Source organism: Aeromicrobium sp. Leaf291, from assembly GCF_001423365.1.
Classification (GTDB): domain Bacteria; phylum Actinomycetota; class Actinomycetes; order Propionibacteriales; family Nocardioidaceae; genus Aeromicrobium.
In genome coordinates, this window is the sequence record NZ_LMNM01000004.1 from 1 (window position 1) to 57,007 (window position 57,007).

Consider the following 57,007-nt stretch of genomic DNA (forward strand, 5'->3'; position numbering starts at 1 on the left):
GTTCGCCGCTCGTGTACCACCGAAGTGGCCTTACCGCTCGACTTGCATGTGTTAAGCACGCCGCCAGCGTTCGTCCTGAGCCAGGATCAAACTCTCCGTTGAAAATGCACCCCCAAAGGGAGCTACATCACTACTTGGTTTGATTCCTGAGAACTGACTGCTGACAGTCAATTGTCGGAATTTCAAAACTCGCCACAGCATCAAGACCACAAGGGCCCCGACACCACAGACGAGGGTTACTACTGATTATCTCGTCGACTTTTGGCACACTGTTGAGTTCTCAAGGATCAGACGCACACCAGTGGTTCGGCCCGTGCGGGCCTGCCCCACCGGGGCAACTCGTCTAACTTACATGGCCCCGAACCGCGGGTCAAACCCGGGTCGTGCCACTCGCTCTCCGTTGTCGGCGGCCAGTCTCCGGGCAGTGATGCCCTGGCGTTGACCGTTTCGGTTCGAGCGGCTGCTCCGCCCCGGGCGCCCGGCCAGTCGGCCTTGCTCCCCGTCGTGCGGTGCAACATGAGAACCGTACAAAAGCGCGTCTCGACGGGTCAAATCGACGCCGTGTGACGAGGCCCACGTCGCTCAGGCGCGCAGCTTCACGCCTGCGATCTGGCGCTTTCCGCGTCGCAGGACGAGCCACGAGCCGTGCACGGTGGTCAGCTCGCCGAGGGCCTGCTCGGGGTCGGTGACGCGCTCGTTGTTGACGTAGGCGCCGCCGTCGGCGACGGCGCGGCGAGCGGCAGAGCGGGACTCGACGAGTCCCGCGGCCAGGAGCGCGTCCGTCACCGAGTCCGACGGGTCGTGCTCCACGACGCCGGCCTCCCCCAGGGCTGCGGCCAGCGTGTGCTCGGGAAGGTCGGCGAGCTCGCCCCGGCCGAACAGGGCCGTCGAGGCCAGCTCGGCGGCCGCCACCTCGTCGGGGCCGTGCACCAGCGCGGTCACCTCGGCTGCGAGCCGACGCTGCGCCAGCCGCAGCCCCGGTCGCTCGGCGTGCTCGGCCTCGAGCGACGCGATCTCCTCGACGTCCAGGAACGTGAACTGGCGCAGGTACTCCCCCACCTTGGCGTCCTCGGCCTGGATCCAGGACTGGTAGAAGGCGTAGGGGCTCATGAGCTCGCGGTCCAGCCAGACCGTGCCGCTCTCGGTCTTGCCGAACTTCGTCCCGTCGGCCTTCGTGATGAGCGGCGTGGCCACGGCGTGCACACGTCGCCCCTCGGACCGCCGCACCAGCTCCACCCCGGCCGTGATGTTGCCCCACTGGTCGCTGCCTCCGGTCTGGAGCACGCAGCCGTGCCGGCGGAACAGCTCGAGGTAGTCCAGCGACTGCAGGAGGACGTAGCTGAACTCGGTGTAGCTGATGCCGCTCTCGAGCCGGCTGCTCACGACGTCGCGGGCGAGCATCCGGTTGACCGGGAAGTGCTTGCCGACGTCGCGCAGGAAGTCGATCGTCCCGAGCGACTCGGTCCAGTCGAGGTTGTTGACGAGGATCGCGCCGCGATCACCGTCGAGGTCGACGAACCGGCTCACCTGCTCACGGATGCGCTCGACCCACCCGGCAACCGTCTCGCGGGGGTTCATGACCCGTTCCCCTGCCTCCTTGGGGTCCCCGATCAGGCCGGTCGAGCCGCCGACCAGCAGGATCGGCCGGTGGCCGGCTCGCTGGAGTCGCCGAGCGGTGAGGACCTGAAGGAGGTTGCCCACGTGCAGGCTCGGCGCCGTGGGGTCGAACCCGACGTAGTAGACGATCGGACCGGCGTCCATCTCGGCTCGCAGCGCCTCGAGGTCGGTCGAGTGCGCGACGAGGCCGCGGGCGATCAGGTCGTCGAGGACGGATCCTCCGGCAGTGGTCACGGAACAGCTCCTGGGAGGTCGAACGGGTGGGTCCGGGCCCATTGTCCCCGGCTCGCCGTCGTCGACTGCACCCGCGTCCGCCCTCGGCCGCCTGTGGGAGACTCGCGGCCATGGCTCAGGGACGCGTTCACTCCTTCGACCGACTCCGGGTCCTCGCCACCGTCGGCGTCGTCCTGCTGCACGGCGGAGCGGGCGTCATCGGCCCACGTCTGGGCGAGCAGACCGCGTTCCTCTCCGACGTCAACGCCGCGAACGTGTACGACTCGGCCGGGCGGTTCGCCGTCAACTGCTTCTTCATGATCTCCGCGGCCCTGCTCCTGGTGCCGGAGCGCTCCTTCGACCTGGTGCGCCAGACCCGCAAGGTCGCCGTGCCCCTGCTGACCTGGAGCCTGGTCTACGTCGGCTTCGCGGTGTGGGCCTCGCGAACCGGCGACGCCGAGCTGATCAACGGGTCGGCCGGCGAGCCCGACCCGTCCGCGCCCGTGCAGATCGTGCGCGACGCCCTGGGCGGACCGGTCGCCTACCACCTGTGGTTCGTGTACGTCCTCGTCGGCCTGTACCTGTTGACACCGCTCCTGCGACCGATCGCCGCCCGGCCGGCGGCCGAGCGCCGCCCCCTCCTGGTCTACGCGGTGGCGCTGATCCTCGGCATCGAGCTGCTCCAGCGGTTCCTCCCGCTGCTCTGGTCGGGCACGCCGACCGTGTACGGAGGCTTCATCGACGTCGTCCCCACGGGCTACGTCGGCGTGTTCCTGCTGGGTTTCCTGCTCTACCACCACGCACCCCGCGTCCCTGCCGTCGTGCCCGCGGGGGTGGCGCTCGTGGGATTCGTCTGGGTGGTGCTGGCGGTGTGGCGCCAGCAGGCCGAGCCCGAGCCGTCGCTGTGGGGCTACGACAACCTGAACCTGCCCGTCCTCCTCTTCTCGGCGGGCGTCTTCACCTTCATGACGCGTCCGTCCACGCGGACGAGGCCTGCGCCACGGTGGATCGGGATCTTCTCCGCGGTGAGCTACCGCATCTACCTGGTGCACGCCCTCGTCCTGCACCTGGTGCGCACCGAGGGACCGACGGGCCGCCTGTACCAGGACTCGCCGGTCATCGGCATCCCGGTGGCCGTCGTCATCACGCTCGTGGTGTCGTTCGCGATCGCCTGGCTGATGGACCGGGTCAAGCCGCTGCGATCGATCTGGTGAGGGAACATCCGACGCTCCGACGTCGTTGACGCGGCCATGACCGTGGACGTGCAGATCTGGTCCGACGTGGCGTGCCCCTGGTGCTACGTCGGGAAGCGCCGCTTCGAGCAGGCCGTCGAGCGCTTCCGCGCCGAGGGCGGCGACGTGTCGGTGACCTACCGCAGCTTCGAGCTCTCCCCCGAGACCCCCGTGGACTTCGAGGGCGACGAGGTCGACTTCCTCGCGCGGCACAAGGGGATGCAGCGGGACCAGGTCGTGGCCATGCTCGACCAGATGACGGTCGTGGCGGCCGACGAGGGTCTCGCCTACGACTTCGCCGCCCTGCAGCACACCAACACGGTCCTGGCGCACCAGCTCCTGCACCTCGCCCGGTCCCACGGGCAGCAGGCGGCCATGAAGGAGCGGCTGCTCGCCGCCTACTTCGTCGAGGGACGCCACGTGGGTCGGGTCGGCGACCTGGCCGACCTCGCGGCGGAGGTCGGCCTGGACCGCGAGGAGGTCGTGGCGGCACTGGAGAGCGGCGCCCACCTCGACGACGTCCGCGCGGACCAGCAGCGTGCCCTCGAGCTCGGCATCCGTGGCGTCCCCTTCTTCGTGCTCGACGACCGGCTCGGCGTCTCCGGCGCCCAGGACCCCGAGGTCCTCCTCGGCGCCCTGCGCCAGGCGGCGGAGGGCTCGGCGTGAGCGGGCCGCTGCAGATGGTGGGTGCCGACGACGCGGCGACCTGCGAGGACGGCGTGTGCGCCCTGCCGGACGCCCCCGTGGCCGACCCGTCGCACGAGTGACCCCAACGGGCCGCGCGCGTCGCGCCGTGCCGCGCGGTCCGCGACCAGGACCTTCTCCCGCAAGGTGAGCACGGGGCGCCGGACCTCCGGCGCCCCCGCCCGCACACGCGGACCGACGGCTCAGTCGCGCGGCTTGACCGCCAGGACCGGGCACCGCGCGTCGAGCAGGATCCGCTGCGACACGCTGCCCATGAGGGCCTTGCCGACGGGCGAGCGGTGCCGGATCCCGACCACCACGAGCTCGGCGTCGCGCTCCTCGGCGACGCGGACCACCTCGCCCCCGACGTCGGAGACGACCTCCTGGAGCACCTCGACCTCGCCCAGCCGCTCCCGCAGGCGGGCGACGGTGTCGGCGTCGGCGAAGTGCGGGTCGACGTAGGCGTCGCCCCGCGTCGCGTTGACGACGACCAAGGGGACACCTCGCCGTCCCGCCTCCTCGGCGCCGGCCTCGAGGGCCGCCTCGCCGTACTCGTCCGGGCTGTAGGCCACCACCACGGTCGACGTCATGCCGACACCTCCTGCTTCTCGGGACGGCGAGCGGACCGGCCGCGGACGGTCGAGACCGCCAGGGCGACCAGCGCGAGCGCCAGGACCACGTACACGATCTTCGCGACGGGCTCGCTCCACAGCGTCGAGACCTCGCCGCCGGACAGGGCCAGCGCCTGCGTGAGCTGGTTCTCGAGCGACGGGCCGAGGATGACACCCACGATGAGCGGCAGGACCGGGAGCCCGAAGCGTCGCATGGCAACGCCGAGGAAGCCCAGCACGAGCAGGAGGGCGAGGTCGAACGGCTCGAAGCTCACGCTGTAGGCGCCCAACGAGGCGAAGAAGAGGATGCCCGCGTAGAGGTAGGGCCGGGGCACCCGCAGCAGCTTCGCCCAGACCGGCGCCAGCGGCAGGTTGAGCACGAGCAGCAGGGTGTTCGCCACGAACAGGCTGGCCAGGAGCGTCCAGACGAGCCCTGGTTCGTTGGCGAACAGCTGCGGTCCGGGCTGGATGCCGTAGGACTGGATGGCGTTCAGCATGATCGCGGCCGTGGCCGTGGTCGGCAGGCCGATGGCGAGCAGCGGCACCATGGTGCCGGCCGCCGACGCGTTGTTGGCGGCCTCCGGGCCGGCCACACCCTCGATGGCGCCCTGGCCGAACTCCTCCGGGTGCTTGGAGAGCTTGCGCTCCGTGATGTAGGACAGGAAGGTCGGGACCTCGGCGCCACCGGCCGGCAGGGCGCCGAACGGGAAGCCGAACGCCGTGCCGCGCAACCACGGCTTCCACGAGCGGCCCCAGTCCTTGCGGTCCATCCAGGGACGGCCGACGGGAATGACCTGCAGAGGACGTCGGCGCAGGTGCGCCGCGACCCACAGGGCCTCGCCGATCGCGAAGATCGCCACCGCGACGACGACCACGTCGAGCCCGTCGGCGAGCAGAGGACTGCCGAAGGTCAGGCGCGCCTGTCCGGTCGACGTGCCCACCAGGGCGATCGTGAGGCCGAGGAAGAGGGCGATGAACCCACGCATCTTCGACGAGCCGAGCACCGCGGAGACGGCGAGCAGGGCCAGCAGCAGGATCGCGAAGTAGGACGGCGCCCCGAGGTCGACGACCCAGGAGGAGACCTTCGGCGCGAACAGCACGAGCAGGGCGGTGGCGATGGTGCCGGCGACGAACGACCCGATGGCCGCGGTCGCGAGAGCCTGCGCGGCCCGGCCGCGCTTGGCCATCTGGTTCCCCTCGATGGCCGTCACCACCGACGAGGACTCCCCCGGTGTGTTGAGCAGGATCGAGGTCGTCGAGCCGCCGTACATGCCGCCGTAGTAGATGCCGGCGAACATGATCAGCGCGCTGTCGACCGGCACCGTGTAGGTGATCGGGAAGAGCAGGGCCAGGGTCATCGCCGGGCCGATGCCGGGCAGGACGCCGACCATCGTGCCGAGCAGCACGCCGATGACGGCGTAGAGCAGGTTCTCGGGCGTCAGCGCGTTGGCGAGCCCGTCCATGAACATGTCCATCAGAGCACCCCGTCCAGGACACCGGCCGGGATCGGCAGACCGAGGCCCACGTAGAAGCCGTACCAGGTGAGCAGCGACAGGGCGGCTCCGATCGCGACGTCCTTGAGGAGCGTGCGACTGCCGAGCGCCCAGGCGCAGCCGGCGAACAGCATGGCGCCGGTGATGGCCCAGCCGAGCACGCCGATCAGCAGGATGTTGGCGAGGAAGACGCCGGCGAGCTTGGCAACGGTCACCCAGTCGCTGGGCTCGGTGAGGTCGATGTCCTCACCGCCCTCCGGCTCGGCGACGGAGCCACGACTGGTGGCCACGGCCAGGGCGACGGCCAGCACGACCAGGGCCGTGCCGACCACGTAGGGGAACAGCGACGGCTGCACCGGCTGGTCGGCGAAGCCGGGTCGCAGGCCCGTGGCGTCGACCACGACGACGACACCGACGACGGCGAGGAAGGCCGCCAGCCCGTACTGGGCGCGGTCGACGAGCCGGGGACCGTCGGGGCCCGTCGCCGTCTCATGGGTGGTGGTCATGACAGCCCCAGCTCCTTCAGCGTCGACTCGACGCGCTCGTCCTGCTCCGTCAGGAAGGTCTCGAAGTCCTCGCCCGTGGCGAAGGCGTCGATCCATCCGTTGCGCTTCAGCGCCTCGCGCCACTCCTTCGTGCCGTGCATCTCGGTGAGCAGCTCGGTCAGGAGAGCGCGGGTCTCGTCGTCGATCCCGGGAGGCGCGAGCATCCCGCGCCAGTTGGTGAAGACCAGGTCGATGCCGGACTCGGTGAGCGTCGGGGCGTCGATGCCCTCGAGCCGGTCGTCGCCGGAGACCGCGAGCACGCGTAGCGAGCCGTCGTCGATCTGACCCTGGAACTCGCCGAGGCCCGACGTGCCGACCTGGATCTTCTCGCCCAGGAGGGCGGTCGTGAGCGGGCCACCGCCGTCGTAGGCGATGTAGTTGACGTCGTTCGGGTCGATGCCCAGCTCCTGAGCCAGCTGCATCGGGAACAGGTGGTCGGGACCGCCGGGCGACGAGCCGCCGCCGACGGTCACGGACCGCGGGTCGGCCTTCCACGCCTCGACCAGGTCGTCGACGGTCTCGAACGGCGAGTCGGCCGGGACGAGCAGTCCCTCCTGCTCCTCGACGAGCTTCGCGATGGGCGTCGCGTCGGAGACGCGAGCACGCGAGTCGTTGGTGTAGGTCGCGCCCACCACGCCCAGCCCCATGAGCATCATGAGGTCGTCGGCACCGCGCTCGTTGAGCAGCCGCTGCATGGCGACGGTGCCGCTGGCGCCGATGACGTTGGTGATCTCGAACCGACCGGTGAGGCCGTCCTCCTCGAGGACCTGGGCCGCGGCACGGCCCGTGAGGTCGTACCCACCTCCGGGGCTGTTCGGGATCATCATGCGCAGCCGCCGGTTGTCGGGGTCGTCGCCGCCGCGCGTCACGCCGCAACCGCTGAGCGCGGTGACGATCGCGAGCACGAGGGCCACGAAGACCGCCGAGCGGCGGCGTCGGTCCGGTGTCCTGCGGGGGCGACGTGCGGGTCGTCGCTGACCTGTGTCGGCCATCACACCTCCTGGTGGGTCGACCCGAGCATGGACGCAGACGTGGCCTGCGTCACGATTGGGTGCGCAAAGGAGGTTGTGTTCGTTGTGGTCGCCGCGACCGGGTCGACGCACGTTGGCCGGTCAGTTCCTCGTCCTCCAGCTCGCCGTCGTCGCGCTCGTGCTGGTGATCGTCGGCGTGCTCTCCTTCCAGCAGGCCACCCGGTCCTTCGAGGACGACCGCGGGGCGCGGCTGCGGTCCGCCGCCGAGTACCTCGCCAACGTGGCGGTCGTGCGGGACCGGGTCGGGTCGACCGACGCGGCGCGCGAGCTCGCTCCGGCGGTCGACCGGGCGGTCTCGCTCTCCGGTGCCGACGTGGCCTCCGTGGTCGACCGGCGGGGGAAGGTGGTGGCGTCCACGCGACCGGCTCTCGTCGGGACGACCGCCGCGCTCGGCGACAGCAGGGTCCTCGAGGGACGCGGCTGGACCGGGTCGGTGACGACCGACCGTGCCCGCGTGCTGACCGGGCACGCACCCGTCCTCGACGACGAGGGGACCTTCGCCGGAGCCGTGCTGGTCGAGCAGACGTACCCCTCCTCCTGGCAACGGGCCAGCAACGCGGCACCGGACCTCGCGCTGTTCCTCGGCGTGGGCGCCGGCCTCGGCATCCTGGGGTCCTGGGCCGTCTCCCGCATCGTCCGTCGCCGCACGCGCGGACTCGGGACCCGCGACTTCGCGAGGCTCGCCGACCACCGCCAGGCCCTGCTGCACAGCATCCGCGAGGGTGTCCTCGGTCTCGACCCGGCCGGCCGGGTGACCATGGTCAACGACGCGGCCCTGGAGCTGCTCGGGCTGCACGATGCCTCCCTCGGCCGCTCGGTGGGCGACCTCGGGCTCGAGCCGCACCTCGCGCAGCTGCTCGTCGATCCCGCCGACGCCAGCGACCTCGTGGTGGTCACCGGCCAGCGCGTCCTGGTGCTGAACCGACGTCGCGCGGCGACCCGTGACGAGGGGGTCGGCAGCGTCGTGACGATGCGCGACCGCACCGAGCTCGTGGCGGTGCAGCAGCAGCTGGGTTCCAACCTGTCGATCACGGACGCTCTGCGCGCCCAGACGCACGAGTTCGCGAACCAGCTGCACACGATCTCCGGACTGCTGGAGCTGGACGAGCCGGACGAGGCGCGGGCCCTGGTGACCCGCATCGTCGGCGTCCGCGCCGACCGCGAGAGCGACGTCGCCGACCACGTCGAGGACCCGGCGACGGCCGCGTTGCTCATCGCCAAGAGCAGCCAGGCCGACGAGGCGGGCGTGCTGCTCGAGATCGCGCCGGACTGCGAGGTCCCGCCGCTGCCTCCCGACCTCTCGGCCGACACGACGACGATCCTGGGCAACCTGGTCGACAACGCCATCGACGCCTGCCGGGGACGGACCCAGGCCCGCGTCCGGCTCGACGCACGCGCGGACGACACCGCGCTCGTGATCGAGGTCGAGGACTCCGGCGACGGGGTCCCCCGCGACCTGCGCGAGACCGTGTTCGTCCGAGGGTTCTCGACGAAGCCGGAGGTCCTCGGCGGCCGCGGGATCGGCCTCGCGCTGGTGCGTCTGCTGTGCGAGCGACGGGGCGGGTCGGTGACGATCGACGAGGCGCGGCCTAGCCTGTTCCGCGTGGTGCTGCCCTGGGAGTCCTCGTGACGTCGGTCCTTGTCGTCGACGACGACTTCATGGTGGCCCGTCTGCACGCCCGGTTCGTGGAGCTGGCGGACGGGTTCGAGGTGGTGGGCGTCGCCGCCAACGGCCAGGAGGCGTTGCGGCTCGCCGCGGACCTGGACCCCGACCTGGTGCTGCTCGACGTCCACCTCCCCGACCTGGGCGGACTCGAGGTGCTGGCGCGGCTGCGCGAGGAGGGCAGTCGCGCCGGGGTCGTCATGGTGACGGCCGAGCGGGAGGCCGACACGGTGCGGGCCGCACTCGCCGGCGGTGCCATGCAGTACGTGGTCAAGCCGTTCGAGCAGCAGGACCTCGTGGAGCGCCTGCACCGCGTGCGAGGCGCACTGCGCGCTCTCGGCGACGGGGAGACCGACCAGGAGGCGATCGATCGGGCCTTCGGCGCGGCGCGCGCCTCCTCGGGCGCGGCCGCGCTGCCCAAGGGGCTGAGCCGCGAGACGGCCCGACTCGTGGAGGGGCTGCTCGACGGGAGCGACGACCTGTCCGCGACCGACGCGGCCGAGCGGCTGGGGCTCGCCCGCGTCACCGCCCGTCGCTACCTCGAGCACTTCGTCGGCACGGGCCAGGCGCAGGTCAGGTTGCGCTACGGCGGTGCGGGTCGGCCGGAACGCCGCTACCGGCGGGCCTGACGGCCTGCTCGAGGGTCGCACGCGGGACCTTCGACCCAGGTCAGTCGGGCCTTTCTCCTTCCCAATGCCGAGGACCTGTGGCAGGCTTCACCGCATGCAGCCCGTCGCCACGCTCCCCCGGACGCAGGTCGTCGCGCGTCCGCACGCCGGCTGGTCCGTCGTCAGCGCGATCTTCGTCGGGGCCTTCGTCGCCCTCGACCGGCTGCTCGAGCGCCTCGGTCACTGACGCGAGCAGAACCCGGCAGGACCGTCCTCGATCACGGCCGCGGGGCACGCGGGGAACGCCGGTAGGCCGAGACCGTCGGGTCCCCCGCGATCCAGAACCGCCACGGCACGTCGGCCGCCTTCGCCACGCCCACGCGCGGCCCCTGCGCCACGTCGATCTCGACGCCGCGCTCCGGCCCCAGGTGCACGCCCGACGACGGGTCCAGCAGGTCGCTGCCCAGGTCCGCGGCGCTGATGCCCAGGGCCCGGGCCAGGTTCCCCGGTCCGCGGGCGAGCCGATGATCGGCCACCTCGCCCCGTCGCCGTCTCGCCACGTCCGTGCCGTGGACGACCTCGCCGGCCCGCACCAGCACCGCGGCGGCCTGCTCCGTCGGACCGGTCACGACGTTCGCGCACCAGTGGATCCCGTAGGACCGGTAGACGTAGAGCCGCCAGGGCGGGCCGTACATGATCTCCGAACGCTCCGTACGGGTGTAGGCGTGCGACGCGGGGTCCAGCACGCCCCCGTAGGCCTCGACCTCGGTGATGCGCACCGTCACGTCGTGCCCGTGGAGCTCACGTCCCAGCAGGCCCACGGCCCGTGCGCCGACGTCGTCCGTGCCGCTCACGGCAGGTCCGGGAGGTCGGTGCCTCTCACCCAGGCGTCGAACAGGTCGGTGCGGGGCGAGCCGGTGACGTCGGTGACGACCTGCTCGAGGTCGTCCGTGGTGGCGTTGGAGTACCGGAACCGGTCGGTCCAGGTGCGCAGGACGTCGAAGAACGCGTCGTCGCCGACGGTCCTGCGCAGGGCGTGCAGGGCGAGGGCGCCGCGCTTGTAGAGGCGGTCGTCGAACATGAGGTCCGGGCCCGGGTCGGCGAGCAGGAGGTCCTGGTCCTTCTCGGCGAGCCTCGCGTGGTGGTGCGCGGCCTGCTCGTCGGCGCTCTCGCGCCCGGACTCCTCCGACCACAGCCACTCGGCGTAGCAGGCGAAGCCCTCGTGCAGCCAGATGTCGTTCCAGTGGCCGAGGGTGACGCTGTTGCCGAACCACTGGTGGGCCAGCTCGTGCGCGATGAGCCGTTGGGCGTCCCAGCCGTCGTGCAGCAGGTTCGGCCCGAAGATCGAGAGTCCCTGCGCCTCGAGCGGGATCTCGAGGTCGTCGGGCGTCACCACCGCGAGGTAGCGGCCGAACGGGTACGGCCCGAAGACGGCGTGGAAGTAGGCCACCATCGCCGGCTGGTCGGCGAGCGCGGCCACGGCCTGCTCGCGGCGGTCGGGCGGGACCACGATGCCCACGGGCACCGGCGACGTGGCCTGGTCGACCTGGACGAAGTCGCCCACGTGCACCGTGGCGAGGTAGGTGGCCATGGGCTCGGGCTGGTCGAAGACCTGGACCGTGCGTCCGGCGGTGCGGCGGGTCTCCCCCGGCAGGCCGTTGGCGACGACGCTGAAGGCCTGCGGCACCGAGAGCTCCATCCGGAACGGCGCCTTGACCGACGGCAGGTCGTTGCACGGGAACCACGAGGGCGCGCCGTGCGGCTGCGACGCCACGATCGATCCCTCCTCCAGCTCCTCCCAGCCGGCGTCGCCGTCGAGGCCGCGCATGGGGTGCGGCCGGCCGCCGTAGGCGACGAGCACCTCGACCTCCTCGCCCGCGGCCAGCTCGCGGCCGACCTCGACGGACACCCAGGCCCGGTGCTGCCGGTACGTGGCGCGGACGCCGTCGACCAGCACCTTCTGCACGCGCAGGTCGTTGAGGTCGAGACGCAGCCGCCGCAGCGGCTCCACGGCCCGGACCTGGAGGACGGCGGTGCCGGTCAGGCGGTTGGACTCGGGCACGTAGTCGACCACGAGGTCGTAGTGCGTGACCGTGTACGTCGGGTCGCCGTGGTGCGGGACGTAGCGCTCGTCGACGGATCCGTCGCCGGAGCCGCGCTTCACGCGGGTGCCGTCGCGTCGGTCCAGGGCCCGATCGGGTTGCCGACCCAGCTGGTCCCGGCCGGGACGTGCTCACCGCGCATCACCAGTGATCCCGGCCCGACGCGGGCGTGGCGCCCGATCCGCGCCGCAGGAAGCACCACGCCGTGGGGGCCGAGCGTGGCCCCTGCATCCAGCCGCACCTCGTCCATGCTGAGTATCCGATCATGGAAGAGGTGGGTCTGCACCACGCACCCCCGGTTGACCGTCGCACCGTCGCCGACCGTCACCAGGTCGGGCTCGGGCCACCAGTACGTCTCGCACCAGACACCGCGTCCGACCCGGGCGCCGAGGCTGCGCAGCCACCACGGCAGCGCCGCGGTCCCGAGGGCCCATCGGCAGAACCACGGCGCGGCCACGACCTCCACGAACGTGTCGGCCAGCTCGTTGCGCCACACGAACCCGCTCCAGAGCGGGTGCTCGGTGGCCCGGACGCGGCCCACCAGGATCCACTTGGCCGCCGTCGCCACGGCGGCCGCGACGAGGCCCACGACCAGCAGCACCGGACCGGCCACCAGCACGGCCGGCCACCAGCCCGCGGTGTCGGCCACGATCAGGAGGGCAGCGGCGGCGGTGAGGCCGAGCGCGGCCGACGCCACGACGGCCAGCACTCGGCAGAGCTCGAGGGCGCCCCGCGCGACGCGCAGACGTCGGCCCGGTTCGTAGGTGCGGCCCTCGTCGACGTCGCCGACGACCCGCCGCAGCTTGGTGGGCGGGCTCCCGAGCCAGGAGGACCCCTTCTTCGCCTTGGCGCGCCGCGGTGCCGCCGACAGCACCGCCACGAGGCCGCGGGCGGGGACCTTCCGGCCGGGTGCGGCCATGCCGGAGTTGCCGACGAAGGCACGCCGGCCGACCTTGACCTGCTCGACGCGCAGCCAGCCGCCTCCCAGCTCGTACATGCCGAGCATCGTGTCGTCGGCGAGGAAGGCACCGTCACCGACCGACGTGAGCGTCGGCAGCATCAGGACCGTCGAGGCCTCGACGTCGCGACCGACGTCGGCGCCGAGCGCCCGTAGCCAGACCGGGGTCAGGCTGCTCGAGTACAGCGGGAACAGCCACTCGCGGGCACTGTCCAGCACGCGCAGCACCGTCCAGGCGCTCCACGCGGCTCGGCCGTGGATCGGGTGCACCCCCGCGACCACCCCGCGCGAGGCCAGCCTGACGACGGCCCACACGAGTCCGGCCAGCACCGGGAGGGACAGCACCGCCACGAGCGGGAGCAGCAGGGCGAGCTGCGTGAGCGCCGCGACCAGGGCGTCCGGCCGGCCGCCGACCGTCCAGGCCGCACCCACGACGGCGACCGCGGTGAGGCCGACCGCGACCACCGGCACGGCCGACAGGGCCGCCCCGGTGAGCGCGTAGGCGGTGGGCCAGCCGCGCCGGCGCGGGGCCGTGTGACGCTCGGCCGGACCACGCGCCTCCCCGACGCGCACGGACGGCGCGCCCGAGACGTAGACGTCGTCGGGGACGTCCGCGAGCACCGTGGACCCCGCGCCGACCTCGGCGCCCCGTCCGACCACGACACCCGGACCCAGGGTGCTGCGGACGCCGACGCGCGCCTCGGCCCGCACGCGCACCGGGCCGACGACCAACCGGTCGCCGTCGACCCAGTGGCCCGACAGGTCCGTCTCCGGCTCGACGGTGGATCCGCGCCCCAGGGTCAGCAGCCCGGTGAGGGACGGCATGGCGTGCAGGTCGACGCCCTCCCCCACCTTGGCGCCGAGCAGGCGCGCGAACAGGCTGAGCGCCCCGACGCCGGCGAGCGACCCGACGCGCAGCTCCTCGACGACGCGCTCGGCGGCCCAGAGTCGACGGTGGACACGCCCGCCACGCGGATGGGTGCCGGGCGTGAGCGGACGCAGCAGGAGCCGCACCAGCCCTGCGGCCAGCAGCGCCCGCACGGGCGGGAGCAGCACCAGGACCGCGCAGGCCGCCGCCGGCCAGCCCGGCTCCGGCCACCAGGGTGCGCCGGTGCCGACCGCGAGCACCTGGACGCCGACGAGGAGCCAGGCGATCCAGACGAGCCCGCCTAGCGCCCGCAGGGGCAGCAGGAGCAGCAGCTGGGCGAGCGCGGACCGGCGCGGCACGGGACGCACCTCGCGCGCCTGCACGACCGCCGGGGTCGTCAGGGTGTCCAGCCGGGCGGCGAGCGCACCCACGGTCGGGGCCTCGTACACGTCGGCGACGGTCACCTCCGGGTGTGTCTCGCGCAACCGGGCCACGAGCTGGGCCGCCGTCAGGCTCGACCCTCCGGCCTCGAAGAAGTCGTCGCCGGGCCCGCCGACGGCCGAGCCGAGGATCCGGGTCCAGGCGTCGGCCACCAGCGCGGCCGTCCCGTCGAGGGCCGTGGTCGTCGTCGACTCCAGCGGCCACGGCAGCGCGTCGCGGTCGACCTTCCCCGAGGTGCGGACGGGGATCGCGTCGACGACGGCGATCCGCGGCACGGACGCGGCAGGGAGCCGCTCGCGCAGCAGCGGCCGGGAGGTTTTGGCGTCGAAGCCCGCGTCGGCCACCACGTAGCCCACGAGCACGCTGTTGCCGGCCTCCGAGCGGCGGACGGCCGCGGCCGCCGCCTCGACGCCGGGCAGGGCCAGCAGCGCGTTGTCCACCTCGCCCAGCTCGATCCGACGGCCGCCGATCTTGACCTGGTCGTCGGCCCGTCCGGCGAAGAGCAGACCGTCCTCGTCGAGCACGACGCGGTCACCGCTGCGGTAGGCGCGCTCCCAGCCGAGCGAGGGCATCGGCGCGTAGGTGGCGGCGTCCTTCTCGGGGTCGAGGTAGCGGGCGAGCCCGACCCCGCCGATGACGAGCTGCCCGGTCTCCCCCGGCGGCACGGGCTGCTCCTGGTCGTCGACGACCGCGAGGTCCCATCCCTCCAGCGGCAGTCCGATGCGCACGGGCTCGCCGGGCTGCAGGCGCGCGCCGCACGCCACCACCGTGGCCTCCGTCGGTCCGTACGTGTTCCACACCTCGCGCTCGGCGGTGGCGAAGCGCTCGCCGATCTCCGGTGGGCACGCCTCGCCGCCGAGGATCAGCAGCCGCACCGCGTCGAGGGCCGACGGCGGCCACATGAGCACGAGGGTGGGCACGGTGGACACCACGCTGACGTCGTTGGCGACCAGCCACGGGGCGAGGTCGGCGCCGCTGCGGACGAGCGAGCGCGGCGCAGGGACGAGGCACGCGCCGTGCCCCCACGCCAACCACATCTCCTCGCAGGAGGCGTCGAAGGCGACGGACAGGCCGGCCATCACGCGGTCGCCGGGACCGAGCGGGGCGTCCTGGCAGAACAGCACCGACTCGGCGTCGACGAACGCAGCGGCGGAGCGGTGCGTGACGGCGACGCCCTTCGGCGTGCCGGTGGAGCCCGACGTGAAGATGATCCAGGCGTCGTCCTCGAGCCGCGGCGGCTCGACCGCGCCGGACCCGCGCACCTCGTCCCGGAGGCGGCGCACGACGAGGCCGTCGGTCACGACCGCGTCGGCCTGGGCCTCGCGCAGCACCGTGGCCGCGCGCTCCGGCGGGTCGTCGACGTCGATCGGCACGTAGGCCGCCCCCGCGAGGAGGACGCCCAGGATGGCGACGTGCAGGTCCGTCGTCCCCGAGGACACGCGCACCCCGACCCGGGCTCCGCGGCCGACACCGACCGAGCCCAGCTCGTCCGCGAGGGCACCGGCGGTCTCGAGCAGCTGGTCGTAGGTCAGCACGACGTCGCCGCACGCGAGGGCGGGCTCGCTGCCGTGGGCGTCGGCCGTCGCGGTCAGGACGTCCACGAGGGTCCGAGGAGGTGCGGCGCGGCCCGACCGCAGGAACGTGGCCGGGACCCTCACGCTGTCGAGCACCCGCGCATGCTGCCGGACCCCCGTGAACGGTCGGTGAACGACGTGGACCCGGCGAGCGGGACCTCGATCAGGCGCGGGGCGAGCCCCGCTCCGCCCGGGCGTGCAGTGCGTCGAGGTGGGCGTCCACGGCGCCCATGTCGTAGCCCTGGCGGAGTCGCACGGGGGTGAAGCGCGCCTCGCGGATCAGGGCGGCGACCGAGCCGTCCGCTCGGCCGGTCACCCTCGGCTCGACGTCGGCGAGGAAGGCGTCCACCTCCCCCGCGTCGTACCCCTCGCGGAACCGGACGAGCGGGAAGCGCGGGGCCGTCACTGCGCCACCCGCGCCCGGACCTCGGCGAGCTGCTCCGTGACCCGGACGAGCGCGGTGCCGCCGCGGCCGTCTCGCGAGGAGATGGAGCCCTCGAGCGACAGGACGCTGCGCACGCCGGGCGTGAGGTGGGGCGAGATGCGGGCGAAGTCGTCGTCACTGAGGTCCCACAGCTCGATCCCTCGGCGCTCGCACTCCTGCACGCACGCCCCCGAGAGCTCGTGCGCGACGCGGAACGGCACACCCTCACGGACGAGCCACTCGGCGACGTCGGTGGCCAGCGCGAACCCCTGGGGAGCCAGGGCGGCCATGCGCTCGGTGTGGAACGTGAGCGTGCGGACCATGCCGGTGAAGGCGGGCAGCAGGACCTCGAGGGTGTCGACGGAGTCGAAGACCGGCTCCTTGTCCTCCTGGAGGTCGCGGTTGTAGGCCAGCGGCAGGGCCTTCAGCGTGGCCAGCAGCCCGGTGAGGTTGCCGATCAGCCGACCGGCCTTCCCGCGGGCGAGCTCGGCGATGTCGGGGTTCTTCTTCTGCGGCATGATGCTCGACCCCGTCGAGTACCCGTCGTCGAGCGTGACGAAGTCGAACTCCTTGGTGTTCCAGAGGATGATCTCCTCGGCCAGCCGGGAGACGTCGACACCCACGTGGGCGAGGACGAAGGCCAGCTCCGCCACGAAGTCGCGTGCGGCCGTGCCGTCGATCGAGTTGGCGGTGGAGCCGGTGAACCCCAGGCTCGCCGCGACCTTCTCGGGGTCCAGCCCGAGCGAGGACCCGGCCAGCGCGCCCGACCCGTACGGCGAGTCGTCGGCCACGCGGTCGTCCCAGTCGGCGAGGCGGTCGAGGTCGCGCACCAGCGGCCACGCGTGCGCCAGGAGGTGGTGCGACAGCAGGACCGGCTGGGCGTGCTGCAGGTGGGTGCGTCCCGGCATGGGCGCACCGAGGTGCTGCTCGGCCTGGTCCGCCAGGGCGGTCACCAGGTCCCGGAGCAGGTCGCCGATCCGGTGGGCGTGCTCGCGCAGGTAGATCTTGAACAGCGTGGCGACCTGGTCGTTGCGGGAGCGACCCGCCCGCAGGCGTCCGCCGAGATCGGGCCCGAGTCGCTCGACGAGCCCGCGCTCCAGCGCCGAGTGCACGTCCTCGTCACCCGGGTCGGCCGTGAACGCGCCCGAGGCGACGTCGGCGTCGAGCGCGTCGATCCCCTGGAGCATCGCGGCCAGGTCGTCGTCGGTCAGCAGGCCTGCGGCGTGCAGCACCTGGGCGTGCGCCCGCGAGCCACGCAGGTCGTACGGCGCGAGCCGCCAGTCGAAGTGCGTCGAGCGCGAGAGCTCGGTCAGCTCCGGCGACGGGCCGCCGGCGAAGCGACCGCCCCACAGGCGGGAGTCTCCCGTTCCGGCGTCGTCGCCCGCGGCTGGGCGGGTCAGGTCGTCGTCGGTGTCGCTCATGGTGTCCCCTCGCTCGTGGATCGGGTGTCGGTGGGGAGCTCGGCGAGCTCGGTGAACCGGGCCGCGACGGCGGCGCCGCCGTCCGGGTCACGGCAGATCATCATGACCGTGTCGTCGCCGGCGATGGTGCCCAGCACGTCGGCCTGCCCGGTGTGGTCGACGGCGGAGGCCAGGAACTGCGCCGCGCCGGGCGGCGTGCGCAGCACGACCAGGTTGGCCGACGCCTCGGCCGACACGAGCAGCTCGCGCAGCAACCGCGAGAGGCGCTGCTGCGACGCCGGCCCGTCCTCGGCCGCGCGCGGTGTGCGGTCGCCCCCCTCGGCCGGCACGGCGTACACCAGCGCTCCCGCGGAGTTGCGCACGCGGACGGCGTCGAGGTCGACGAGGTCGCGCGAGACCGTGGAGGCCGTCGCCGTGACGCCGTGCTCCTGCAGCAGCGCGACCAGCTCGGCCTGCGAGCGCACCGCCGTCCGCCCGAGCAGGTCGATGATGAGCCGCTGGCGCGCGGGCTTGGTGTCGGGGATGCTCACGGCCACGCGCTCCTCAGGACCGCTCCAGCAGGAAGGCGAGCAGCGCCTTCTGAGCGTGCAGACGGTTCTCGGCCTCGTCCCACACGACGCTGCGGGGTCCCTCCAGCACGTCCTCGGCGATCTCGAGGCCGCGGTAGGCCGGCAGGCAGTGCATGACGATCGCGTCGGGGTCGGCGTGCTCGAGCAGCGCACCCGTGACGGCGTACGGACCGAAGATCGCCTGCCGCTCGGCCTTCTCTGCCTCGTGGCCCATGGAGACCCAGGTGTCGGTGATGACGACGTCGGCACCGGCGACGGCCTCGGCGGGGTCGTCGGTGAGCAGGATCGATCCCCCGGTGGACGCGGCGACCTTCTCGGCGTCCGCGACGACGTGCGCGGCCGGCGCGTACCCGTCGGGCGCACCGATCCGCACGTGCATGCCCGCCACGGCACCGCCCAGCACGTAGGAGTGGGCCATGTTGTTCTCGCCGTCCCCGACGTAGGCCACCGTCAGGCCTGCCAGCGGACCCTTGTGCTCGAGCACGGTGAGCCAGTCGGCCAGCAGCTGGCACGGGTGGAAGTCGTCGCTCAGCGCGTTCACGACGGGCACGCCGGCATGCCGGGCCATCTCCTCCAGGCCCGCCTGCGCGTACGTGCGCCACACGACGGCGTCGACCATGCGGCCCAGCACCCGGGCGGTGTCCGCCACCGGCTCGCCCCGGCCCGCCTGCGTGGTGGCCGCGTCGAGGATGACGCAGTGCCCACCCATCTGGGCCACGCCGACGGAGAACGAGACGCGGGTCCGGGTGGACGACTTGTCGAAGACCACCGCGACGGACCGCGGGCCCTCGAGCGGTCGGTGGGCGAAGGGCTCGGCCTTCATCCGCAGCGCGAGCTGCAGCACCTCGGCCTGCTCGGCGGGCGTCAGGTCGTCGTCGCGCAGCAGGTGGCGGGTCATGCCAGCACCTCCGCGAGCACCGCCGACAGCGTCGTCGCCGCGTGGGCCGCCTCGGCCTCGGTGAGCACGAGCGGCGGGACGATGCGCAGCCGGTCGGGCGTGGGTGCGTTCAGGACGAGCCCGGCGTCGAGTGCGGCCTTCTGCACGTCGGCCGCGCGGGGCTCGGTGAGCACCACGCCGCGCATGAGGCCGCGGCCGGTGACCTCGACGACCCGGGGGTGCTGCTCGAGCACGGACGCCAGCTGGTCGCCTCGCGCCACGGCGTGCTGGAGCAGTCCATCGGCCTCGATCGTGTCGAGCACTGCGAGCGCCGCGGCGCAGGCCACCGGGTTCCCGCCGAACGTCGTGCCGTGGTTGCCCGGACCGAGGAGCGTGGCGGCCTCGCCGACGCCGATGCACGCACCGATCGGGAACCCGCCGCCGAGACCCTTGGCCAGCGTCACGAGGTCGGGGACGATGCCGGACTCCTGGAACGCGAACCACGCGCCGGTGCGCCCGACACCGGTCTGCACCTCGTCGATCCACAGCAGCGCGCCGTGCTCGTGCGTGACGGCGCGGGCGTGCGCCAGGTACCCGTCGGGCGGCACGACGACGCCCGCCTCGCCCTGGATGGGCTCCAGGAGCACGGCGGCCACGGTGTCGTCGACCGCTGCGGACAGGGCCTCGGCGTCGCCGTAGGGCACCCAGCGCACGTCGCCGGGCAGCGGCTCGAACGGCTCGCGGTAGGCGGCCTTCGACGTGAGCGCGAGCGCGCCCATCGAACGGCCGTGGAAGCTGCCCTCCGCCACGACGACCGTGGTGCGGCCCGTGCGACGGGTCGCCTTGAAGGCGGCCTCGTTGGCCTCGGTGCCGGAGTTGGCGAAGAACGTGCGCACGGGAACGCCGTCGCCCGCGTCGAGCAGGGCGGCGAGGCGCTCGGCGAGGCGCACCTGCGGCTCGGTGGTGAAGAAGTTCGACACGTGGCCGAGGGTGCCCAGCTGCTCGGTGACGGCCTTCACGATCGCCGGGTGGGCGTGTCCGAGGGCGTTGACGGCGATGCCCGCGAGCAGGTCGAGGTAGTGGTTGCCGTCGACGTCCCAGACCGTGCTGCCCTCACCGCGCACGAGCACCCGCTGGGGGTCGCCGAAGGTGTTCATCACCGCGCCGCGGTAGCGCTCGGTCCAGGAGTCGCCGCTCTCGGGGCGACCCTGCGAGGCGAAGGGAAGGTCGGCCCGGGCCGACGTCTGGTCCTGCTGTCCGGTCACGAGGGCTCCTTCGGTGCGCTCGTGGAGTACAGCGCGGTACGGATGCGGGTCTCGACGCCGGGCAGCACCTGGGTGCCGACGCCCTCGTCGGTGAAGATCTCGAGCAGGACGGCGTGCGGCTCGCGGCCGTCGACCACGGTGGCGCCCTTGACGCCGCCCTCGACGGCCTTCAGGCAGGCCGTCATCTTGGGGATCATCCCCGACGCGAGCCCCGGGAGGATCTCGCGCAACGCCTCCGGGGAGATCTCGCCGATGACGTCGGTGCTGTCGGGCCAGTCCCGGTACAGCCCCTCCACATCGGTGAGCACGAGCATCTTCTCGGCGCCGAGCGCGACGGCCAGGGCCGACGCCGCGGTGTCGGCGTTGACGTTGTGGACCTGGCCCGACGCGTCGGGCGCGACGGTGGAGACGACCGGGATCCGCCCGGCGTCGATGAGGTCCTGCACGGCCTCCGGGCGCACGTGGGTGACCTCGCCGACGAGTCCGATGTCGGTCTCGACACCGTCGATCACCGGACGGGTCGTCGTCGCGGTGAACAGACCGGCGTCCTCGCCGGAGAGGCCGACCGCGAGGGCGCCGTGCCGGTTGAGCAGGCCGACGAGCTCACGTCCGACCTGGCCCGTGAGCACCATGCGCACGACGTCCACGGACTCCGGCGTGGTGACCCGCAGGCCACCGCGGAACTCGGACTCGATGCCGAGCCGGTCGAGCATGGAGCTGATCTGCGGGCCGCCGCCGTGGACGACGACCGGCTTGAAGCCGGCGAGGCGCAGGAACACGATGTCCTCCGCGAACGCCTGCTTCAGGGACTCGTCGGTCATGGCGTTGCCGCCGTACTTCACCACCACGACCTTGCCGTGGTAGCGCTTCAGCCACGGCAGGGCGCCGGCGAGGGCGGCGGCCTTCTCGGTGTGCTCCTGCCACTCCTCGCGGCTGTGACCGGCCTCGGGCTCGGCGTCGGCCTGGGTGGCGTCGTCGGTCTGGGGGGTGTCGTCGGGTGTCGTCATGGTGGTCCTCAGGAGGAGTAGGCCGAGTTCTCGTGCACGTAGGCGTGCGTCAGGTCGTTGGTCCAGACCGTGGCAGTGCTCTCGCCCGACTTCAGGTCGATCGTGACCGTCACGGCGCGGTCCTCGAGCGAGACCGCGTCGGGGGACTCGCCCGGTCCGCTGTCGCGGCACACCCAGACTCCGTTGAGGGCGACGTCGAGGTCGGCGGGGTCGAACGTCGCGTCGGTCGTGCCGACGGAGGCGAGGATGCGGCCCCAGTTGGGGTCCTTGCCGAAGATCGCCGTCTTGAACAGGTTGCTGCGCGCCACCGAGCGCGCGACCTCGACAGCGTCGTCCTCGGTCGCGGCGTTGAGGACCTCGATGGCGATCTCGTGGTCGGCACCCTCGGCATCGGCCAGCAGCTGCAGCGCGAGGTCGTGGCACACCGCCGTGACCTGCTCGGTGAGCGCCTCGACGGAAGGCGTCGCACCCGAGGCGCCGCTGGCGAGCAGCAGCACCGTGTCGTTGGTCGACTGGCAGCCGTCGGAGTCGAGCCGGTCGAAGGTCACCCGCGTCGCACCGCGCAGCGCGGTGTCGAGCGTGGCGGCGTCGACGTCGGCGTCGGTGGTGACGACCACGAGCATGGTCGCCAGGGCCGGCGCCAGCATGCCGGCTCCCTTGGCCATGCCGCCGACCGTGAAGGTCCGCCCCTCGGCGTCGCTGCCCTCCGCCGCGGCCTGCTTCGAGACCGAGTCCGTGGTCATGATCGCCGTCGCGGCCGCCGCTCCCCCGTCGTCGGACAGCTCGGCGTGCGCCGCGCGCACGCCGGCCAGCAGGTCGTCGCGGTCGTTCAGCAGACCGATCAGGCCGGTCGAGCACACCTGCACGTCGATGGCCCCGACGGCGCCGTTCTCCGCCCGCGGCCCGGAACCCCCGTCGGACAGGAGCTCCGCGACCAGCTCGGCGGTGGCGTGGGTCAGCTGGAACCCCTCCGCGCCGGTGTAGCAGTTCGCTCCGCCGGAGTTGAGCACGACGGCCCGTGCCGACCCGGTGCGGATCGCCTCGGCGCTCCAGATCACGGGGTTCGCGCGGCAGCGGTTGCTCGTGAAGACGGCGGCAGCGGCGGTCGACGGGCCGTCGTTGACGACCAGCGCCACGTCGGGCGCGCCGGTGGACTTCAGGCCGGCAGCCACGCCGGCTGCCCGGAAGCCTTGCGCACGCGTCACGCTCATGCCGCCACCCCCGAAGGAAGAGCACGGTACGAGAGTGCCGGCATGAGGTGCTCCTCGTTCACGCCCCCAAGCACTCCGCTTCGCTCCGTGCAGGGTGGTGCCCCCAGCTGACGCTCGCTCATGGTGCGACCCCCGTGGTCGACAGGCCCGTGGTCTCGGGGAGACCCAGGGCGAGGTTCATGGACTGGATGGCGCCGCCGGCGGTGCCCTTGACCAGGTTGTCGATGACGCTCGTCACGACGAGCCGGCCGGCTGCCTCGTCGACGGCGACCTGCAGCTGCGCCGTGTTCGCGCCGAGCGTCGCGGCCGTGGTGGGCCACTGGCCCTCGGGCAGCAGGTGGACGAACGGCTCGCCCTGGCCCGGGCCGCCGTAGGCCTCTTCGTAGACGGCCCGCACCCGAGCCGCGTCGACGCCGTCGGCGAGCCGCGCCGTGGACGTGGCGAGGATCCCGCGGGCCATCGGGACGAGCGTGGGGGTGAACGAGATCGTCACGCCCTCGCCGCCGGCCTTCGTCAGGTTCTGCACGATCTCGGGCACGTGCCGGTGCACACCGCCGACGCCGTAGGGCGAGGCGGCACCCAATCCTTCGGAGGCGAGCAGGTGGGCCTTGGGCGCCTTGCCGGCGCCGGAGAAGCCGTTGGCGAGCACTGCCACGAGGTCGTCGGCCGCCACGATCCCGGCGGAGACGGCCGGCTGCAGGCCGAGGGTCACGGCGGTGACGTTGCAGCCGGGGACGGCGATGCGGCGGACACCGGCGAGGTGGTCACGCTGGCGGCCGGTGCCCACGAACAGCTCGGGCAGGCCGTAGGGCCACGTGCCGGCGTGCTCGCTGCCGTAGAACGCGGTCCAGTCCTCCGCGCTCTCCAGACGGTGGTCGGCGCCGCAGTCGATGACGAGCACGTCGTCACCGAGCTCGGCCGCGATGCGTCCGGACTCGCCGTGCGGCAGGCCGAGGAACACGACGTCGTGCCCGCCGAGCGTGGAGGCGTCGGTCGGCTGGATCACGCGGTCGGCGAGCGACACCAGGTGCGGCTGGTGCTCGCCCAGGCGCGACCCGGCGCTCGACGCGGCGGTGACCGCACCGATCTCGACGTCGGGATGGGCGCTGAGGAGCCGCAGCACCTCGCCGCCGGCATAGCCGCTGGCTCCGGCCACGGCTGCTGTGAAGGTCGTCATCGGTCCACCTTGTCAGGTTCGATCGGTCGGGTGGGCGCGTCGGTCAGTCGGTGCCGAGCTCCATGGCGGCCGCGTCGAGCGCCTGCTCGGTGTCGGACCCGGCCGCCGGGTTGGCCTCGATCCGCATCGCACCACCGGCGGGGAGCTCGCCGAAGAGCGTGCCGTTCTCCACGAGCACCTGGCCCTGGTCGAGCGGCTGACCGGCGTACATCTCGAGCTTCGCGCGGGAGTCGGCGATGTCGAGGTTGCGCATCGTGAGCTGCCCGATCCGGTCGGTCGGACCGAAGACCGCGTTGTCGGTGCGCTCCATCGACAGCTTGTCGGGGTGGTAGGAGAAGTTCTCGCCCTGCGTGTCGAGGATCGAGTAGTCCTCGCCCCGGCGCAGCCGCAGGGTGACGCTGCCGGTGACCAGCGAGGCGATCCAGCGCTCCACCGACTCGCGCAGCATCATCGACTGCGGGTCGAGCCAGCGTCCCTCGTACATGAGCCGCCCGAGCCGACGTCCGTGCGCGTGGAAGTTGGCGATGGTGTCCTCGTTGTGGATCGCGTTCACGAGCCGCTCGTAGGCGATGTGCAGCAACGCCATGGCCGGGGCCTCGTAGATGCCGCGGCTCTTGGCCTCGATGATCCGGTTCTCGATCTGGTCGGACATGCCGAGCCCGTGGCGGCCGCCGATCGTGTTGGCCGCGTGCACGAGGGCCACGGGGTCGCCGCCGAAGGTGTCGCCGTCGATCGCGACGGGACGCCCGGCCTCGAAGGTGACGGTCACGTCCTCGGTGTCGATGTCGACCGACGGGTCCCAGAACTTGACGCCCATGATCGGCTCGACCGTCTCGAGCGAGACGTCGAGGTGCTCGAGCGTCTTGGCCTCGTGGGTGGCGCCCCAGATGTTGGCGTCGGTGGAGTAGGCCTTCTCCTGGCTGTCCCGGTAGGGCAGGTCCCGCTCGGTCAGCCACTGGCTCATCTCGGTGCGTCCGCCCAGCTCGTGCACGAACTCGGCGTCCAGCCAGGGCTTGTAGATCCGCAGCGCGGGGTTGGCCAGCAGGCCGTACCGGTAGAACCGCTCGATGTCGTTGCCCTTGAACGTGGACCCGTCGCCCCAGATGTCGACGCCGTCCTCGTGCATGGCGCGCACGAGCAGCGTGCCGGTGACGGCACGCCCGAGCGGGGTGGTGTTGAAGTACGTGCGACCGCCGGAGCGGATGTGGAACGCACCGCAGGCGAGCGCCGCCAGGCCCTCCTCGACGAGCGGCTTCTTGATGTCGATGGCCCGGGCCAGCTCCGCGCCGTACTGCATCGCGCGCCCGGGGATGCCCGAGATGTCGGGCTCGTCGTACTGGCCGATGTCGGCGGTGTACGTGCAGGGCACGGCGCCCTTGTCGCGCATCCAGGCGACCGCGACGGAGGTGTCGAGCCCTCCGGAGAAGGCGATGCCGACGCGCTCGCCGACGGGCAGGGACGTGAGGACCTTGGACATGCCTCACATTCTTGCACAGGTCTGCAAGGTCTTGCAGTGGGGGTGGGCGCGGTGCCGCTGCGGCTCTCACCGGCCTGCGGGTGCGCTGCCTCGACACTTCGTGGCCCGGTCTCCGAAAGGCCTCGACCGGACGGACGGTCTGGGGCCGTCCGAGCTCTCGGGCTGCGGGTCTCTCGGCCGTCAGAGGTAGGTGGCACGCGGATTCTGGTCGCCAGAGGTAGGTGGCGCGTCGATTGAAGGCCCATTCGGCGCGTCACCTACCTCCGCTCCTACGATTCCGCGCGTCACCTACCTCCGCCCCATCCACCGCGCCCGGCCGGATCCCGAGAGCTCGATCGAGCACCGCCCAGCCATCGGTCGAGGCCTTTCGGAGGCCGGGCCCGGGCGAGGCCGTGCCGACGCAGCCGGAGGACGAGACCGACCCAGACCGACGCGACCGCAGGACGGGCCTCAGCGCAGCACGCCCCCCAGCGACTCCCCCGCCGCGACGAGCGCAGCACGGGCCTCGGCGATCTCGGCATCCTTGAGGGTGCGGTCCGGGGCGCGCAGCCGCACTGCGAAGGCGAGCGACTTCTGCCCCTCGGGCACCGGTGCCCCGGTGTACACGTCGAACAGTCGCACCGACTCGACCACCTCGTGGGCCGCGGCGAGCGCGGAGCGCAGGGCCTCGGCCGTCACGCCGGCGTCGACGATGAACGCCAGGTCCTCCTTGGCCACGGGGTAGGTCGAGAAGTCCGGACGCGGACCGACCTCGGGCGACGCCGCGAGCAGCGCGTCGAGGTCGACCTCGCCCGCCACCGACCGGGCCGGGAGCCCGTACTCCTTGAGCACCGACGGGTGGAGCTCACCCGCGTGCCCGACCACGCGCCCGTCGAGCACCAGCGCGGCGCAACGTCCCTGGTGGAACGGCGCGACCTGGGCCTGCTCGACCGTGAGGTCGACGTGCAGGGCGTCCGCGAGTCGGCGCGCCACCGCGACGGCATCCGCCCAGGTGGCCGCCCGCCCCGGTCCGGCCCAGCCGGAACGCTCCCGCTCCCCGGCCAGGACCCACCCGGCATGGAACGGCTGGTCGGGCAGGGCCGCGTCGAGCGCGGCGATCTCGTCGCTCGTCGGCCTGCGGTCCGTGCCGTAGATCGGCGCTGCGGGAGCGCCGGGGCGTGGGTGGAAGACGCGGCCGATCTCGCTGATCTGCACGGCCTCGTGACCGCGGCCGACGTTGAGCGCGGCCGAGCGGAGCAGGCCGACGAGGAGCGTGGTCGTGAGGCCGGGCTCCTGCGCCGACAACGGGTTGGCCAGCCGCACCTGACGGCGACGGACGTCGTCGGCGGGGAGCGCGAGCCGGTCGAGGTCCGCCTCGCCCACGAAGGGCAGGGTGGTGACCTCCACCAGTCCGGCGCCGGCGAGCACATGGCCCACGCGCCGACGCAGCTCCTGGTGGCGGGTCAGGCCACGACCGCCGGTGGGCGTCGGCAGGACCGACGGCACCTGGTCGTAGCCGGCGGTCCGCAGCGCCTCCTCGACGAAGTCGTAGGGGTCGTTCAGGTCGAAGCGCCAGCTGGGCGGGGTCACGTGGAGGACGTCGCCCTCCCGCTCGACGGTGCAGCCGTTGCGCTCGAACGTGCGCTGGGCGTCGTCGGCCGAGATCGGCACGCCACTGATGCGGGCGGGCAGGTCGACGGGGACCGTGACGGCCGTGCGTGCCGGCGGCTCGCCGACCACGGTGGCGCCGGGCTCCAGGGTGCCGCCCCCGAGCTCCACCAGCAGCTCGGCCACGCGGGCCGCCCCGACGAGCGTGAGCTCGGGGTCGACGCCGCGCTCGTAGCGCTTGGCGGCCTCCGAGGGCAGGCGGTGCCGCTTGACGGCCCGGAAGATGGTCACCGGGTCCCAGTACGCGGCCTCGACGACGACGGACGTGCTCGTGTCCGAGAGCTCGGTCGAGGCGCCGCCCATGACACCGGCCAGACCGATGGGACCGGAGTCGTCGGCGATCACGAGGTCCTCGGGGGTCAGCGTGCGCTCGACGTCGTCGAGCGTCGTCAGCGTCTCGCCCGCCTGTGCGCGCCGCACGACGATGTCGCCGCGGACCGTGTCGCGGTCGTAGCAGTGGTTGGGCTGGCCCAGCTCGAGCATCACGTAGTTGGAGACGTCGACGGCCAGGGAGATGGACCGCATGCCGGCGTCGGTGATGCGACGGGCCATCCACGCGGGCGTGGGACGAGTCGGGTCGACGCCCGCGACGACCAGCGTCGTGAAGACCGGGCAGCCCTCGGAGTCCTCGACCCGCACGGGGTACGCGGGCACGTCGGCCGCAGGCACCGGGCGGTCGGCGGGGTCGGTGAACGGCACGTCGAACGCGAGCGCTGCGTCGCGGGCCACGCCGCGCAGGCTGAGGGCGTACGCGCGGTCGGGGTTGACCTCGAGGTCGAGGGTCTGGTCGCCCAGGCCCAGCAGCGCCACGGCGTCGTCGCCCGGCTGCGCCGACCCCTCGGCCAGGACGAGGATGCCGTCGGCGGTGGTCTCGTCGTCGGGCAGGCCGAGCTCCCTGGTGGAGCAGATCATGCCGTCGGAGACGTGGCCGTAGGTCTTGCGCGAGCCGATCTCGAAGCCCAGCTCGGGCAGGTAGGTGCCCGGCAGCGAGACGACCACCAGGTCACCCACGCCGAAGTTGTGCGCACCGCACACGATGCCGCGCGAGGGGACGTCCTCGCCCGGTGCGTCGGGCACCGACGGCTCGTTCCGCTCGGGGCCGACGTCCACGCGGCACCAGTTGATGGTCTTGCCGTTCTTCTGCTCCTCGGGACGCACCTCGAGCACGCGCCCGACCGTGAGCGGCCCGGTGATGCCGCCGCCCACGATCTCCTCGAGCTTGAGGTCGTACATCGTCAGCCGGTCGGCGATCTGCTCGGTCGTCACGGCAGGCGGCAGCTCGACGAGGGACCGCAGCCACTCCACAGGGACACGCATGTCTACAGACCAACTCCGAACGGCTGGGTGAAGCGGATGTCGCCGTCCCACAGGTCGCGCATGTCGGCGATGTCGTACCGGCTGATGATGGTGCGGTCCAGGCCCATGCCGAAGGCGAAGCCCGAGTACTCCTCGGGGTCGACGCCGCAGGCGACGAGCACGCGGGGGTTCACGACCCCGCATCCGCCCCACTCGATCCAGCCCTCCCCACGGCACGTGCCGCAGTCGGCGACGGCGTCCGCGGCGTTGTGGCAGACGTAGCAGAGCAGGTCGACCTCGGCGCTCGGCTCGGTGAACGGGAAGTAGGACGGGCGGAACCGCGTGGTCATCCCCGGCCCGTAGACCGCGGCGGCGAAGTGGTCGAGCGTGCCCTTGAGGTGCGCCATCGACAGTCCGCGGTCGATCGCCAGGCCCTCGACCTGGTGGAAGACCGGCATGTGCGTGGCGTCGGCCTCGTCGGTGCGGTAGACGCGGCCGGGGCAGACGACGTAGATCGGCGGGGTGCGGGTCAGCATCGTGCGCGCCTGGACCGGCGACGTGTGCGTGCGCAGCACCAGCGCGGCACTCTCCGGCTCGACCCAGAACGTGTCCTGCATCGTGCGCGCCGGGTGGTTCGGGCCCAGGTTGAGCGCGTCGAAGTTGAGCCACTCGGCCTCGACCTCGGGGCCCTCCGCGACCTCCCAGCCCATCGCGACGAAGATGTCGGCGACGTGCTCCTGGATGGTGGTGATGGGGTGCCGGGCGCCGATCGGCTCGACGTCGGTCGGCAGCGTCACGTCGACGGTCTCCTCGGCGAGACGCCGCTCCTCCTCGAGCGACTCGAGCTCCGTGGAGCGAGCAGCCAGGGCCTGGTTGACGGCCCCGCGCGCCTGTCCGATCCGCTGCCCCGCGTCCTTGCGGGCCTGCGGCGGGAGCGCGCCGATCTCGCGGTTCGCGAGCGCGAGCGGGGAGCGGTCGCCGGTGTGGGCGATGCGCACCTGCTTGAGCGCGTCGAGGGAGTCGGCGGCGGCGATCGCAGCGAGGGCGGCGTCGCGCACGCGCGCGACCTCGGCCTCGCCCAGCGCGGCGACCTCGACGGGGTCGTAGTCGGAGTTCGGGGCGGACACGCGAGCAGTCTAGTGAGCCGGCCGTCCAGCGGGACCGGCCCGGGTCGCGGTGGCCGGGCCCGGATCGGTCGCGGCGGGTCAGTCGGTCAGGGCGTCGGGCTCGTTGACGGGCACCCACACCCGGATGCAGGCGCCACCACCCTCGGCATCGCCGATCTCGATGCGGCCGCCGTGCTCCTCGACGATGCCGCGCACGATGTACATGCCGAGCCCGCTGCCCGCCCCGGGACCGGAGCGCCAGAAGCGGCTGAACACGCGCTGGCGCATCTCCTCGGGGATGCCGGGCCCCTGGTCGTGGATCTCCAGCACCGCTCCCCCACCTCCGGCGACGGCGTCGTCCTCGCCCAGGTGCTCGACCACGACCTTCCGAAGACCGTGCCCGTGCCGCATGGCGTTCTCGATCAGGTTGGTGGCCACCTGGGTCATCCGGTCGGCGTCGCCCCACACCAGGTGCGGCTCGCCGATCGTGGAGAGCTCGAAGGGCTCACCACCGGCCGAGGCGCTGCGCAGGACTCCCCTGACGACCTCGTCGAGCTTCACGGGTCCGCGACGCAGGGTGAGCCGGCCTGCGTCGATGCGGGCGGCGTCGAGGAGCTCGGTGATGAGTCGACTGAGGCGGTCCGCGTCGGAGTCGACCGTCTCGAGCATGAACTGGCGCTGCTCCTCGGAGAAGCGGTCCCACTTCGACAGGAGGGTGGCGGTGAAGCCCTTGATGCCCGTGAGGGGCGACCGCAGCTCGTGGGCGACGGTGGCCACCAGGTCCGACCGCTCACGGTCCCGCTGGTTGCGCACCTTCGCGTTGCGCACGCTCGCGATGACCTTGACCACCGTGCCGCCGGGCCGGTCACGCACCAGCCGGGCCGTCACGAGGTACTCGCTGCCCCGCGGCGAGTACCAGGACTGCTCGGAGAGCCGGTTCCGGATGTTCAGCCCCTCGTAGGGGTGGGTGGAGTCGTACCAGCTGTTGCCGTTCAGGTCGTCGAACGGCATGGCGTCGGACAGGTGCATCCCGAGCATCTCGCCCGGCGCGGCCCGCGCCATCTTCTCGATGCGTCCGTTGACGTACTCGACGATCCCGTCCGCACCGGCGATGACCACGCCGTCGGGGAAGTCGTCGAGGTCCATGGAAGGAATCTAGTACGAATGAACTACTCGCGACGAGCGCCGCGTGCCGACGCGAGCTCCACGAGCGCGAGGTTGCCGTCGACGTGCTCGCCGTCCGGGCCCTCGACGACGTCCTCCAGCCCGATGCGCGTGGAGACCCCGAGCTCGACGGCGAGGTCCAGCATCGGCCAGGCCGAGCGGCCCTCCCCGTGCAGCAGGACCGGGATGCCGGTCGGACGCACCAGCTCCAGGAGCGCCTCGGCCGTCTCGCGCTGGTCGGGGGCGTCGGCCAGCTCGAGCAGCACCACCGACGTGTGCTCGCGCCACGTGGAGGCGAGCCAGTCGCGGGCCGCGTCCTCGGTCCAGAGGCCGGCACTCAGCTGGACGCCGCGGTCGACGAGCGCCGCCGCGAGGTCGACGGCGTCGCGCTCGTGCCAGTTGACCGACGCGTGGTCGGGCAGCACCGTCCACGCGGCCACGGCGCGGGCCGGCGAGGTCCCACCGGTCCAGGCCCACGCACCCGTGGTGACCCCCACCGGGACGTCGACGACGGCGCGGACCGCCTCGACCCAGTGCGCGACGTCGGCCGGCTCGAGGCTGTCGCGTCCGTCGCCCGTGCGCGGGTGCACGTGCAGGTCCTGGGCGCCGGCGGCGACGACGGCGGCGGCGTCGGCCGCGCAGGACTCGGCGGTGACCGGCACCCCGGGGTGCTCGTCGACGTCGCGGGACCCGTTCAGGCAGCACTGCAGGACGGTGGGGGTCATCGATCTCCCTGGGCACGCGCACTGGCGTAGAGGCACACCGCGGCTGCGGTGGCCAGGTTCAGGCTCTCGGCGCGGCCGAGGATCGGCACGGCCACGGCGAGGTCGGCGGCGTCGCGCACCTCGGCGGGCAGTCCCTGGGCCTCGTTGCCCATGACCCAGGCCGTCGGGGCGGCCAGGTCGAGACCCGAGCCCTCGCGATCGGCGTCGAAGAGGTCGACGTCGGCGTCGCCGTCGGTGGCGAGCACCTGGAGACCGCGTGCCCGAAGCGCCTCGAGCACCTCGCCGTGGTCGCGGTGGACCACGACGGGGAGGTGGAACAGGCTGCCGGCACCGGCCCGGACGGCCTTCGGGTTCGTGGGGTCCACGCTGTCGGCCGACAGCACCACGGCGTCCGCGCCGGCGGCGTCGGCGCACCGGATGACCGCACCGGCGTTGCCGGGGTCGCGCATGTCGTGGCACACCACCACGAGACGCGCCTCGTCCGGCACGGCCTCGAGGCCCCTGACGACCGTGCGGCACACGGCCACGATGCCCTGGGGCGTGGTGGCGTCGGCGACCTCGGCGAGCACCTCGTCGTCGACCACCGTCCAGGTGACGGAGGCGGCGTCGGCCGCCTGGTGCAGGAGCGGGTGCCTCTCCTGCGCCGCGGCGGTGGCGAAGACCTCGAGCACCACGTCGGGCACGGCGAGGGCCTCGCGCACGGCCTGCGGGCCCTCGGCGAGGAACTCGCCGGTCTCGGCCCGGAAACGCCGCGTGGCAAGCCGTCGAGCACGCTTGATCCGTCCGCTGCGGACGGTCACGGTGTGCTCGGGGCTTGCCACGGGCGTCGGTGCGAGGGCGGTCAGGCCGTCGCGTCTTCCTTGGGCGCGTTCACGTCGGCCGGAAGGTTGTCCTTCGCGACCTGGACGAGGGCGCTGAACGCGGCCGGCTCGTTGACGGCCAGCTCGGCGAGCATCTTGCGGTCGACCTCGACACCCGCGGCCTTGAGGCCCTGGATGAAGCGGTTGTACGTGAGGCCCTCGGCGCGGACGGCAGCGTTGATGCGCTGGATCCAGAGACGACGGAAGTCGCCCTTCTTGGCCTTGCGGTCACGGTAGTTGTAGACCAGGGAGTGAGTGACCTGCTCCTTGGCCTTGCGGTACAGGCGCGAGCGCTGGCCACGGTAGCCGGACGCCCGCTCGAGGGTCTCGCGGCGCTTCTTCTGCGCGTTGACGGAACGCTTGACGCGTGCCATAGGGGTTCTCCTTCGGGTGGGGTGCGGTCAGCGACCGAGCAGCTTCTTGACCATCTTGGTGTCGGCCTTGGACACGTCGACCGTGCCGTCGAGACGGCGCGTGCGGGTGCTGGGCTTGTGCTCCAAGAGGTGCCGGCGGCCGGTCTGCTCGCGACGGAGCTTGCCCTTGCCGGTGATCTTGACGCGCTTCTTCATGCCCGAGTGGGGCTTGAACTTCGGCATCTCATGCCTCCATGTCTGGGTCGAGGTTCTCGCTTCGACGCCGGGGCTTCTTCGGCGTCGCAGTCTTCTTCTGGGCCTCGCGGTGCGCCTTGTCGGCGGCCGCCTCGGCTTCACGCTCCGCGGTCTTCTCAGCGGTGGTCTTGGCCTTCTCGGCCTTGACCTCGGCCTGGGCCTCGGACTTCTTCTTCAGCGGCGCGAGCACCATCGTCATGTTGCGGCCGTCCTGGCGCGGGTGCGCCTCGACGACGCCGAGGTCAGCCACGTCCTCGCCCAGCTTCTGCAGCAGGCGGTACCCGAGCTCGGGTCGGTGCTGCTCGCGGCCGCGGAACATGATCGTGATCTTGACCTTGTCGCCCGCCCTCAGGAACCGCACGACGTGACCCTTCTTGGTGTCGTAGTCGTGCTGGTCGATCTTCGGACGAAGCTTCATCTCCTTGATGATGGTGTTCGTCTGGTTGCGTCGTGACTCGCGTGCCTTCTGGGCGGCCTCGTACTTGAACTTGCCGTAGTCCATGAGGCGGCACACCGGGGGGCGGGCCGTCGGGGCGACCTCGACGAGGTCGAGGTCGGACTCGGCAGCGAGGCGCAGGGCGTCCTCGATGCGAACGATGCCGACCTGCTCACCGCCGGGTCCGACGAGCCGGACCTCGGGTACGCGGATGCGGTCGTTGACGCGCAGCTCTGTGCTGATGGATCCTCCTGTGGTCTGTGTCCAGGAGGCCCACGACAATGGCCCCCGTCCGACAGGACGGAGGCCACCGATGCACGCCGTCGGTGCGAACCGAACAGCGTCGCTCGGCCGGGCGTACCGGCCGAGGTACCCCCCGATCCGCGGATCGAGCAGGTGGGAGGTGGGCCTCCACTTCTCCCCCAGGATAGCAAACCCTCGCGCCCTCGTGAAAATCGGCGCGCCGGCACCCCTCGGCCGCGGTCCGGAACAGCCGACATCCGGGCGAAACACGGCGGACGTCGACGGGCAACACCGGCCGCCCAGCATGGGCGCAGGAGGTGTCGAGATGAGGTGGAGGGTCAGGGCCACGTTCCCGGATCGGCCCGGTCTGCTGGGCCGGATCGCACTGGCGTGCGGCGAGGCCGACGTGAACATCGTCGGGATGCAGGTCTTCTCGACCCGTCCCACGGTCACCGACGAGTTCGTCGTGGAGGCCGGCGACGACTGGACCGACGTCGGCCTCGCGGAGCTCTTCGTCGGGGCCGGGGGCACCGCCGTCGCGGTCACCCGTGCCGACGAGGACGCCGTGCTGGACACGCCGACGCGCTACCTGGACGCCGTCCACCAGGTCCTGGAGGAGGGACGTGACGTCGAGGACGTGCTCGCCGAGCTGCTCGCCACCGAGCCGCCCGACGTGGCCGACTACGCGGGCCACGACGTGCTGGACCTGCGGCGCCGCAACGGCAGCGCCCTGCGGATCAGCCGGGCTGTCCCCTTCACCGCGGTCGAGCGGGCGCGCGCGCAGGCCCTGCTGTCGCTCGTGAGCGACGCCGGCGTCGACGTGCCCCTCATCGCACCCTCGCCCCGCCACCCGATGCCGCTGGTCCGCCTGGCCGGACTCGCCGACATCGAGGCCGTGGCGGCACTGCACGAGCGGTGCAGCGTCGACACCCTCTACACCCGCTACCAGGTCCCTCTGCGGATGCCGATGACGACGCGGATGGCACGGCGGCTGGTGACTCCCGAGCGTGGCCTCGCGATCGTCGTCCAGGTCGGTCTCGACCTGGTGGGTCACGGGGTGCTCGAGCCGCTCGAGGACCGACTGGTCTTCCAGCTGCTGGTCGAGGACGCCTGGCAGGGGCGCGGCTTCGGCACGTTGCTGGTCAAGCACGCCGCACGGCACGCCAAGGCGCAGGGCGCCGAGCACCTCACGTTCGTGTCCGCGGGATCGAACGACATGCTGCTGCGTGCCGTGGGCGCGGCGGGCTTCGTCGCCCGGGTGGAGCGGCACGACGCCGCCGTGCACATCACCGTCCCGCTCGCCGGGGTTCGGGCGGCCGAGAGCGCGTGAGGAGGCCCTGCTCGCTGCTGCCCTGCCTCGGCTCGCCCCGCCGCTGCGCTGCCGCAGAGGTCTCCACCCACCGGGGCAGGACCCGTGCGACACCGCACCGGAGGATCAGTCGCCCGCGGCAGCGCACCACCAGGACGAGAGCCGCCGCACCGGCGCACCGGCCGTCGCGACCTTCGTCAGCCTCCGGTCACCCACGCGTGGCCGACGTCGGTGGAGACCAGCCGGTCCCCCGCCGCCAGGTGCCGCAGGTCGTCGGTCTCCACGACCTGGAAGTGCGGGGAGCCGAGGTCGAGCAGCAGCGCCGTGGCGCCCTCGGACTGCGCCGCCACGGCGGCCGCCTGGCCCCACACGGGAACCGGTCGGGCCTGCGGGTTCCACCGTGCCATCGCATCGAGGCTGCTGAACGTCAGAAGCGCCTGGCGGCCGTCGGCGCCGGTCATCAGCACCGCGGCCATGTCGGCGTCCTTGTCCCCGCTGGTCAGGGCCTCGGGGCCGGCGGCCTGGCTCGCGGCGCCGAGCGTGGCGACCACGGGCACGAAGACGCGCACGGAGCCGAGGACCGCCAGGACGGCCACCGTGTCGCCCAGGGCAGCGCCGAGGCGAGGATCGAGTCGTCCGTCGTCGTCGGGGAACGCCGGCTCGGCCAGCGAGCGACCGGTCACGGGACGCGCCGCACCAGGTCGTCGACGACCTGACGCACCCGGCCGTGGCCGCTCGTGCCCTGCAGGGCGAACAGCATCAGCCTCTCGTCGTCGACCGTCACGAGGGTGGGCCAGGGTGCGCCCTCGCCGAAGGCGAAGCCCTTCACCCGGTTCCACGGCACGTGGTGCGTGCGGTACCCGTTCACGACCTCGAGCTCGTCGTCGGACACCGTCACCCGGCTGCGACCGATGCCGTGCAGGATCACGATGAAGACCGCGATGGAGCCGTACAGCGTGAGCGCCTGGGAGAGCGTGACCTGGGACCGGATCTCCTGCGGCAGCGCGAAGGTGATCGCGACCGACATCGCCACCAGGGCCACGCAGGACCCGTAGGCGACGTAGCGGGTCCCACCGGGACGGTGCGTGGTCATACCCGGCACGCCAGGATGTCGGTCACGAGGATGCCGCGGGCGCCCAGCTCGTAGAGGCTGTCCATGATCTTCTGGGCGGCGTCGCGCGGCACCATCGAGCGCACCGCGACCCAGCCCTCACGATGGAGCGGGGACACGGTGGGCGACTCGATGCCCGGCGTGAGCTCGACCGCCCGTTCGACGTGCTCCACGCGGATGTCGTAGTCCATCATCACGTACGTCCGGGCGACGAGGACGCTGTCGAGACGACGCTTGAACACGGCGTACCCGTCGGGCTCGCCCGTTCCTGCCTCGCCGCGCGTGATGAGGACGGCCTCGGACGAGAGGATCGGGTCGCCGAACACCGCGAGGTCGGCCTGGCGCAGCGTGCTCCCGGTCTCGACGACGTCGGCGATCGCGTCGGCCACGCCGAGGCGGATGGAGGACTCGACCGCACCGTCGAGGCGGACCACGGTCGCCGCGACCCCGCGCGCGCTCAGGTAGTCCTGCACGATGACGGGGTACGAGGTCGCGATCCGCTTGCCCTCGAGCTCGGCGATCGCGGACATGGAGCCGGTCGGCGCGGCGAAGCGGAACGTCGAGGCCCCGAAGCCCAGGCCGATCTGCTCGGTCGCCGGGGCCGCGGAGTCGAGCAGGAGGTCACGGCCGGTGATGCCGACGTCGAGCGTGCCCTCCCCCACGTAGACGGCGATGTCGCGGGGTCGCAGGTAGAAGAACTCGACGTCGTTCTCGGCGTCGACGAGGACGAGGTCCTTGGTGTTGCGGCGCTGGCGGTAGCCCGCCTCCGCGAGGATCTGGCTGGCGGCGTCGGACAGGGCGCCCTTGTTGGGAACGGCCACTCTCAGCATGGTGGTGACTTTCTGACGAAGGAGGTCGGGCCCGACCGGCGTCCGCCACGACGGGGGACGGTGGCCGGAACGCACGACAGCGGCACGGCCCGAGGAGGTGCTGGGTCCGCTGTCGTCACAGATGCGCGTAGACGTCGTCGAGCGAGATGCCGGCGGCGATCATCATGACCTGGGCGTGGTAGAGCAGCTGGCTGATCTCCTCGGCCGTGCGCTCGGGGCCCTCGTGCTCGGCGGCCATCCAGGACTCGGCGGCCTCCTCGACCAGCTTCTTGCCGATCGCGTGCACGCCGGCATCGAGCTCGGCGACGGTGCGCGAGCCCTCGGGCCGGTCGCTGGCCTTGGCGGCGAGCTCGGCGAACAGGTCGTCGAAGGTCTTCATGGTGACCTCAGTCTAGGGACGCCAGCGTGCGCAGGGTCGCCCAGGTCGACAGCGCGGCCTCGGCGGCCTCCCGACCCTTGTCCTCGACGCTGCCCTCGAGCCCGGCGCGGTCGAGCGCCTGCTGCTCGGTGTCGCACGTCAGCAGACCGAACCCCACCGGCACACCCGTGTCGAGGGACACCCGCGCGAGGCCGTCGGTGGCTGCGGCCGAGACGTACTCGAAGTGAGGTGTGCCGCCTCGGATGATCACGCCGAGGGCCACGACCGCGTCGAAGCCGGCCGCCGCGCACCCCTGGGCGACGAGCGGCAGCTCGAACGAACCGGCAGCCCGCACGAGCGTGGCGTCGGTGACCCCGGCGTCCGACAGGGCGCGCTGGGCGCCCGCGATCAGGCCGTCCATCACCTGGTCGTGCCAGCTGGAGGCCACGACGGCCACGCGGGCCCCCGTGGCGTCGACCTGCAGGGTGGGTGCTCCGTGTCCGCTCATGCCGTCGTTCCCGTCGTCTCGTCGAGGCCCAGGTCGGGCAGGTCGTGACCCATCCGCTCGGCCTTGGTCCTCAGGTACTGGATGTTCTCGGCGGTCGGCTGGATCTGCAGGGAGATCCGCTCGGCAACCTTCACGCCGTAGGCCTCCAGCTGCGTCGCCTTGTCCGGGTTGTTGGTGAGCAGCCGGACCGAGCCGATGCCGAGGTCGCGCAGCATCTGCGCGCCGGCGGCGTAGTCGCGCTCGTCCTCGCCGAACCCCAGGGCGAGGTTGGCGTCGACCGTGTCACGGCCGGCGTCCTGCAGGGCGTAGGCCTGCAGCTTGTGCAGCAGACCGATCCCTCGGCCCTCGTGACCGCGCAGGTACACCACGACGCCCGCCCCCTCGGCCTTGACCGCCGCCATGGACGCCTGGAGCTGGGGCCCGCAGTCGCAGCGCCGCGAGCCGAACACGTCACCGGTCAGGCACTCCGAGTGCAGACGGACCAGCACGCTCGCACCCTCGGCGGCCGCCGCGGCGAGGTCTCCGTGCACGAGGGCCACGTGCTCGGCCCCGTCGATCGTGTCGCGGAAGCCGTGTGCGGCGAAGGTGCCGAACTCGGTGGGGAGCGTCGTCGTGGCGAGCCGCTCGACCTGGGACTCGTGCAGACGCAGGTGCACCTGCAGGTCCTCGATCGAGACGAGGGCCAGGTCGTGCTCGTCGGCGAACGCGCGCAGGGCGGGCGCCCGCATGAGGGTGCCGTCGTCGTGCACGACCTCGCCGATCACGCCGACCGGCGTCAGGCCCGCGAGCCGGGTGAGGTCCACCGCAGCCTCGGTGTGTCCGGCGCGCGCCAGGACGCCGCCCTCCTTCGCGCGCAGGGGCAGCACGTGGCCCGGCATGACCAGCTCGAACGGCTCGGTCGCCGAGTCGGCGAGCACCCGGACCGTGCGCGCCCGGTCGGCTGCCGAAATGCCCGTGGTGATGCCGTCGCGGGCGTCGATCGAGATCGTGTAGGCGGTGCGCATCATCTCGCGGTTGTGCGGCGTCATGAGCGGGATGCCGAGCCGGTCGAGGATGGCCCCCGGCGCGGGTGCGCACACGTAGCCGCTGGAGTACCGCACCAGGAAGCCCATCAGCTCCGGCGTGGCCTTGCTCGCGGCGAAGATGATGTCGCCCTCGTTCTCGCGGCCCGGGTCGTCGACCACCACGACGGCCTTGCCGTCGCGAATGTCGGCGATCGCCCGCTCGATGCTGTCGAGGCGGACCGTGTCGCCGCCGGCGTCCGAATACGTCGTCATGACTGCTGCTCCTTCGGGAGGCGGGCGGCCAGCAGCCGCTCCACGTACTTGGCGAGGACGTCGACCTCGAGGTTCACCCGGTCGCCGGGGGCGAGGGTGCCGAGCGTCGTGTCCGCGAGGGTGGTGGGGATGAGGGAGACCGAGAACCAGGCGTCCGGTCCGTCCGCCGCCCACGGCCCGGCACCCCCGCCGGGGGCATCGACGACCTCGACGACCGTGAGCGACACCCCCTGGACCGTGATCGAGCCCTTGGGGACCAGGTACCGGGCCAGCTCGGCCGGCAGGGAGAAGCGCAGCACGTCCCAGTGCTCGCTCGGCGTGCGGTCGATCAGCGCCCCGGTGCCGTCGACGTGCCCCTGCACGATGTGCCCGCCCATCCGCGCACCGGCCTGCATGGCGCGCTCGAGGTTGACCTCGTCACCGACCTCCAGGCCACCGAGCGACGTGCGGTCGAGCGACTCGGCCATGACGTCGGCGCTGAAGACGTCGCCGTCCCCCTCCTGCGACGACTGGTCCATGACCGTGAGGCAGCAGCCGTTCACGGAGATCGAGGCTCCGTGCGTCGCGTCGGCCGTGACGACGGGGCCGCGCACCGAGAGGCGCACGGAGTCGCCGAGCGACTCGATCGCCGTGACGACGCCCTTCTCCTCCACGAGACCGGTGAACATCAGGGCATCTCCTCACGTGGGGCACGGCCCGGCGTGCCGATGATGCGGATGTCGGGGCCGATCCGCGCGACGTCGTGCAGGTCGATGGGACGCAGGTCGGCCAGCGTGGCGGCCTCGCCCTCCAGCGCGGCCCGGCCCGAGCCGAGCATCGCGGGAGCGATGTAGCCGATCACCCGGTCGACCAGGCCCGCGTTCCAGAACGCGCCGGCCAGGCGAGGACCGCCCTCGAGCCACACGTGCCGGACGCCGTTCTCGACCATCTTCGCGAGCACCTCGTCGGGCTCGCGGCTCTGCACGAGCAACGTCGGCGCGACCCGGTCGAACACCCGGTAGTACGAGGGGATGTGGGTCTCCCCCACCACGACGCGCAAGGGCTGGCGGTCGTACGGGAGCGGGAGGTCGTCGGCGTCGCGGACGGTCAGGCGCGGGTCGTCGGCCAGGACCGCGCCGGTACCCGCCATGATCGCGTCGGCACCGGCGCGGAAGAGCTGCACGTCGCGTCGGGCCTCGGCCGAGGTGATCCACTTGCTCGAGCCGTCGGGAGCGGCGCTCAGGCCGTCCATGGTCGCGGCGTACTTCCAGGTGACGAAGGGGCGACCGTGGGTGAGGGCGAAGGTCCACTCCACGTTCAGCTCGGCGGCCTCGTCGGCGAGCAGCCCGGACTCGACCTCGACGCCGGCCGCCCTCAGGCGGTCGGCGCCACCTGTGGCCTCGGGGTTCGGGTCGGTCTGGGCGAGCACGACCCGGGCCACACCTGCCTCCAGGAGCGCCTCGGCGCACGGCCCGGTGCGCCCGGTGTGCGCGCACGGCTCGAGCGTGACGACCGCCGTGGCCCCACGCGCGGCGTCACCGGCCTGCTGGAGGGCGTCGACCTCGGCGTGCGGCGTCCCCGCACCTCGGTGCAGACCGACCGCCAGCTGCTCTCCTGCGGGAGTCAGCAGCACGCAACCGACCCGGGGGTTCGGGAGCGCGCTGGCCACGGAGCGCGCGGCGTCGATCGCCACGCGCATGGCCTGCTGCTCGGTGCCCGTGCGTCCAGCCTCGGTGCCCATCGTGTCCTCCGGTCGGGCTCGCCGATCCGGGGTCGTCGGGTCGGGTGCACGGGTCCGCGCGGACCCGGCGCCAGACCCCGCGTGTGCCTCTCATCCGGACTTTCACCGTCGGTACCGGAGTTCCACCGGTTCAACCATCCTCCCGAAGGAGGGCGGGTCGCGGACTATGACCGCCGGCTCGGAATTGCACCGACCCCGGAACACGCGAGCTGTTGCTCGTACGGCGAAAGTGTAGCCGGGCGCACGAGAGCCTCGGCCGCCGTCTCCCGATGAGAGACCGGCGCCACGTCCCGAGGCGTCCGACTCAGTGGCGGCAGGCGGAGTCGGCGAGCCCGCGCAGCGTCTCGACCATGGCGCCGGGGTCGTCGGCGCCGAACACCGCGGAGCCGGCGACGAAGGTGTCGGCACCGGCATCGGCGCACCGCTCGATGGTCTCGACGGAGACCCCGCCGTCGACCTGCAGCCAGATCTCGCCGCCGGTGCGCTCGATGAGCTCACGCGTGCGGCGGATCTTCGGCAGGCACAGGTCGAGGAACTTCTGACCACCGAACCCGGGCTCGACGGTCATGACGAGCACCATGTCGAGCTCGGGGAGCAGCTCGGCGTACGGCTCGATGGGGGTGGCCGGCTTGAGCGCCATGGACGCGCGGGCACCCTGCGCGCGGATCTCGCGGGCCAGGCGCACGGGCGCGTGCGCGGCCTCCACGTGGAAGGTGACGCTGCCCGCTCCGGCCTCCACGAACTGTGGTGCCCAGCGGTCGGGGTCGGCGATCATCAGGTGCGCGTCGATCGGCTGGGCGGAGGCCTTGCTGAGCGCCTCGATGACCGGTGCGCCGAGCGTCAGGTTGGGCACGAAGTGGTTGTCCATGACGTCCATGTGCAGCCAGTCGGCCGTCGGGATCCGTGCCGCCTCACCCGCCAGGTTCGCGAAGTCGGCGTTGAGCAGGCTCGGCGTGATCTGGATGGCCATGGCCGACAGCGTAGTGGCGCCCCGTTCCCGCCGGTCAGCGGCGGCGGAGGATCGCGAGGAACATCGCGTCGGTGCCGTCGCGGTGCGGCCACCAGCGGTGCACGGACTCGAGCGCGGCGACGCCGGGTCCCACCGACTCCACGACCTCGAGGGTCTCCTCCACCAGGGGCGAGCACGTGGCGTAGCCGACGACCCCGCCAGGACGCGTCAGCTCGACGGCACGCCGCAGCAGGTCGCGCTGCAGCGGCACGAGCGAGGCGAGGTCGTCGGGCGAGCGTCGCCAGCGCGACTCCGGACGTCGGCGCAGTGCGCCCAGCCCGGTGCAGGGTGCGTCCACGAGCACGCGGTCGAACGAACCGGGCTCCCACGGACCCTCACGGCCGTCGTGGACGGTGACGTCGACGTCGGGCAGGGCGCGCAGACCCTGCCGCACCAGCTCGGCCCGGTGCGGCTGGACCTCGTTGGCGACGAGGTGCGCACCTCGCTGTGCGGCGAGCGCCCCCAGGAGGGCCGCCTTGCCACCGGGTCCGGCGCAGAGGTCGAGCCACCGGGCGTCCGGTCCCTCGAGCGTCGCCTCCGCCACGGAGATCGCGACCATCTGCGACCCCTCGTCCTGCACACCGGCCAGGCCGTCCCGCACGGCGGCGACGTCGCCCGGGTCTCCCCCGTCGAGCACGCGCGCGTAGGGAGAGACCGAGCCGGGCCGCCCGGGCAGCCGCGCGGGGTCGACCAGACCGGGCCGAGCCACGAGCGTGACGCGAGGCGCGAGGTTGTCGGCCGCGAGCAGCTGCTCCAGCTCGTCGGCCGCGTCGACGGACCGCAGCGCGGTCCGCAGACCATCGACGATCCACGCCGGGTGGGAGTACCGCACGGCGAGCGCGTCGTCGCCGGCGCGACCCTGCACGAGGCGATCGAGCCACGTGTCCAGGTCGTCGGCCGCGATCTTGCGCATGACCGCGTTCACCAGTCCGGCCGTCTTGTGCCCCACCACCCGTCGCACGAGGCTCACGCTCGTGGAGACGGCGGCGTGCGACGGGACCCGCATCGAGAGCGCCTGGTGGGCACCGAGCCGCAGCACGTCGCGCACCTCTGGGTCGAGAGGTCGGTCGACGAGGGAGTCGATCACGGCGTCGTAGGTGCCCCGCAGGCGCAGCGTGCCGTGGACCAGCTCGGTCGCGAACGCGGCGTCGCGCCCCTCGATGCGGCGTTCACGCAGCAGCTGCGGCAGCAGGAGGTTGACGTACGCGTCGCGCTCGTCGGCCGCCCGCAGCACGTCGTACGCGACGCCACGGGACGGGTCGCTCACGAGATCCTCCTCATGACAGCACCACGCCGGGCTCGATCGCCGTGCCGCGCGCCCAGTCAGCAGCCGACATGGCTCTCTTGCCGGTGGGCTGCACCTGACCGAGGACCACGTCGGTCGTGGCGGTGCCGACCCGCACCTCGTGCTTGCCGGCCTGAACCTGACCCGGCGCGAGGGTGTCCTCGGACGTCGGCGTGACCGGTCCGAGCTTGATCCGCTGGTCCCCCAGCACGGACCACGCGCCCGGAGCAGGAGTGCAGCCGCGGACCTGGCGATCGACCGCGAAGGCCGGGCGGGTCCAGTCGACGTGCGCATCGTCGGTGCTGAGCTTCGAGGCGTAGGAGACGCCGTCGTCGGGCTGCGACACCGCCGCGGCGTCACCGTCCTCGACGTGGTCGATCGCATCGACCAGCAGTCGGGCACCCTCGTGCGCGAGCCTGTCCAGGAGGGTCCCGGCGGTGTCGTCCTCGCGGATGCGCTCGGTGATCGTGCCGAGCACCGGTCCGGCGTCGAGCGCCTCGACGAGGCTGAAGACCGTGGCACCGGTGACCTCGTCGCCGGCCATGATCGAGCGCTGCACCGGTGCGGCACCACGCCAGGCGGGCAGCACCGAGAAGTGCAGGTTGAGCCAGCCGTACTCCGGGACGTCGAGCGCCTCGCGTCGCAGCAGCGCGCCGTACGCGACGATCGGGCAGCACGCCGGGCCGATCTCGCGCAGGCGGTCGAGGAAGGCCGGGTCGTCGGCACGAGCGGGCTTGAGCACCTCGATCCCGAGCTCCTCGGCGCGGGCCGCGACGGGCGAGGGATGCAGGGTGCGGCCCCTGCCCTGGCGGGCGTCGGGGCGGGTGATCACCGCCGCCACGTCGTGCCGGCTCTCGACCAGCGCCTCCAACGAGGGCAGGGCGGTCTCGGGGGTACCTGCGAACACGATCCTCACGTCGGCCGAGTCTAGGGCGTGCGCCCACGCCGGCCGTGCGGGCAGGACGTGCCGGGGTCAGAAGGCGTGCGGATCGATCCTGACCCGCAGGGGCGGGAGCTTGGCCGCCGAGCGCGCGGACTGCAGGTCCTTCAGGGCCGCCGCCAGCGCGGGGCCGTCGCGGCGCGGTGTGCGCAGCACCAGTCGGTCATGCTCCGGCTCCCCCGGCCGCGTCGGCACCGGGACCGGGCCCAGCACCTCGGTGGCTCCGGGCCAGGACCTGGACGCGAGCTCGGCGACGACGTCGGCCGGCGCCTCGACCACCGCGACGCGCGCGACCGGGGGCAGGTGCGCCTCGGCGCGCTCGGCCAGCTCGCGCTCGGCCAGGCCGGCGGGGTCGGCGCGGACGAGACCCTGCAGCGTGGCCGGGTCGCCCACCGCCACCGCCGCGGCGCGCTCGCGCGCGAGCGCCAGGGCGTTGAACCACCGCCGGTGCGCCTCCTCGCCGACCCGCAGGTCGTCGCGGCCCAGCGCCAGCCAGGTGTCCATGAGCACCACGAGCGCGTACCCGCCCTCGACGCGCGGCTCGGCACCCGGCGTGGCGAGGACGAGCACGTCGCCGGGCGGTGCCTCGGCCAGGACGTCGGTACCCCCGGAGGTGACGACCGCACGGTCGGGGAAGGCCGCCGCGTACTCCTCCGCCGTCCGCAGCTGGCCGACGACAGGGGCGCGCAGCCGGGCGGAGCCGCACGTCGGGCACGTCCATCGGGGGGCCTCGGTGCCACACCACCGGCAGGCCAGGGTGGCACCGCGACCGCCCTGCGCGAGCGGGCCGTCGCAGGCCGCGCAGCGGGCCGGGGTCCGGCAGTCCTGGCAGCTCAACGACGTGCGGTACCCCCGACGCGGCACCTGGACCAGCACCGGGCCGTCGGCGCGGCGCACCGCGGCGAAGACCTGGTGCGGCAGGCGTGCCGGCGCGCCACCGGCCACGCTGCCGTCGGTGACGTCGAGACGGGGCCACGCACGGCGTCGGGTGACGGCCTCGGCCCGCATCGACCGCGCCCAGCCGGAGCCGACGAGCGACTGCGCCTCGGCCGTGCGTGCGTAGCCGCCGACCAGCACCGCGGCGTCCTCGCGCACGGCCCGGGTGAGCAGGACCTCGCGGGCATGCAGGTACGGCGCCCGAGGCTCCGCGTAGAGGTCGTCACCGTCGTCCCAGACGGTCACGAGACCCAGGTCGTGCACGGGCGCGAACGCGGCGGCTCGCGTGCCCAGCACGATCGACACCTCGCCCCGCGCCACGGCGAGGAACGACCGGTAGCGCTCGGCCGGCTTCTGGCCCGACGAGAGCACCACGTGGCGCCCGTGGCCGAGGACCGACGTGAGTGCCGCGTCCCAGTGGTCGAGCTCGCGCGCGTCGGGCACGCAGACCACCGTCCCCCGCCCCGACCGCAGGGTGGCGAGAGCGGCCTGCGCGACCGCGACGGCGGGGTCGCGCAGGGGCAGCGCCTCCCACACCACACGGGGAGAGGTGCCCGACTCCAGCGCGCCGAGGAAGCCCGGTCCGTCCGACCAGAGGTGCCAGACCTCGTCGTCGACGCCCGGGAGGTCGTCGTCCGGACGCGGCACCGAGGGACGGGCCTCGACCTTGGCCTGGCGCGGTGGCACCGCCAGCCGCAGCACGTCCGACAGCGTGCCGGCCCAGCGGTCGGCCACCTCGCGGGCCAGTCCCAGCACCTCGGCACTCAGCACGGGCTCGGCCGAGACGACCTTGGTGAGCGGCGCGAGACGTCCCTCGTGGGCGGTCGTCTCCCCCAGGCCGACGACGTAGCCGTCGGTCGCGCGCCCGGCGAAGCGGACCTTGACCCGGCACCCGGGGACGGGCTGCGGATCGAGCTCGGGCGGGACCGCGTAGTCGAACAGCCGGTCCAGGTGCGGCAACGGGGTGTCGACCGCCACCCGCGCGATGCGGACCGGCGCGACCTCGCCCGACCGCTCGTCGACACCCGCCTCGAGGAGCACCGGCGGCGGCACGGGCTCGGGAGCCGCGAGGAGCTCGAGCTGGTCGCCGGTGGTCACGCGGACTGTCTACCAGGCGGTCCGGACGGTGGGCTCGGGGTCCGGCTGGGTCAGCGGTAGGTGGCCCGCGCTACCGGAGCCCCCAGAGGTAGGCCACCCGCGGATAGCGGCGTCGTGTCCGCGGGTGGCCTACCTGGACCCCCGACGTGACGCGGGCCACCTACCCCTCACCCGACGAAGCCCCGAGAACCCAGCCCCGCGCGCACCCGGATCCCCGTTCGAGGCCCTCGCGCGACCCACCACCAGGAGAGGCCGAGAGAAGCAGTCGCAGGCCGAGATCGCGCCGGGGTCACGCCGCACGCACGACCGCCCGCCACCCACGAGGGGCGACGGGCGGTCGAGGGACGCAGGTCAGGCGTGCGCGGCGGCCTTCAGGGCCTCGGCGCGGCCGGTGTCCTCCCACGGGAGGCCGGGGCGGCCGAAGTGGCCGTACGCGGCGGTCTGCGCGTAGATCGGGCGCAGCAGGTCGAGGTCGCGGACGATCGCGCCGGGACGCAGGTCGAAGACCTCGAGCACGGCCTCGCGGATCTTGTCGACCGGGACCGTCTCGGTGCCGTAGGTGTCGACGTAGAAGCCGACCGGGTGCGCCACGCCGATCGCGTACGCGACCTGCACCTCGGCCTTGGTGGCCAGGCCGGCGGCCACGATGTTCTTGGCCACCCAGCGCATCGCGTAGGCGGCGGAGCGGTCGACCTTGCTCGGGTCCTTGCCGGAGAACGCGCCGCCGCCGTGGCGGGCGTAGCCGCCGTAGGTGTCGACGATGATCTTGCGACCCGTCAGGCCGACGTCGCCCATGGGGCCGCCGATGACGAAGCGGCCCGTCGGGTTCACGTGCAGCTTGTAGTCGCTGGAGTCGATGTCGTACTGCGCGAGCACAGCGTCGATGACGTGCTTCTTGATGTCCCCACGGAGCTGGCCGTCGAGGTCGATGCCCTCCTCGTGCTGGGTGGACACCACGATGGCCTCGACGCGCTTGGGCTTGTCGTCGTCGCCGTACTCGATGGTCACCTGCGTCTTGCCGTCGGCGCGCAGGTAGGGCAGCGTGCCGTCCTTGCGGACCGCCGTGAGCTGCTCGGCGAGGCGGTGCGCGATCGTGATCGGCAGCGGCATCAGCTCGGGGGTCTCGTCGATCGCGAACCCGAACATCAGGCCCTGGTCGCCCGCGCCCTGGAGGTCGAGCGGGTCGACCGAGCCGTCGGCGCGGTTCTCGAACGCGGCGTCGACGCCCTGGGCGATGTCGGCGCTCTGCGCGTCGAGCGTCACCTGCACGGCGCAGGACTCACCGTCGAAGCCCTTGACGGAGGAGTCGTAGCCGATCTCGAGCACCCGGTCGCGGGCGATCCGCGCGATGTCCACGTAGGCCTCGGTCGTGACCTCGCCGCCGACCAGCACCAGGCCGGTCGTCACGTAGGTCTCGCACGCCACGCGGCTCTTGGGGTCCTCGGCGAGCAGCGCGTCGAGCACGCTGTCGCTGATCTGGTCGGCGATCTTGTCGGGGTGGCCCTCGGTCACCGACTCGGACGTGAAGAAGCGGCTCACTCGATCTCTCCTGATGGGGTGGGGTGCGCGTACGGTGCGCCGGCGGATGCCGGGACGCGTGCGACAGGTGGTTCCTCGGGGAGTGTAACGACGCTCAGGCCGTGACGTTCCGCCGTCCCGAGCGGCGGACGACCTCGTCCCACACGGCGTGCGCCAGGGCGCTCTTCGGACCGCGCGGCACGGCGACCTCGGCACCGTCGGAGCCGAGGATGACGGCCTCGTTGTCCTCCTGGCCGAACACCTTGCCGTCGCTGACGTCGTTGACCACCAGCAGCTCGCAGCCCTTGCGCTCGAGCTTGGCCCGGGCGTGGTCGGCCACGCTCCCGTCGTCGTCGCCGGTCTCCGCGGCGAAGCCGACGACGAACGGGGTCGCGTCACCGGCGCGGTCGCGCACCAGTCCGGCGAGGATGTCGGGGTTCTCGACGAGCTCGATGACGGGCGTGCGGCCGTCGTCGCGCTTCTTGATCTTGTGGCCCGACACGTCGGCGGGCCGGAAGTCGGCGGGTGCGGCGGCCATGACCACGACGTCGGCGGACCGGGCCGCGTCGACCACGGCGGCCTGCAGCTCCGCGGTGGTGACGACCTCGACGACGTCGACCCACGCCGGCAACGGCACCGACACGTTGGCGGCGACCAGCCGCACGGTGGCGCCCCGAGCCAGCGCGGCCTGGGCGATCGCGACGCCCTGGCGCCCGGACGAACGGTTGCCCAGGTAGCGGACCGGGTCGAGGAACTCGCGGGTTCCCCCTGCGGAGACGACGACGTGCAGGCCGGCGAGGTCCTGGGTGGGCGCGTCGAGCAGGGCTCGACAGGCCGCGAACAGCTCGTCGGGCTCGGGAAGCCGACCCTTGCCGGTGTCGCTGCCGGTGAGCCGACCGGCGGCGGGCTCGATCACCACGACGCCGCGCGAGCGCAGCGTCTCGACGTTGGCCTGGGTGGCGGCGTGCTCCCACATCTCGGTGTGCATGGCCGGGGCCAGCACCACGGGGCAGCGCGCCGTGAGCAGCGTGTTGGTGAGCAGGTCGTCGGCCAGGCCGTGGGCGGCCTTGGCCAGGAGGTCGGCCGTGGCGGGTGCCACCACGACGAGGTCGGCCTGCTGGCCGAGCCGCACGTGGGGCACCTCGTGGACGTCGGCGAACACCTCCGTGGACACGGGCTGCCCGCTGAGCGCCTCCCACGTGGGGGCACCCACGAACTGCAGCGCGGACCGAGTGGGCACGACGCGCACGTCGTGACCGGACTCGGTGAACAGGCGCAGCAACGAGGCCGCCTTGTAGGCGGCGATGCCGCCGGCGACGCCGAGCACGACGCGAGGGCGGTCCGGCCCCCCGGCCGCGGGATCCGTCATGAGCGGACGCTCAGGCCTTCTCGGGCTTGACCGTCCCGGTGCTGTTGGCCTCGGAGCCGTCGATGTCCTCGGCGGCCAGGAGACCGGCGTTGATCTCGCGCAGGGCGATGGACAGCGGCTTCTCCTGGACCTCGGTCTCGAGGAGCGGGCCGACGTACTCGAGCAGGCCCTCGCCGAGCTGGGAGTAGTAGGCGTTGATCTGCCGCGCACGCTTGGCGCTGTAGAGCACCAGCTTGTACTTGGAGTCGGCCTTGTCGAGCAGGTCGTCGATGGGCGGGTTCGTGATGCCCTCGGCCACGGAACGCGTGCTGGTCACTGTGCCTCGCTGTGATGGATGGCGGAAGAAGTCTGGTCCGGACTCGCGGCGTCGTTCTGGCGCGGGCCCTCGAACAAGCCTATCAACTCCCGGCACGCGGCCGGGACGTCGGTGTTGACGATCGTGACGTCGAACTCGCTCTCGGCCGCCAGCTCCTCGTGCGCGGTGCGCAGCCGACGTTCGCGTTCCTCGGGTCCTTCGGTGCCCCGTCCCAGCAGCCGACGCTCCAGCTCCTCGAACGACGGGGGCGCCAGGAAGCACATCAGCGCCTCCGGCATGGCCTCACGGACCTGGCGCGCACCCTGGAGGTCCAGCTCGAGCAGGGCCGGCTTCCCGGCGCTCAGTCGCTGCTCCACGGGCTCGCGGGGCGTGCCGTACCGATGGCGACCGTGCACCACGGCCCACTCCAGCAGGCCGTCGGTCTCGACGAGGCGGTCGAACTCGGCCTCGCTCACGAAGTGGTAGTGCATCCCGTCCTGCTCGCCCGGCCGCGGTGGGCGGGTCGTGGCGGAGACGGAGATCCAGATGTCGGGCCGCTCGCGACGGACGCAGGCCGCCACGGTGCCCTTGCCGACCGCCGTCGGCCCGGCCAGCACCACAAGCCTGGAACGGGCAGGGGAACCGTCAGCGCTCACGGCTGCCGAACTCGCGCAGGAGTGCCTGCACCTGGTTGACGCCGAGGCCTCGGAGCCGACGGCTGTCGGCGATGCCGATGCGGTCCATGATCTCGCGGGCGCGGACCTTGCCGACGCCGGGCATCGACTGCAGCAGGTCGCTGACCCTCAGCTTGGCGATCACGTCGTCCACCCGCGACTCGGCGATCACGTCGGCGAGGCTGGCACCGGAGTGCTTGAGCCGGTTCTTGACCTCGGCGCGCACCTGGCGGGCCTGTGCCGCCTTCGCGAGCGCGGCCTGCCGCTGCTCGGGCGTCAGCTGTGGGAGGGCCACGATGGTCTACCTCTCTCCTGCCGGACGCCTGCGCGCCACGACGTCGATGGATGCAGGGCGATCACTTCAGGGTGATCTCGCACTCGGTCTTGGCGTTCTTGACCACCGCGGTGCGCTGGTCGGCCGTGGCGTTGAACGCCTCGTAGGCGTCGTTGAGGGTCTTGAGCTGCGCGTCGTCGAGCTCGGCCACGACCTTCTCGTCGCGCATGTCCTCGAGCGGCAGGCCGACCTTCTTCTGCGCGGCGAGCACGCCGTCGGTCACCTTGGCCAGAGTCGTCCAGTCGTCCTTGACGCCCGCGGGCGCGTCCTTGGCGATGCTCTTGAAGGTCTTGGAGTAGGAGGTGTACGCCGCGTCGGTCCGCGTCTTGCCGAACGAGTTGAGGGTCTCGGCGTTCTTCTCCACGGCCCCGCAGTAGGGGCTCTGCCCACCGCAGCCTGCCAGCAGGACACCGGCCAGGGTCGCCGCCACGGCGGTCGCGGCGTGCTTCACGCGAGGGCGCGTCATGCAGGTCTCCTCGGATCGATGCGGGTGCTCTGACCAGCGCAGACGCGCGGTGGTCAGGGTGAGCCTACAACTGCAGGGACTCGTTCACGGCGACGGCCGCAGCGCGCAGCGCGTCGACGTCGGGACCGGCCGACAGCACCTGCCGCGAGGTGGACGGCAGCACCAGGTGCGCGACGTCGCCGAAGATCCGGCGCAGGTCGTCGACGGTGCCGCCCTGGCTGCCGAAGCCGGGCGCGAGGAGCGGCCCGTTGACGTCGAGGTCCTCGTCGGTCTCGCCGATCGTCGCGCCGACGACGGCGCCGTAGGACCCCATCGGGGTGGCACCCTCGTTGGCGGCACGCAGGGCGGCCAGCACGTCACCGGCGACGGTCCGGCCGGAGGACGAGGCGGCGTGCTGGACCTCGGGCCCCTCGGGGTTGGAGGTCAGCGCCAGCACGAAGACGCCGGCGTCGTTCTTCTCGGCCACGTCGAGGAAGGGCCTGAGCGAGCCGAAGCCGAGGTACGGGCTCACGGTCACGGCGTCGGCGGCCATGGGGCTGTCCTCGTCGAGGTACGCGTCGGCGTAGGCCTCGGCGGTGGAGCCGATGTCGCCGCGCTTGACGTCGAGGATCGTGAGGGTGCCGGTGTGCCGCAGGTCCTGCAGCGTGCGCTCGAGGATCGCCACGCCCCGTGCGCCGAACCGCTCGAAGAACGCCGACTGCGGCTTGACGAAGCCCACCTGGCCCGCGAACGCCTCCACGCAGGCGGCCGCGAACCGGTCGAGTCCCTCGAGGGTGTCCCCCACGCCCCACGCCTCGAGCAGCGCCCCGTGCGGATCGATGCCGATGCAGGCGGGACCGTAGGCGTCCATCGCGGCGCGGGCGCGGGAACCGAAGCTCACGAGGCGCCCCCCGACGTCGCGGGCGCGGCGGGCTCGAACCGTTCGGCCCACTCCTGGAGCGACCGGACGCCCACCCGCTGCTCGCGCAGCGCCTCGATGCCCTGCACCGCGGCGGCGAGGCCCTGCACCGTCGTGATGCACGGGATGCCCTCGGCCACGGCGGCCGTGCGGATCTCGTACCCGTCGACGCGTGCGTTCGCCCCACCGGAGATGCCGTGCGGGGTGTTGATGATGAGGTCGACGTCCTGGTCGCGGATCTTGTCGACGATCGTCGATGGCTCCTGGCCCGGGAGCGGCTCCTCCTGCAGCTTGCGGATGACCGTGGCCTTCACGCCGTTGCGGGCGAGCACCACGGCCGTCCCGCTGGTGGCCAGGATCTCGAAGCCGAGGTCGGCCAGTCGCTTGATCGGGAAGATCATGTGCCGCTTGTCGCGGTTGGCCACCGACACGAACACCTTGCCCGACGTCGGCAGGCCGTTCTGCGCCCCCGCCTGGCTCTTGGCGTAGGCGGTGCCGAAGGTCGTGTCGAAGCCCATGACCTCACCGGTGGAGCGCATCTCCGGGCCGAGCAGGGTGTCGACGTACGTGCCCTCGTAGGTCCGGAACCGGTTGAAGGGCATCACGGCCTCCTTGACCGCGATGGGCGCGTCGTCCGGCAGCCGTCCGCCGTCGCGGTCGGTCGGGAGCAGGCCCTCGGCGCGCAGGTCGGCGATGCTCTCCCCCAGCATGATCCGCGCCGCGGCCTTCGCGAGCGGCGTCGCCGTGGCCTTGGACACGAACGGCACCGTGCGGCTCGCCCGCGGGTTGGCCTCGATGACGTAGAGGATGTCCGACGACAGCGCGAACTGGATGTTCACCAGGCCGCGCACGCCGACGCCGCGGGCGATGGCCTCCGTGGCCTCGCGGATGCGGTCGATCTCCAGGTTGCCGAGCGTGATCGGCGGCAGGGCGCACGCCGAGTCACCGGAGTGCACGCCGGCCTCCTCGATGTGCTCCATCACGCCGCCGAGGAACAGCTCGGTGCCGTCGTACAGCGCGTCGACGTCGATCTCGATGGCGTCGTCGAGGAAGCGGTCGACGAGCACGGGGCGCTCGGGGGTGATCTCCGTGGCCCGGGTGATGTAGTCGCCGAGGGTCTGCTCGTCGTACACGATCTCCATGCCTCGACCGCCGAGCACGTACGACGGACGCACCAGCACGGGGTAGCCGATCTCGTCGGCGATCTGCTTCGCGTGGTCGAACGTGGTGGCCATGCCGCTCTTGGGAGCCACGAGCCCGGCGGCGTCGAGCACCTGGCCGAACGCACCCCGCTCCTCGGCGAGGTCGATGGCGGACGGCTGCGTGCCGACGATGGTGACACCCGCCTCCTCCAGCCCGGCGGCGAGGCCCAGGGGCGTCTGTCCACCCAGCTGGACGATGACGCCGGCGACCGGGCCGGCCTGCTCCTCGGCGTGCACGACCTCCAGCACGTCCTCGAGCGTGAGCGGCTCGAAGTAGAGCCGGTCGGCCGTGTCGTAGTCCGTCGACACGGTCTCGGGGTTGCAGTTGACCATGATCGTCTCGTAGCCGACCGCGCTCAGGGCCTGCACCGCGTGCACGCAGGAGTAGTCGAACTCGATGCCCTGGCCGATGCGGTTCGGGCCGCTGCCGAGCACCAGGACAGCCGGCTTCTCGCGCGGCTCGACCTCGGTCTCCTCGTCGTAGGAGGAGTAGTGGTACGGCGTCCTCGCCGCGAACTCCGCGGCGCACGTGTCGACCGTCTTGTAGACCGGCCGCACGCCCAGGGCGTGGCGCACCCCGCGCACGACGTCGGCGGACATGCCGCGGATGCGACCGATCTGCCGGTCCGAGAAGCCGTGCCGCTTGGCGCGACGCAGCAGCACGGGCGACAGCTCGGCGGCGGCGATGAGGTCGGTCGCGACCTCGTTGATGAGGGCCAGCTGGTCCACGAACCACGGGTCGATGCTCGTGGCCTCGAACACCTCGTCGGGCGTGGCGCCCGCGCGGATGGCGTCCATGACCTTCTTGAGCCGACCGTCGTGCGGGCGACCGATCTCCTCGAGCAGCGCGTCCTTGTCGAGCTCGACCCACTCCTTGGTCCAGTCGAACTCCGCGTCGGGGCGCTCGAGCGACCGCAGGGCCTTCTGGAGCGCCTCGGTGAAGCTGCGACCGATCGCCATCGCCTCACCGACGGACTTCATGTGCGTGGTGAGGGTGGAGTCGGCGGCCGGGAACTTCTCGAACGCGAAGCGCGGGACCTTGACGACCACGTAGTCGAGCGTCGGCTCGAAGGACGCGGGCGTGACGCGGGTGATGTCGTTGGGGATCTCGTCGAGCGTGTAGCCGATGGCCACCTTGGCCGCGATCTTGGCGATCGGGAAGCCGGTGGCCTTCGACGCCAGCGCCGACGACCGCGAGACGCGCGGGTTCATCTCGATGACGACGATGCGTCCGGTGGCCGGGTCGACGGCGAACTGGATGTTGCAGCCGCCGGTGTCGACGCCGACCTCGCGGATGACGCCGAGGGAGATGTCGCGCAGGCGCTGGTACTCCACGTCGGTGAGCGTGAGCGCGGGAGCGACGGTGATCGAGTCGCCCGTGTGCACGCCGACCGGGTCGAAGTTCTCGATGGAGCACACGATCACCACGTTGTCGGCGGTGTCGCGCATGACCTCGAGCTCGTACTCCTTCCAGCCGAGGATCGACTCCTCCAGGAGCACCTCGGTGGTGGGGCTGAGCGCGAGGCCGGAGCCGGCGATGCGGTGCAGATCCTCCTCGTCGTACGCCAGGCCCGAGCCCGACCCGCCCATGGTGAAGGACGGCCGGACGACGACGGGGTAGCCGCCGAGGTCGTCGACTCCGGCGAGGCACTCGTCCATGGTGTGGCAGATGACCGAGCGGGCCACCTCGGCACCCCACTCCTTCGGCAGGTCCTCGACGATCTTCTTGAAGGACTCACGGTTCTCGCCCTTCTCGATCGCCTCGACCGAGGCGCCGATCAGCTCCACGTCGTACTTGCGCAGGACGCCGGCCTTGTCGAGGGCGATGGCGGCGTTGAGCGCCGTCTGCCCGCCCAGGGTCGCGAGCAGGGCGTCGGGACGCTCCTTGGCGATGACCTTCTCCACGAACTCCGGCGTGATCGGCTCGACGTAGGTGGCGTCGGCGAACTCCGGGTCCGTCATGATCGTGGCCGGGTTGGAGTTGACCAGGATGACCCGGATCCCCTCCTCGCGGAGCACGCGGCAGGCCTGCGTGCCGGAGTAGTCGAACTCGCAGGCCTGACCGATGACGATCGGGCCGGAGCCGATCACGAGGATCGACGAGATGTCGGTGCGCTTGGGCATCAGGCGCCGTCCTTCCCAGGAGTGGTGGAGTCGCTGCCGGTGTGCCCGGGTGCGTGGTCGGCCATGAGCTGGACGAACCGGTCGAAGAGGTACGCCGCGTCGTGCGGCCCGGCGGCCGCCTCGGGGTGGTACTGGACGCTGAAGGCCGGGCCGTCGACGAGCGCGACGCCCTCGACCACCTGGTCGTTCAGGCCGACGTGAGTCACGTGCGCGTCGCCGTAGGGCGTCTCGAAGGTGCCCTCGAGCGGGGCGTCGACCGCGAAGCCGTGGTTCTGGCTCGTGATCTCGACCTTGCCGGTGGTGCGGTCCTGGACGGGCTGGTTGATGCCGCGGTGGCCGTACTTGAGCTTGTACGTGCCGCGACCGAGGGCGCGGCCGAGCATCTGGTTGCCCAGGCAGATCCCGAAGTAGGGGATGCGGCGCTCGAGCACCTCGCGCAGGACCCCCACGACGTGGTCGGCCGTGGCAGGGTCGCCCGGACCGTTGGACATGAACACCCCGTCGGGTCCCACGGCCACCACGTCGTCGATGGTGGAGGAGGCCGGCAGCACGTGCACCTCGATGCCGCGCTCGGCCATGCGTCGGGGCGTCATGCCCTTGATGCCGAGGTCGATCGCGGCCACGGTGAAGCGCTTCTCCCCCACGGCCTCCACCACGTACGGCACGGGCGTGGTGACGTCGTCGAGGAAGCTCGAGCCCTCCATCGACGGGGCCGCCTGGACGAGGGCGAGGAGCGCGTCGACCGAGCCGCCCGTGTGCTGGGGCTCGGTGCTGATCGCGGCGCGCATGGAACCGCGCTCGCGCAGGTGGCGGGTGAGGGCGCGGGTGTCGACACCGCTGATGCCCACGACGCCCTGCTCGCCGAGCAGGTCGTCGAGCGAGCGGTTGGACCGCCAGCTGCTGCGCACGCGTGAGGGGTCGCGCACCACGTAGCCGTCGACCCACACGCGACGGGACTCGAAGTCCTCGTCGTTGACGCCCGTGTTGCCGATGTGCGGGGCGGTCATGACGACGACCTGGCCGCGGTACGAGGGATCGGTCAACGTCTCCTGGTAGCCGGTCATGCCGGTGGCGAACACGATCTCGGCGATCGTGGTGCCCTCCGCGCCGAACGACTCGCCACGGAAGGTGCGACCGTCCTCGAGGACGAGCACGGCAGCAACGGGCGCACGGCGCGCCCCGCTCGGTCGGGTGGTGGACATCTGGGTCATGCGTGCACTCCTTCGGTCAGCTCGCCGGACAGGACGGTGGGGACGCCGCGCAGGAACGTGGCGACCACGCGGCCGGGCAGCTCGCGCCCGGCGTAGGGGGTGTTGCGTGACAGCGACGCGGTGTCCCCGGGCACCACGGTGCGGGTGGCTGCGGGGTCGTAGAGCACGACGTTGGCCGGCTCGCCCACGGCGAGCGGGCGGCCGTGCTCGCGCACGCGGCCGATGCGAGCCGGACGCGCCGAGAGCACCTCGGCGACCTGCTCCCAGGAGAGGGCGCCGGTGTCGACCATCGATTCCTGCACGATGGACAGCGCGGTCTCCAGGCCGATCATCCCGAAGGCGGCGGCAGACCACTCGCACTCCTTGTCCTCCATGGGATGGGGTGCGTGGTCGGTGGCGACGATGTCGATCGTGCCGTCGGCGAGACCCTCGCGCACGGCTGCCACGTCGTCGGCGGTGCGCAGCGGCGGGTTGACCTTGAAGATCGGGTCGTAGCTGCGCACGAGGTCGTCGGTGAGCAGCAGGTGGTGCGGCGTGACCTCGGCGGTCACGTCGATGCCGCGGCTCTTGGCCCAGCGGACGATCTCGACCGACCCGCGGGTGGACAGGTGGCAGACGTGCAGCCGCGAGCCGACGTGCTCGGCCAGCAGCACGTCGCGGGCGATGATCGCCTCCTCCGCCACGGCGGGCCAGCCGACGAGGCCGAGCTCGCCTGACAGCGCGCCCTCGTTCATCTGGGCGCCCTCGGTGAGCCGCGGCTCCTGCGCGTGCTGGGCGACCACGCCGTCGAAGGCCTTGACGTACTCCAGCGCGCGGCGCATCAGGACGGCGTCGGACACGCAGATGCCGTCGTCGGAGAACACCCGGACGCCGGCGGCGGAGTCGGCCATGGCGCCCAGCTCCGCGAGTCGCTCGCCCTTGAGGCCCACGGTCACGGCGCCGACGGGCTGGACGTCGCAGAAGCCGCCCTCGCGGCCGAGCCGCCAGACCTGCTCGACCACGCCGGCCGTGTCGGCGACGGGCGAGGTGTTGGCCATGGCGTGCACGCAGGTGAAGCCGCCGCGTGCTGCCGACTGCGTGCCGGTGAGCACCGTCTCGGCGTCCTCACGGCCGGGCTCGCGCAGGTGGGTGTGCAGGTCGACGAGACCGGGCAGGGCCACGAGGCCCTCGGCGTCGACCACGACGGCCCCGTCATCGTCGAGGTCGGGACCGATCTCGACGATGACGCCGTCGCGCAGCAGCAGGTCGACGGGGTCGCCGCCCAGCGGACGGGCGTCTCGCAGGAGGTAGGAGGTCATGCCGTTCCTTCGTTCTGGTTCTGGGAGCCGCCGAGCAGCAGGTACAGGACGGCCATGCGGACGGCGACGCCGTTCGTGACCTGC

Annotated in this window: 54 protein-coding genes, 1 rRNA gene and 1 riboswitch (1 of these 56 cut by a window edge); of the genes, 6 read left to right on the forward strand and 49 right to left on the reverse strand. The window is 72.6% G+C overall.

The window, feature by feature from the left end; translation table 11 throughout:
• Both ASF35_RS16830 and tyrS read right to left on the reverse strand, forming a co-directional pair.
• Positions 1-102 (reverse strand): 16S ribosomal RNA (locus ASF35_RS16830); the annotation flags it as partial.
• Positions 103-582: 480 nt separating this feature from the next.
• On the reverse strand, positions 583-1,893 hold the full coding sequence (gene tyrS, locus ASF35_RS16835; protein WP_055970319.1) for a tyrosine--tRNA ligase: 1,311 nt from the start codon (positions 1,891-1,893) through the stop codon (positions 583-585).
• 68 nt (positions 1,894-1,961) lie between these two features.
• Here tyrS and ASF35_RS16840 point away from each other — a divergent pair, with 68 nt between their 5' ends.
• Entirely contained in the window at positions 1,962-3,044 is a 1,083-nt protein-coding gene (locus ASF35_RS16840; RefSeq protein ID WP_055970322.1) for an acyltransferase, read from the forward strand.
• A gap of 36 nt (positions 3,045-3,080) precedes the next feature.
• Complete coding sequence (locus tag ASF35_RS16845; protein ID WP_055970325.1) at positions 3,081-3,728, forward strand: DsbA family protein; 648 nt, start codon at positions 3,081-3,083, stop codon at positions 3,726-3,728.
• A gap of 221 nt (positions 3,729-3,949) precedes the next feature.
• Here ASF35_RS16845 and ASF35_RS16850 read toward each other — a convergent pair whose 3' ends face one another.
• The 4 genes from ASF35_RS16850 to ASF35_RS16865 are packed head-to-tail and all read right to left on the reverse strand — an operon-like array spanning position 3,950 to position 7,387.
• Positions 3,950-4,336: a universal stress protein gene (locus ASF35_RS16850; RefSeq protein ID WP_055970329.1), complete on the reverse strand. Its 387-nt coding sequence runs from the start codon at positions 4,334-4,336 to the stop codon at positions 3,950-3,952.
• On the reverse strand, positions 4,333-5,832 hold the full coding sequence (locus ASF35_RS16855) for a tripartite tricarboxylate transporter permease (RefSeq protein ID WP_082481947.1): 1,500 nt from the start codon (positions 5,830-5,832) through the stop codon (positions 4,333-4,335). Before ASF35_RS16855 ends, ASF35_RS16850 begins: the two co-directional genes overlap by 4 nt.
• A complete protein-coding gene (locus tag ASF35_RS16860; RefSeq protein WP_055970334.1) occupies positions 5,832-6,356 on the reverse strand; it encodes a tripartite tricarboxylate transporter TctB family protein in 525 nt (174 codons plus the stop codon). The genes ASF35_RS16855 and ASF35_RS16860 overlap by 1 nt, the downstream gene beginning before the upstream one ends.
• Entirely contained in the window at positions 6,353-7,387 is a 1,035-nt protein-coding gene (locus ASF35_RS16865) for a tripartite tricarboxylate transporter substrate binding protein (protein ID WP_055970337.1), read from the reverse strand. The genes ASF35_RS16860 and ASF35_RS16865 overlap by 4 nt, the downstream gene beginning before the upstream one ends.
• 82 nt (positions 7,388-7,469) lie before the next feature.
• Between ASF35_RS16865 and ASF35_RS16870 the strand changes: the two genes are divergently transcribed.
• From ASF35_RS16870 to ASF35_RS18555, 3 genes are all read left to right on the forward strand, one after another.
• A complete protein-coding gene (locus ASF35_RS16870) occupies positions 7,470-9,056 on the forward strand; it encodes an ATP-binding protein (RefSeq protein WP_055970339.1) in 1,587 nt (528 codons plus the stop codon).
• On the forward strand, positions 9,053-9,718 hold the full coding sequence (locus ASF35_RS16875; protein WP_082480850.1) for a response regulator: 666 nt from the start codon (positions 9,053-9,055) through the stop codon (positions 9,716-9,718). Before ASF35_RS16870 ends, ASF35_RS16875 begins: the two co-directional genes overlap by 4 nt.
• Before the next feature lie 94 nt (positions 9,719-9,812).
• A complete protein-coding gene (locus ASF35_RS18555) occupies positions 9,813-9,944 on the forward strand; it encodes a hypothetical protein (RefSeq protein WP_255353835.1) in 132 nt (43 codons plus the stop codon).
• Positions 9,945-9,975: 31 nt separating this feature from the next.
• Here the strand turns inward: ASF35_RS18555 and ASF35_RS16880 are convergent, their stop codons facing one another.
• From ASF35_RS16880 to infC, 20 genes are all read right to left on the reverse strand, one after another.
• The gene (locus tag ASF35_RS16880; RefSeq protein WP_055970341.1) at positions 9,976-10,551 is read right to left on the reverse strand and encodes a DNA-3-methyladenine glycosylase; all 576 of its coding nucleotides are present in this window, start codon (positions 10,549-10,551) and stop codon (positions 9,976-9,978) included.
• Positions 10,548-11,861: a M1 family metallopeptidase gene (locus ASF35_RS16885; protein WP_055970343.1), complete on the reverse strand. Its 1,314-nt coding sequence runs from the start codon at positions 11,859-11,861 to the stop codon at positions 10,548-10,550. Before ASF35_RS16885 ends, ASF35_RS16880 begins: the two co-directional genes overlap by 4 nt.
• Positions 11,858-15,736 carry a Pls/PosA family non-ribosomal peptide synthetase gene (locus ASF35_RS16890; RefSeq protein WP_055970345.1) on the reverse strand — a complete coding sequence of 1,293 codons (3,879 nt, stop codon included), beginning with the start codon at positions 15,734-15,736 and terminating at the stop codon, positions 11,858-11,860. Before ASF35_RS16890 ends, ASF35_RS16885 begins: the two co-directional genes overlap by 4 nt.
• Before the next feature lie 67 nt (positions 15,737-15,803).
• Positions 15,804-16,046: a DivIVA domain-containing protein gene (locus ASF35_RS18405; protein ID WP_055970347.1), complete on the reverse strand. Its 243-nt coding sequence runs from the start codon at positions 16,044-16,046 to the stop codon at positions 15,804-15,806.
• Entirely contained in the window at positions 16,043-17,485 is a 1,443-nt protein-coding gene (argH, locus tag ASF35_RS16900; protein WP_082495584.1) for an argininosuccinate lyase, read from the reverse strand. The genes ASF35_RS18405 and argH overlap by 4 nt, the downstream gene beginning before the upstream one ends.
• Positions 17,482-18,021: an arginine repressor gene (locus tag ASF35_RS16905; protein ID WP_055970349.1), complete on the reverse strand. Its 540-nt coding sequence runs from the start codon at positions 18,019-18,021 to the stop codon at positions 17,482-17,484. The genes argH and ASF35_RS16905 overlap by 4 nt, the downstream gene beginning before the upstream one ends.
• Before the next feature lie 7 nt (positions 18,022-18,028).
• Positions 18,029-18,952 (reverse strand): ornithine carbamoyltransferase, encoded by a 924-nt coding sequence (gene argF / locus ASF35_RS16910; RefSeq protein WP_055970352.1) that lies wholly within the window; start codon positions 18,950-18,952, stop codon positions 18,029-18,031.
• A complete protein-coding gene (locus ASF35_RS16915) occupies positions 18,949-20,196 on the reverse strand; it encodes an acetylornithine transaminase (RefSeq protein ID WP_082480848.1) in 1,248 nt (415 codons plus the stop codon). Before ASF35_RS16915 ends, argF begins: the two co-directional genes overlap by 4 nt.
• Positions 20,193-21,203 (reverse strand): acetylglutamate kinase, encoded by a 1,011-nt coding sequence (gene argB / locus ASF35_RS16920; RefSeq protein WP_082480847.1) that lies wholly within the window; start codon positions 21,201-21,203, stop codon positions 20,193-20,195. The genes ASF35_RS16915 and argB overlap by 4 nt, the downstream gene beginning before the upstream one ends.
• A gap of 8 nt (positions 21,204-21,211) precedes the next feature.
• The gene (gene argJ, locus ASF35_RS16925) at positions 21,212-22,414 is read right to left on the reverse strand and encodes a bifunctional glutamate N-acetyltransferase/amino-acid acetyltransferase ArgJ (protein ID WP_055970354.1); all 1,203 of its coding nucleotides are present in this window, start codon (positions 22,412-22,414) and stop codon (positions 21,212-21,214) included.
• A 118-nt stretch (positions 22,415-22,532) separates the two neighbouring features.
• Entirely contained in the window at positions 22,533-23,591 is a 1,059-nt protein-coding gene (gene argC, locus ASF35_RS16930; RefSeq protein ID WP_055970356.1) for an N-acetyl-gamma-glutamyl-phosphate reductase, read from the reverse strand.
• Between the two features lie 43 nt (positions 23,592-23,634).
• Positions 23,635-25,068: an argininosuccinate synthase gene (gene argG, locus ASF35_RS16935; RefSeq protein WP_055970358.1), complete on the reverse strand. Its 1,434-nt coding sequence runs from the start codon at positions 25,066-25,068 to the stop codon at positions 23,635-23,637.
• Positions 25,069-25,518: 450 nt separating this feature from the next.
• Positions 25,519-28,032: a phenylalanine--tRNA ligase subunit beta gene (pheT, locus tag ASF35_RS16940; RefSeq protein WP_055970360.1), complete on the reverse strand. Its 2,514-nt coding sequence runs from the start codon at positions 28,030-28,032 to the stop codon at positions 25,519-25,521.
• Positions 28,033-28,034: 2 nt separating this feature from the next.
• Entirely contained in the window at positions 28,035-29,138 is a 1,104-nt protein-coding gene (gene pheS / locus ASF35_RS16945) for a phenylalanine--tRNA ligase subunit alpha (protein WP_055970361.1), read from the reverse strand.
• A gap of 78 nt (positions 29,139-29,216) precedes the next feature.
• Positions 29,217-30,263: an ATP-binding protein gene (locus tag ASF35_RS16950; RefSeq protein WP_055970363.1), complete on the reverse strand. Its 1,047-nt coding sequence runs from the start codon at positions 30,261-30,263 to the stop codon at positions 29,217-29,219.
• 23 nt (positions 30,264-30,286) lie between these two features.
• A complete protein-coding gene (locus ASF35_RS16955; protein ID WP_055970365.1) occupies positions 30,287-31,006 on the reverse strand; it encodes a 3-keto-5-aminohexanoate cleavage protein in 720 nt (239 codons plus the stop codon).
• Complete coding sequence (locus ASF35_RS16960; RefSeq protein ID WP_235492994.1) at positions 31,003-31,806, reverse strand: RNA methyltransferase; 804 nt, start codon at positions 31,804-31,806, stop codon at positions 31,003-31,005. The genes ASF35_RS16955 and ASF35_RS16960 overlap by 4 nt, the downstream gene beginning before the upstream one ends.
• Before the next feature lie 41 nt (positions 31,807-31,847).
• Positions 31,848-32,240 carry a 50S ribosomal protein L20 gene (gene rplT / locus ASF35_RS16965; RefSeq protein ID WP_055970368.1) on the reverse strand — a complete coding sequence of 131 codons (393 nt, stop codon included), beginning with the start codon at positions 32,238-32,240 and terminating at the stop codon, positions 31,848-31,850.
• Positions 32,241-32,267: 27 nt separating this feature from the next.
• Positions 32,268-32,462, reverse strand: coding sequence for a 50S ribosomal protein L35 (rpmI, locus tag ASF35_RS16970; RefSeq protein WP_055970371.1), 195 nt, complete (start codon positions 32,460-32,462; stop codon positions 32,268-32,270).
• Between the two features lies 1 nt (position 32,463).
• Positions 32,464-33,192: a translation initiation factor IF-3 gene (gene infC, locus ASF35_RS16975; RefSeq protein ID WP_055970373.1), complete on the reverse strand. Its 729-nt coding sequence runs from the start codon at positions 33,190-33,192 to the stop codon at positions 32,464-32,466.
• 286 nt (positions 33,193-33,478) lie between these two features.
• Between infC and ASF35_RS16980 the strand changes: the two genes are divergently transcribed.
• Positions 33,479-34,483 (forward strand): GNAT family N-acetyltransferase, encoded by a 1,005-nt coding sequence (locus ASF35_RS16980; protein WP_055970375.1) that lies wholly within the window; start codon positions 33,479-33,481, stop codon positions 34,481-34,483.
• 176 nt (positions 34,484-34,659) lie between these two features.
• Here the strand turns inward: ASF35_RS16980 and ASF35_RS16985 are convergent, their stop codons facing one another.
• The 23 genes from ASF35_RS16985 to ASF35_RS17095 form a co-directional block, all read right to left on the reverse strand.
• Entirely contained in the window at positions 34,660-35,145 is a 486-nt protein-coding gene (locus ASF35_RS16985) for an SseB family protein (RefSeq protein WP_055970377.1), read from the reverse strand.
• Positions 35,142-35,555: a PH domain-containing protein gene (locus ASF35_RS16990; protein WP_055970379.1), complete on the reverse strand. Its 414-nt coding sequence runs from the start codon at positions 35,553-35,555 to the stop codon at positions 35,142-35,144. The genes ASF35_RS16985 and ASF35_RS16990 overlap by 4 nt, the downstream gene beginning before the upstream one ends.
• Positions 35,552-36,403: an ATP phosphoribosyltransferase gene (hisG, locus tag ASF35_RS16995; protein ID WP_055970380.1), complete on the reverse strand. Its 852-nt coding sequence runs from the start codon at positions 36,401-36,403 to the stop codon at positions 35,552-35,554. Before hisG ends, ASF35_RS16990 begins: the two co-directional genes overlap by 4 nt.
• A 115-nt stretch (positions 36,404-36,518) precedes the next feature.
• Positions 36,519-36,782 (reverse strand): phosphoribosyl-ATP diphosphatase, encoded by a 264-nt coding sequence (locus ASF35_RS17000; protein ID WP_055970382.1) that lies wholly within the window; start codon positions 36,780-36,782, stop codon positions 36,519-36,521.
• A 7-nt stretch (positions 36,783-36,789) separates the two neighbouring features.
• Positions 36,790-37,269: a 6,7-dimethyl-8-ribityllumazine synthase gene (gene ribH, locus ASF35_RS17005; protein WP_055970385.1), complete on the reverse strand. Its 480-nt coding sequence runs from the start codon at positions 37,267-37,269 to the stop codon at positions 36,790-36,792.
• On the reverse strand, positions 37,266-38,546 hold the full coding sequence (locus ASF35_RS17010; RefSeq protein WP_055970387.1) for a bifunctional 3,4-dihydroxy-2-butanone-4-phosphate synthase/GTP cyclohydrolase II: 1,281 nt from the start codon (positions 38,544-38,546) through the stop codon (positions 37,266-37,268). The genes ribH and ASF35_RS17010 overlap by 4 nt, the downstream gene beginning before the upstream one ends.
• Positions 38,543-39,214 carry a riboflavin synthase gene (locus ASF35_RS17015; RefSeq protein ID WP_055970389.1) on the reverse strand — a complete coding sequence of 224 codons (672 nt, stop codon included), beginning with the start codon at positions 39,212-39,214 and terminating at the stop codon, positions 38,543-38,545. Before ASF35_RS17015 ends, ASF35_RS17010 begins: the two co-directional genes overlap by 4 nt.
• A complete protein-coding gene (gene ribD / locus ASF35_RS17020; protein WP_055970391.1) occupies positions 39,214-40,266 on the reverse strand; it encodes a bifunctional diaminohydroxyphosphoribosylaminopyrimidine deaminase/5-amino-6-(5-phosphoribosylamino)uracil reductase RibD in 1,053 nt (350 codons plus the stop codon). The genes ASF35_RS17015 and ribD overlap by 1 nt, the downstream gene beginning before the upstream one ends.
• Before the next feature lie 77 nt (positions 40,267-40,343).
• A riboswitch (FMN riboswitch) is annotated at positions 40,344-40,474 on the reverse strand.
• 96 nt (positions 40,475-40,570) lie between these two features.
• Entirely contained in the window at positions 40,571-41,236 is a 666-nt protein-coding gene (rpe, locus tag ASF35_RS17025) for a ribulose-phosphate 3-epimerase (protein ID WP_055970394.1), read from the reverse strand.
• 34 nt (positions 41,237-41,270) lie between these two features.
• Positions 41,271-42,542, reverse strand: a complete 1,272-nt coding sequence (locus tag ASF35_RS17030) for an RsmB/NOP family class I SAM-dependent RNA methyltransferase (RefSeq protein ID WP_055970396.1) — start codon at positions 42,540-42,542, stop codon at positions 41,271-41,273.
• 10 nt (positions 42,543-42,552) lie between these two features.
• A complete protein-coding gene (fmt, locus tag ASF35_RS17035; protein WP_055970398.1) occupies positions 42,553-43,476 on the reverse strand; it encodes a methionyl-tRNA formyltransferase in 924 nt (307 codons plus the stop codon).
• 57 nt (positions 43,477-43,533) lie between these two features.
• On the reverse strand, positions 43,534-45,534 hold the full coding sequence (locus tag ASF35_RS17040; RefSeq protein WP_235499174.1) for a primosome assembly protein PriA: 2,001 nt from the start codon (positions 45,532-45,534) through the stop codon (positions 43,534-43,536).
• Between the two features lie 351 nt (positions 45,535-45,885).
• Positions 45,886-47,073 carry a methionine adenosyltransferase gene (metK, locus tag ASF35_RS17045; RefSeq protein ID WP_055970400.1) on the reverse strand — a complete coding sequence of 396 codons (1,188 nt, stop codon included), beginning with the start codon at positions 47,071-47,073 and terminating at the stop codon, positions 45,886-45,888.
• 94 nt (positions 47,074-47,167) lie between these two features.
• A complete protein-coding gene (gene coaBC / locus ASF35_RS17050) occupies positions 47,168-48,421 on the reverse strand; it encodes a bifunctional phosphopantothenoylcysteine decarboxylase/phosphopantothenate--cysteine ligase CoaBC (protein WP_055970402.1) in 1,254 nt (417 codons plus the stop codon).
• A 10-nt stretch (positions 48,422-48,431) separates the two neighbouring features.
• Positions 48,432-48,737, reverse strand: coding sequence for a DNA-directed RNA polymerase subunit omega (rpoZ, locus tag ASF35_RS17055; protein WP_055970404.1), 306 nt, complete (start codon positions 48,735-48,737; stop codon positions 48,432-48,434).
• Complete coding sequence (gene gmk / locus ASF35_RS17060) at positions 48,734-49,333, reverse strand: guanylate kinase (protein ID WP_369797022.1); 600 nt, start codon at positions 49,331-49,333, stop codon at positions 48,734-48,736. The genes rpoZ and gmk overlap by 4 nt, the downstream gene beginning before the upstream one ends.
• Before the next feature lie 28 nt (positions 49,334-49,361).
• Positions 49,362-49,685 (reverse strand): integration host factor, actinobacterial type, encoded by a 324-nt coding sequence (gene mihF / locus ASF35_RS17065; RefSeq protein ID WP_055970407.1) that lies wholly within the window; start codon positions 49,683-49,685, stop codon positions 49,362-49,364.
• A gap of 61 nt (positions 49,686-49,746) precedes the next feature.
• Positions 49,747-50,190 (reverse strand): hypothetical protein, encoded by a 444-nt coding sequence (locus ASF35_RS17070; RefSeq protein ID WP_055970408.1) that lies wholly within the window; start codon positions 50,188-50,190, stop codon positions 49,747-49,749.
• 64 nt (positions 50,191-50,254) lie between these two features.
• Positions 50,255-51,070 carry an orotidine-5'-phosphate decarboxylase gene (gene pyrF / locus ASF35_RS17075; RefSeq protein WP_082495593.1) on the reverse strand — a complete coding sequence of 272 codons (816 nt, stop codon included), beginning with the start codon at positions 51,068-51,070 and terminating at the stop codon, positions 50,255-50,257.
• Entirely contained in the window at positions 51,067-54,414 is a 3,348-nt protein-coding gene (carB, locus tag ASF35_RS17080; RefSeq protein WP_055970411.1) for a carbamoyl-phosphate synthase large subunit, read from the reverse strand. Before carB ends, pyrF begins: the two co-directional genes overlap by 4 nt.
• Positions 54,414-55,625 carry a glutamine-hydrolyzing carbamoyl-phosphate synthase small subunit gene (gene carA / locus ASF35_RS17085; RefSeq protein ID WP_200931795.1) on the reverse strand — a complete coding sequence of 404 codons (1,212 nt, stop codon included), beginning with the start codon at positions 55,623-55,625 and terminating at the stop codon, positions 54,414-54,416. The genes carB and carA overlap by 1 nt, the downstream gene beginning before the upstream one ends.
• Entirely contained in the window at positions 55,622-56,923 is a 1,302-nt protein-coding gene (locus ASF35_RS17090; protein ID WP_055970414.1) for a dihydroorotase, read from the reverse strand. The genes carA and ASF35_RS17090 overlap by 4 nt, the downstream gene beginning before the upstream one ends.
• On the reverse strand, positions 56,920-57,007 hold the final stretch of the coding sequence (locus ASF35_RS17095) for an aspartate carbamoyltransferase catalytic subunit (protein WP_055970416.1). The gene runs 878 nt beyond the window's last position; only the last 88 of its 966 coding nucleotides appear in the window; its start codon lies beyond the right edge, outside the window — the gene reads right to left on this strand; it ends in the stop codon at positions 56,920-56,922. The genes ASF35_RS17090 and ASF35_RS17095 overlap by 4 nt, the downstream gene beginning before the upstream one ends.

Excerpts from the sequence above, each read along its gene's own strand:
- tyrS (WP_055970319.1), bottom strand. The coding sequence starts at position 1,893 with ATGGGCCCGGACCCACCCGTTCGACCTCCCAGGAGCTGTTCCGTGACC.
- ASF35_RS16950 (WP_055970363.1), bottom strand. The coding sequence starts at position 30,263 with ATGGACCTCGACGACTTCCCCGACGGCGTGGTCATCGCCGGTGCGGAC.
- rplT (WP_055970368.1), bottom strand. The coding sequence starts at position 32,240 with ATGGCACGCGTCAAGCGTTCCGTCAACGCGCAGAAGAAGCGCCGCGAG.
- ASF35_RS16855 (WP_082481947.1), bottom strand. The coding sequence starts at position 5,832 with ATGGACATGTTCATGGACGGGCTCGCCAACGCGCTGACGCCCGAGAAC.
- ASF35_RS16845 (WP_055970325.1), top strand. The coding sequence starts at position 3,081 with ATGACCGTGGACGTGCAGATCTGGTCCGACGTGGCGTGCCCCTGGTGC.
- argB (WP_082480847.1), bottom strand. The coding sequence starts at position 21,203 with ATGACGACACCCGACGACACCCCCCAGACCGACGACGCCACCCAGGCC.
- coaBC (WP_055970402.1), bottom strand. The coding sequence starts at position 48,421 with ATGACGGATCCCGCGGCCGGGGGGCCGGACCGCCCTCGCGTCGTGCTC.
- ASF35_RS16840 (WP_055970322.1), top strand. The coding sequence starts at position 1,962 with ATGGCTCAGGGACGCGTTCACTCCTTCGACCGACTCCGGGTCCTCGCC.
- ASF35_RS18555 (WP_255353835.1), top strand. The coding sequence starts at position 9,813 with ATGCAGCCCGTCGCCACGCTCCCCCGGACGCAGGTCGTCGCGCGTCCG.
- carB (WP_055970411.1), bottom strand. The coding sequence starts at position 54,414 with ATGCCCAAGCGCACCGACATCTCGTCGATCCTCGTGATCGGCTCCGGC.
- ASF35_RS16860 (WP_055970334.1), bottom strand. The coding sequence starts at position 6,356 with ATGACCACCACCCATGAGACGGCGACGGGCCCCGACGGTCCCCGGCTC.
- ASF35_RS17070 (WP_055970408.1), bottom strand. The coding sequence starts at position 50,190 with ATGACGCGCCCTCGCGTGAAGCACGCCGCGACCGCCGTGGCGGCGACC.
- ribH (WP_055970385.1), bottom strand. The coding sequence starts at position 37,269 with ATGAGCGGACACGGAGCACCCACCCTGCAGGTCGACGCCACGGGGGCC.
- ASF35_RS16980 (WP_055970375.1), top strand. The coding sequence starts at position 33,479 with ATGAGGTGGAGGGTCAGGGCCACGTTCCCGGATCGGCCCGGTCTGCTG.
- ASF35_RS17000 (WP_055970382.1), bottom strand. The coding sequence starts at position 36,782 with ATGAAGACCTTCGACGACCTGTTCGCCGAGCTCGCCGCCAAGGCCAGC.
- argG (WP_055970358.1), bottom strand. The coding sequence starts at position 25,068 with ATGTCCAAGGTCCTCACGTCCCTGCCCGTCGGCGAGCGCGTCGGCATC.
- ASF35_RS16850 (WP_055970329.1), bottom strand. The coding sequence starts at position 4,336 with ATGACGTCGACCGTGGTGGTGGCCTACAGCCCGGACGAGTACGGCGAG.
- ribD (WP_055970391.1), bottom strand. The coding sequence starts at position 40,266 with ATGGGCACCGAGGCTGGACGCACGGGCACCGAGCAGCAGGCCATGCGC.
- ASF35_RS17015 (WP_055970389.1), bottom strand. The coding sequence starts at position 39,214 with ATGTTCACCGGTCTCGTGGAGGAGAAGGGCGTCGTCACGGCGATCGAG.
- carA (WP_200931795.1), bottom strand. The coding sequence starts at position 55,625 with ATGACCCAGATGTCCACCACCCGACCGAGCGGGGCGCGCCGTGCGCCC.
- ASF35_RS16955 (WP_055970365.1), bottom strand. The coding sequence starts at position 31,006 with ATGACCCCCACCGTCCTGCAGTGCTGCCTGAACGGGTCCCGCGACGTC.
- argH (WP_082495584.1), bottom strand. The coding sequence starts at position 17,485 with ATGAGCGACACCGACGACGACCTGACCCGCCCAGCCGCGGGCGACGAC.
- pheT (WP_055970360.1), bottom strand. The coding sequence starts at position 28,032 with ATGCGTGTCCCTGTGGAGTGGCTGCGGTCCCTCGTCGAGCTGCCGCCT.
- argC (WP_055970356.1), bottom strand. The coding sequence starts at position 23,591 with ATGACGACCTTCACAGCAGCCGTGGCCGGAGCCAGCGGCTATGCCGGC.
- hisG (WP_055970380.1), bottom strand. The coding sequence starts at position 36,403 with ATGCTGAGAGTGGCCGTTCCCAACAAGGGCGCCCTGTCCGACGCCGCC.
- ASF35_RS17010 (WP_055970387.1), bottom strand. The coding sequence starts at position 38,546 with ATGACGACGTATTCGGACGCCGGCGGCGACACGGTCCGCCTCGACAGC.
- ASF35_RS16990 (WP_055970379.1), bottom strand. The coding sequence starts at position 35,555 with ATGACCACGCACCGTCCCGGTGGGACCCGCTACGTCGCCTACGGGTCC.
- rpmI (WP_055970371.1), bottom strand. The coding sequence starts at position 32,462 with ATGCCGAAGTTCAAGCCCCACTCGGGCATGAAGAAGCGCGTCAAGATC.
- argJ (WP_055970354.1), bottom strand. The coding sequence starts at position 22,414 with ATGAGCGTGACGCGTGCGCAAGGCTTCCGGGCAGCCGGCGTGGCTGCC.
- rpe (WP_055970394.1), bottom strand. The coding sequence starts at position 41,236 with ATGGCCATCCAGATCACGCCGAGCCTGCTCAACGCCGACTTCGCGAAC.
- argF (WP_055970352.1), bottom strand. The coding sequence starts at position 18,952 with ATGACCCGCCACCTGCTGCGCGACGACGACCTGACGCCCGCCGAGCAG.
- ASF35_RS16865 (WP_055970337.1), bottom strand. The coding sequence starts at position 7,387 with ATGGCCGACACAGGTCAGCGACGACCCGCACGTCGCCCCCGCAGGACA.
- ASF35_RS17090 (WP_055970414.1), bottom strand. The coding sequence starts at position 56,923 with ATGACCTCCTACCTCCTGCGAGACGCCCGTCCGCTGGGCGGCGACCCC.